The following is a 57,671-nucleotide window of genomic DNA, read 5'->3' as shown; positions in this document are numbered from 1 at the left end:
TCACCACTTTTCTCAAGCGCAACAATCGTATTGGCAAAATCAGGCTTTGCTGGATTGTTGATAATAGCTTGCACTTCAGCCATTTGCTCAGACATGCCTTTATTAAATGCCGGCATGAAATGTTCATCTTTAATCGCACTGAAATCAGGCGTTTCGTATTGTAATACGCTTTTCACAAACAGTGGGTTAGCTTGCTCATTTGCAGCAACAGGTGCTGATTGCTCTGATTTAGGCGTTGATGTTGTTGTTTGCGGTTCTGAACAGGCTGTGAGTAACAGCGCAGAACTGATCGCGGTTGCGATTAGGTGTTTCATAGTTTTTCTCTTGTCATTTTTAAAATTAAATTGTGTCGATATAACCTTGCACATACGTTTTATAAGCTCTTGATTTGCATAGCGGTTAAAACGGATTACAAAAAGATGCTAAAAAAGCACTTATATGAGGCAGGTATCACCAGGTGATCAATGAGCCCAGCATACTGTGTCTTATTACAATTGACCTCATACGTTGCGATAAGGTGATTATTGGCTGCGATAAGCCGTTAAAATTCTCTAAGATCGGAAAGCCACTTATAACTTTACAGCTTAAATAGCTCGACCCAATTGATCTTTTTGACTCATAACAGTGTCCAAATAAAAACTTTATGGTATGTTATATTGTAACAATTTAGTCTGCAATCAATCTTGCCATGGAGTGCATTTTTTTACGATAAGTTGCAAATGTTGCTGAATAAGCAAGGAGTCATATGGCTATCATAATCAAACACGCCTGCGTTGTTAATGAAGGACAGCGCGAATTAAACGATGTACGAATTGTTGGTAATCGAATCGCTGAAATTGCCAAAGATATCAGTGCCAAGGCCAATGATGAGGTAATTGATGCAAGCGGTCTGTTGCTATTACCAGGCATGATCGACGATCAAGTTCATTTTAGAGAGCCAGGCCTTACCCACAAAGGTACGATCGCCAGTGAATCTGCCGCGGCAGTGGCAGGTGGCATTACAAGCTTTATGGAAATGCCTAATGTCTCACCTTCGACTACCACGGCAAAAGCACTTGCTGATAAATACGCGATAGCAGCGCAAACGAGCGCTGCGAATTATGCGTTTTACTTTGGCGCGACCCCAGACAACCTCGATGAAATTAAAGCTCTTGATGCTAAAAATGTATGCGGCGTTAAAGTGTTTATGGGGGCATCAACAGGCGATTTACTAGTTGAACATCCTCATGCCCTTGAAGCCATTTTTCGGGAAAGCCCAGTACTCATTGCAACCCATTGCGAGCAAGGGGAGGTTATTCAACAAAACCAGCGCCGAATAGAAAAACGCTATGGTGAGTTACGAATAGAACATCACCCGTTAATTCGTGATGAGTTAGCGTGTTATGCATCATCATCGTACGCCGTATCGCTGGCAAAACGATATGGCTCGCAGCTGCATGTTTTACACCTTACAACAGCAAAAGAGCTAGAGCTATTTAGTAACGCACCTATAGAGCAAAAACACATAACCGCCGAAGCTTGTGTGCATCATTTGTGGTTTAACCAAGATGATTACACACACTATGGCAATCAAATTAAATGTAACCCTGCCATAAAATCAGAGCAAGATCGCCAAGCGCTACTCGCAGCAGTACGCGATGGTCGCATTGATATTATTGCCACCGATCATGCCCCTCATACTTGGCAAGAAAAGCAGCAACAATACAGCGCTGCACCAGCAGGACTCCCGCTCGTCGAGCATGCATTACTATCGTTACTTGAGCAGGTAAAACGTGGTGCGTTGAGCCTAGAGCAAGTCGTTGAAAAAACAGCGCATAACGTGGCAAAGCGATTTGCTATCGAAGATCGAGGGTTTATCAGAGAAGGTTACTTTGCAGATTTAGTCCTGGTTGACCCAAGCGCAGAAAAGCACGTTGAGCACACAAACACACATTACTTATGCCAATGGACCCCTTTCAATGGCACTACTTTTTCACACCGAATAACACATACCTTTGTAAATGGTGAGTGTGTCTTTGATGGACAGCACGTGTACCCGCACAAGCAGGCCGCTATGGCCTTAACATTCAATCGTTAAAAGAAGTTGATATGCAATTACCCGATATTACCTCGCACTCTAATGTAGATTTTCAGTCGCCTTTAAAATGGGTTGGCATGGAAAAAATAGCATTGCCTTTGAAACTTGCACAACCTCATGTTGATGTGCACCTGAATGCCAAAGCCGATATTTTTGTTAGCCTTGATAGTGATGCTAAAGGCATTCATATGTCGCGTCTTTATTTATTACTTAATCAGCTATTGGCTAATCAAAGCTTATCGACTAAGCGTATTAACGAGTTTATGGAAGCCGTTTTAGCATCACAAAAAGGCTTAAGTAAAGGCGCAAAACTGGTGCTGCATTTTGATTTACCGCTGCTAAAACCAGCACTCCTTAGCGACAATGCCGGATACAATGCTTACCCTGTTGTTTTAACGATAACTAAGAAGCAGTCGATGACTATCAACTTAAAAGCTGATGTAGCCTACAGCAGTACCTGCCCGTGTTCAGCGGCATTATCGAGGCAGCTTTTGAGCGAAGCCGTCGATAAACAATTTAGCGATGAGCATATAGATAAAGCCTCTTTACTCAGTTGGCTTGCAAGTGCACAGGGCTCTATTGCAACCCCACATAGCCAGCGTTCTTATGCTTATATTGATGTCACTTTTAGTAATGAGAAGCTACCCGATATTGGCGGCTTTATCACAGTATGTGAGCAAGCTATTGGTACCCCTGTACAAACGGCCGTGAAGCGTGAAGATGAACAAGCATTTGCTGCCCTTAACGCAAAAAACTTACTGTTTTGCGAAGATGCAGCAAGGCGATTAAAACAGTGTTTCGAAACCATGCCGAGTATTGCTGATTACCAGTTTAAGGTCGAACACCAAGAAAGCTTACATGGCCACAATGCCGTGGTTCATGAATCTAAACATTAAGCTGATGAGTCTAAGTGTTAGGCTCATGAACCTAAAATGGTTTACAAATTTTGACATTAGCGGTCGCAAATTATTGCTATTCATCTTCACAATGATAATGATATGACCGCTAAAAATGATAAACATAATAATATAAAGGACGACTATGCGTTTTAAATTTATTGCTGCTGCAGTGGGTCTCGCTGTAGCAAATGTTGCTGTTGCCGACGAAGGCATGTGGCAACCTCACCAGCTACCAGAGCTTGAATCAGTGTTAAAAGCGAAAGGCTTGAGCATTGATGTAGAGTCAATTTCTAAATTAACAGCGTTTCCGATGAACGCGGTAATTAGCCTTGGTGGCTGTACTGCTTCGTTTGTTTCACCGAAAGGCTTAGTCGTAACTAACCATCACTGTGCCTATGGTTCGATTCAATATAACTCGACCACCGAAAACAACATTTTAGAAAATGGCTTTTTAGCAAAAACAACGGGCGAAGAAGTGCCTGCATCGCCGGGTTCTCGTGTTTATGTAACCGAGGAAGTGGTTGAAGTAACTGATAAAGTAAACCAAGGTACTGAAAAGCTAACGGGTAAAGCACGTTTTGATGCTATTCAAGCAAATGAAAAAGCACTTGTTAGTGAGTGTGAGCAAGACAAGAGCTACCGCTGTAATGTGTATACTTTCCACGGTGGTCTTGAGTATTACCTTATTAAATCGCTAGAAATTAAAGATGTACGTTTAGCGTATGCACCTGCTATGGGCGTAGGTAAATACGGCGGTGATATCGACAACTGGATGTGGCCGCGCCACACAGGTGATTTCTCGTTCTATCGCGCGTATGTTGGCAAAGATGGCAAGCCAGCTGAATATTCAGAAGATAACGTGCCGTACCAAAGTGATGCGTTTTTAAAAGTAAGCGCTAAAGGCGTTCAAGAAGGCGATTTTGTGATGGTGACCGGTTACCCTGGCAGCACAAACCGTTACCGTATTTCGCCTGAAGTTGATTACGTGTTTAACACAGCTTACCCATTAGCGCGTAAATATAACTCTAAATATGTCTCGTTAATTGAAGAAAATGCGCCTGAGGGGTCAGAGGCACGTATCGCTTATGAAAGCACGATTGCGGGCTACAACAACTACATTAAAAACTATGGCTCAATGATTGAGAGTTTCAATAAAGGGTCAATGTATAGCCGTAAGCAACAATTCGAAAAAGATCTCACCGCGTGGATCAATGAAGATAGTAAGCGCAAAGCTAAATACGGACAGGTACTTGCTGATTTATCTGCGCTAGTTGCACAGTCGCAAGAGCATAACCAGCGTGACCGTATGTTAGGTTACGTACACCGCTCACAAATGATTTCAACTGCTCGACGTTTATACCGTTTAGCTTACGAAAAACAAAAGCCAGATGCTGAGCGCGAAAGCGGTTATCAAGAGCGTGATATGCCACGTATCGAGTCTCGTTTAAAAAGCATGAGCCGTCGTTATGATGAAGCCGTAGATAAAGCTATTTTACTGTACTTTATTGAGCAATATGCTGCATTACCTAAAGATGAGCGAGTTGCAGAGGTTGATAAAGCACTGGGTCTAACTAACGGTTTTGATAAACAAAAACAGCAAGCCATGCTTGATGATATGTATGCTAAATCGGTTCTTGCAGATGAAAGCAAACGTTTATGGATGGCAGATCTTGACCTTGCTCAGTTAAAGCAAAGTAGCGATCCATTCATTCAATATGCGCATGCAATCTTTGCGGTCACAAAAGATATTGAAGATGCGAAAAAAGAACTGGCTGGTAAACAGCAAGCTGCTCGCCCTGCATTAATGGAAGCAATCATCGCTTATAACAAGGCACTTAATAAGCCTGTTTATGCAGATGCTAACAGCACCCTGCGTGTAACTTACGGTACGGTAGGCGGCTATTCACCGCAAGATGGCTTAGTGGCAACCCCCTTTACATCGTTAGAAGGACTACTTGCTAAAAACACCGGTGTTGAACCATTCAACTCGCCAGAGAAACAAAACGAGTTAATTAAGCAAAAGCTTTATGGCGATTATACCGGCGGTATGAATACTGTTCCGGTTAACTTTTTATCGAACGTAGATACCACAGGTGGTAACTCAGGCTCTCCAACATTAAACGGTAATGCTGAGCTCGTTGGTTTATTATTTGATGGTGTTTACGAAAGCATTATTGGCGATTGGGATTACGATGAAAACTTAAATCGCTCAATTCACGTTGATTCACGATACATGTTGTGGGTGATGGATAAAGTTGATAATGCTCAAAATTTACTTAAAGAGATGACTATCGTTAAGTAACCTGAGTTTAACGTTAATTTTAGTATTAAAATGCCAGTCACACAGACTGGCATTTTTGTTTTTAACATTAAGATATAGTATTTGACTTATTCTGGTAACTCTATATAGTGAGCGGTAGCTAAAAAGCGTGTAATTAAATCTTTATTTCGTTGTTGTATAAGTAATACTTGTAGTACCGTCCTGAAGTTTTTAAGTTCCATCTGATTTTTTGCTACACCCGCCCACTACGGGCAATATTTAATTTTTTATATCAGGAATAATACTATGTCTAACATCGTATCAGGTACAGTTAAGTGGTTTAACGAATCTAAAGGTTTTGGTTTCATCGAGCAAGAAAATGGTCCAGACGTTTTCGCTCACTTCAGCGCTATCCAATCTGAAGGTTTCAAAACTTTAGCTGAAGGCCAACGTGTAGAGTTCACTCTATCGCAAGGTCAAAAAGGCCCTCAAGCGGACAACATCAAGCCGCTATAATTTTACTGAAAAGTAAAATAGAGAAGAAGCAAGCTACGGCTTGCTTTTTTTATGTCTAAAAATTGACTGGGCTAGTTAATATTTCTATATTTAATGCAGCTGTGTCATTAGAGTGTATTAATTATTTTAAAATATTTGTTGTTAGCGTGCCTAAGCTTTGCACCTGTAGTGCTTGCAAAAGAAAGTGTCACCATTTACACCGAGCATTTCCCGCCATATAACTTCTCAAATAAAGGGCATTTAGAGGGTATTAACTTAAAGTTTGTTAAGGCCATGTGCATCGATGCCAAAATTAAGTGCAATTTTGAGCTCTTACCTTGGTCAAGAGCATTCCACTTGGCGCAACAACAGCCCTTGTCAGGGTTAGTTTCTACAGCCCGAATTACGCAAAGAGAAAAGCTGTTTAACTGGGTAGGGCCGTTGGCCTCATCGCGAAATTTCTTTTATAGATTAAAATCAAATGAGCGTATTAATCCACTTGATCTACCCCAGGTAAAAGAACATAGCCTATGTGTTGTGCGTAATAGTATCTATGAGCAATTTGTAGAAACAATTGGTTTTAGTGATGGTAAAAATTTGCTGAAAGTGAGTCATAGTTATGAGTGTCTTAATTTATTTTTCAAAAATAAAATCGAGCTAATTATTGGTTCAGATCTATCATTTGATTATCAGCTAACTCAATACGGGCACCCTGGACGAGAAGTCGTTAAGCTAGTTGAGCTTCCTCTTAACGATACATTAGGGAATTATTTAGCATTAAATAAAAACATACCCATCGATGTAGTTGAACGTTTGCAATCAAGTTACGAAAAGCTAATCGCTCAGGGTAAGTTAGACTTTTTTATTGAGCAATATAGTAATACCAATTCAAAATAATTCTTATTAGTCATCGTTAGCCGTTGAAGCTATCGGTAGCTGAGTACTACTATCATGGTGTTGTTTAAAAGGCACTGGGGGTTGTTTAGAGTAGCAAATAACGAATTTTTCTTGCTCTTACTTAAGGCCTATTTGTTCGCATGACCTGACTATATAGCGTTGATGCCTGAATCTCAGCAAACGCATTTTTTAATGCATTGATATGGTGTGGGTTAGTATTTTTGTTTGCAGCTAGGAACCCTTTCATCGCTAAAAAATCAATTGCAAAGGCAAAGTGTAAGCGCGATTCATCAAGGCCTAATTCATTAGCCATAGCGGCGATATAGTTTTTATCGTCAATGATTAAATCAACCTTCCCCGACATCAACAACTGATATGACTTATTGATGTCTGAAGTATACACAACAGTGTAACCGCGCTCAGTTAAGCGTTGTGCTGCTAAGTCATGACGCTGAACTGCTATCTTGTATTGTTTGGCTTGCTCATTGGAGGTGATGTTTATATCGCGGCGTTCGCTTAATTTCACAAAGCCCATTTCATAGGTGGCTACTTCACCAATCCAATAGAAATGATGTTCACGCTCTGGAGTTTTAGCCATGCTGTAAATGAAAGTATTCGGCTTTTTTAGTGCGATATTATAAGCACGGGCCCAAGGGTAGAGCTCTATATTGGCATTTAAGTTTGCTTTGGCAAAAATAGCTCTTACTAATTCAGTGCTTTTACCGGCAACTTGGTTATTGATCAAGGTTTGATTGGGCGGTGATAGTTCGGTAACAACGGTTAGGGTCGGCTTGCAAAGGGCTGGCCAACTTAAGAAAAAGGTTAGTATATAAATTCTAAAATAGTTCATTTATGCGCTTAAAAGGATTTAGTAAATAAATCTTAGCACATAAAACGATAAAAGGGCCTTGCGGCCCTTGGTGAAGTATCGTTCAAGTCAGATAGACCTTTAACCCCTTAAAGTCCTATCCTATTGTTTTGCAACTACGGCTCATCTCATTAAGTTTCTAAGCTAGCGAGAGGAAAAAACCTGCAATTGCTGCACTCATGAGGTTAGCCATAGATCCTGCTAACACTGCTCTGAGCCCTAAGCGTGCGATATCCTTTCGCCGACTAGGCGCCATACCGCCTAATCCACCTAGTAAAATTGCTATCGATGATAAGTTAGCAAACCCACATAACGCGAATGTGACAATCGCTTGTGTGTGCGCACTTAACGTATCGCGATAATTAATAAAGTCGAGGTAAGCAACAAATTCGTTAACTACAACCTTCTGACCTATAAAACTGCCTGCGATTACTGCTTCGTCCCAAGGTACACCTAATAACCATGCAACCGGAGCGAATACGTAACCTAAAATTTCTTGTAGCGTTAATGTTGGATGATCAAACCAACCACCAATACCGCCTAATAACCCATTTAGAAGTGCAATAAGTGCTACGAAAGCCAGTAACATCGCACCTACGTTCAGTGCTAGTTGCATACCGTTTGCGGCACCTGATGCGGCAGCATCAATTACGTTTACCGGTTTTTCTTCTTGTACGTCTAAATCAGCTAAATCTTCTTTTGGTGTTTCGGTCTCTGGCACAATCATTTTTGCCATTAAGAAACCACCTGGTGCCGCCATAAAGCTGGCTGCAATTAAGTATTTAAGCTCTACACCAATTGTTACGTAACCTGCCATAACAGAACCTGCTACGGTAGCAAGGCCACCTACCATTACCGCAAATAGCTCTGACTTAGTCATGCTGGCGATAAATGGCTTAACAATCAATGGTGCTTCTGTTTGACCAACGAAAATATTGGCGGTTGCAGAAAGCGATTCAGGGCGCGAGGTTTTCAATAGCTTTTGTAAGCCACCGCCTAGAATCTTGATTATCCAATCCATCACCCCGATGTGATACAACACAGCAACAAGTGCTGAGAAGAACACGATAACGGGCAATACTTGTATCGCAAAAATAAACCCTAAGGTATCTTGCGATGCCAGTGAGCCAAATAAGAAGCTAATCCCGTCATTGGCATAACCAATAACTGATGAGACTCCTCGTGACATACTTGCCAGTACGTTTTTGCCCACTTCGAAGAACAAGACAAAGCCACCAATTAACACTTGAAGTAAAAAGGCGATGCCTACAGTTCTTAAATTAATTGCTTTACGGTTTGTTGAAGCCGCAAAAGCAATGCCTAGTAGCACAACAATGCCTACTAAGCTCATAAATGTTGTCATACTGACTGTTTCCCGTTGTTATTGTTGCAGTAAATATTTTATTTTACTTTTAATTATATCAATGGCAACGCGATTCATACCGCCGCGTGTGACTACGAGATCAGCTTTGTGCTTAGATGGCTCAATAAACTGATAAAACATAGGTCGCACTGTCGCTTGATATTGATCAACAACGGACTGTAATGTTCTGCCACGCTGCTCCATATCTCGTTGCATACGGCGCATAAGGCAGATATCTAACGGTGTATCAATAAACACCTTAATATCAAATTCTTTTCGAAGTGCCGGATCACTCAGTAGCAAAATACCTTCAACGATAAGTACTTTTGCAGGTGCCACTCGACGCGTTTCATCGCTTCGGGTATGCATTGCATAGTCATAAGTTGGTACGTCTACTGATTTTCCAGCGCGCAATTGAAGTAAGTGCTCATGCAAAAGCTCATGCTCGAAAGCATCAGGGTGGTCGTAATTGGTTTGCGTTCGATGGTCAAACGGCAAATGCGACTGGTCTTTGTAATAAGCATCTTCTTCGATCACTGCGATCGCGCCCGGTTCAAGCTCATTGACTAATTCGTTATAAATTGTCTTGCTAAAAAGAGACTTGCCCGACGCAGATGCGCCAGCAATAGCTATAATTGTTCGTGTCACTAAAGTTCTCGCCCACACAGAAGGAAACATTGTTAGGTAGATCACAATAGCAAAAAAGACACGATTAATCTCTTTTGCTTCGCTTAGAGATGCAAATTTATAATGTTTCCGTTTTATGAAACAGGACTTATGTCCTGTACCAAAAATTCAAAGAGCATATAAAGTATTCACATATTGATAACGAGGTACCCATGGCAAGAGCACTCATCTTAATGGCAGATAGCCTAGGAATTGGCGCAGCACCTGACGCAGAAAAGTTTGGTGACGTAGGCGCAAATACCTTCGCTCATTTACTTAAAGCCTATGCAGAAGAAACTGGTGAGCACTTATCGCTTCCTAATCTTACCCGTTTAGGTTTAGCTGATGCATGCGAAGCCGCAGGTAAAGAACCTTGTTTAGTCAGTGACCGCCAAGCACCTATTGGCGCATGGGGTTACGCTAAAGAGTTATCAAGTGGTAAAGACACGCCTTCAGGACACTGGGAAATGGCCGGTGTACCTGTGTTGTTTGACTGGGGTTACTTCCCCAATACACAGCCGTGCTTTCCACAAGAATTTGTTGATGAGCTAATTGCTCGCGCAGAGATTCCTGGCATTTTAGGTAACTGTTATGCCTCAGGAACGACCATTTTAGAACAGCTAGGTGAAGAGCATATGCAAACCTGTATGCCGATTTGCTACACCTCAGTTGATAGCGTGTTTCAAATAGCCGCGCACGAAGAATCATTTGGACTGGAGAAACTTTATCAGGTTTGCGAAATCGCACGGGCGCTGCTTGATGAAATGAACATAGGAAGAGTGATTGCGCGGCCATTTTTGGGTTCGAGCCGTGACGATTTTGCCCGTACAGGCAATCGTCGTGACTATTCGGTGTTACCTCCGTCGCCAACCTTGCTTGATAAATTATCGCAAGACGGCGGTGAAGTGATCAGTATTGGTAAAATTGCCGATATCTATGCGCACCAAGGCATCACCCAAAAACACAAAGCGCCAGGGCTAATGAACTTGCTTGAGAAAACCTCAGAAGTAATCGCAAGCGCACCTGACCATAGTTTGATTTTTACAAACTTAGTTGATTTTGATGAAAAGTACGGTCATCGCCGTAATGCAGTTGGCTATGCTAAAGCATTAAAAGAGTTTGATGATTACCTACCGACTATTTTAAATCAGCTAAATAGTGATGATGTGTTAATTATCACGGCCGATCACGGATGTGATCCAACAGCAGCAGGCACTGACCATACACGTGAATACGTGCCAGTACTTGCATACCAACCGGGAATGACAAACACCCCGCTTGGAGAACGAGCTAGTTTTGCAGACATAGGTCAAACCCTTGCCCAGTGGTTTAATCTTCCTGCACTTGAATACGGTGATAGCTTTAACGACAAGCTATTAGCGAACAAAAAAGGAAACCAATAATGAGTACTCCTCATATCAGCGCCAATGTAGGCGAATTTGCAGAAACGGTATTAATGCCGGGTGATCCGCTTCGCGCTCAATACATTGCTGAAAACTTTTTAGATGACGCAAAACAAGTAACAGGCGTTCGTAATATGTATGGTTTTACCGGTACCTACAAAGGTAAGCCAGTTAGTATTATGGGTTCTGGGATGGGTATTCCATCAATGTCAATTTATGCCCGTGAATTGATCGTTAGTTACGGCGTTAAAAATCTAATTCGTATTGGTACCTGTGGCGGTATTGGTAGCGATATCAAAATCCGTGACGTTATCTTTGCACAAGGTGCAAGCACAGATTCAAACGTAAACCGTGCGCGCGTACGTGGTTACGACTTTGCCGCAATTGCTGATTTCGGTTTACTACTTAACGGCGTAAACGCAGCAAAAGAATTAGGCATTGAAGCGAAAGTAGGTAATGTATTTACAACAGATACATTCTACCAAGCAGATAACACATTCTATCAAGAATTAGACAAGCTAGGCGTACTTGCTGTTGATATGGAAACAGCTGGCATGTACGGCGTAGCCGCTGAATACGGCGCAAAAGCGATGGCACTATTTACTGTGAGTGACCACGTAATCACTGGTGAAGCAACACCAAGTGAAGAGCGCCAAAGCACCTTTAACGAAATGGTTAAAATTGCTCTAGAATCAATTTAAATAAGTTCCTTGGTAACGTATTCACTGAAATTTGGAAACACGCCCAAAGTGAAGTGAGACTAACCTCAAAGCCGCATTTATGCGGCTTTTTTTATAGCTATCTATTTATCTCGCATCCGCCTCTTAAAACTTGAAAATTCAAGCAATTGTTGCCACTTTTAGTAGAGGAACAACAATTAAGGATGTGTATGTCTAATTGGGTTGAAGCTAAAGTTAAAGATGTTAAATGGTGGACCGACTCACTATTTAGCTTAATTGTTAATGCCGATGTTGAACCATTTGTAGCAGGGCAGTTTACAAAGCTTGCTATGCAAGTGGGTGAAAAACGGGTAGCACGTGCATATTCTTATGTTAATGCGCCGAATAACCCCGACCTCGAATTTTATCTGATTAATGTTAAAGACGGTCAACTTTCTCAACAACTTGCGCAATTAAAGCCGGGTGACTCAGTGACTATAGAGCGCCGCGCGACAGGCTTTTTTACCCTTGATGAAGTGCCAAGCAGTGAGCAGCTTTATATGCTGAGTACAGGTACTGCGCTTGGGCCTTTTATATCAATATTAGAGCAGGGCGAAGTGTGGCAAAAGTTTGAGCATGTTCACTTAGTGCATGGAGTTCGTTTTAATGAGGACTTAAGTTATCAAGCGCGCATTAAAGCACTACAGCAGCAGTACCCAAATCTTTACTACTCACCTGTAGTCAGCAGAGAGTCAGCCACAATAGGTTTTAATGGCCGGATCACTGACGTAATAAAAGACCGTCGCTTATTTGATGTAGTAGAGCTTCCTGTTAAACCTGACTCGACACAGTTCATGATTTGCGGTAATCCAGAAATGGTAAAAGATACCACGGCCATTTTGTTAGAGCTTGGTTTTAGCCGCAACAGACGTCGTGAGCCTGGGCAGATCACCGTTGAGCAATATTGGTAAAAAACTATCCCAAACTGTGAGAATTTGCTACCTTAACGCCTTAAATCAGGCATGATGTATTTAGGAAAAGTATGAAACCGTTATTTTTGGCAATTAGTTTATTATTCTCTTGGCAGTCATTTGCAAGTGAAGAAACCACGGAACAAGCCGAGCCTCAAACTAGCCATGAACAAAAAGCCGAAAAGAAAGACGTACCTAGTTTAGAGTTTATTGAAGAAAAGCCAGTAACAGAGCAAAAAGTAATTTCTGAATCTAAGAAAGAGGTCGCAGAAGTTGATGATAGTAAAGTACTCGGTACTCAAACGCCTACACCTGCCGAGCAACCAAAAACAGTTGAAGAAAAACAGCAAGCAGTTGATGAGGCTGAAAAGGCCGTAAAGCAAGCAAAAGAGGCGCTAACAGCCAAGCAACAAGAAAAAGCGCGTCAGTCACGAGAATCAATCGCTGTAATTGAGCAATTAATAGCAGCATATAATGCTCGTAATATTGATGCATTTATTAAAATGTATGATGAAAACGTCGAGTTTTACACATTCCCAAATGAGTTAATGTTCACAGGGAAAGAAAAGCTTATAGCTCGTTATGGCATCATGTTTAAAAAGCTTAAATGTATAAAATCGTCTCCTATTAAACGAATTGTGCATGGAAATATTGTGATTGACCATGAGCTATCAGAGACTTGTTCACAAGACCCTAAGGTGGTTGATAAGCGAGCTGAATTTGTCACTAGTTATAAAATAGAAAATGGTAAAATAACCAAAGTGTTATTCTTCCGCTAGAAAAAGAGCAGCCCAGCTGCTCTTTTTTTATAGGTGAAAGTTAGTGGGTTTAAGCTAGCGAGGGTTAAGTTAGCGAGAGTAAAGGTACGAGTGACGAGATGCGAGATTTCGAGGTAGCAGCGATTTTACATCGCGTCCTAGAACCTAAATCCCAGTGCCTATGACGCGGGATAAACCTGCTGCTACATGTAGGCGTGAAACTTGTTTCGCGCTATTAATCTTCATTAATTTCAGGAATTACACCTTTTAAACGGGTGATATCTTCATCACTAACGTCTGCAAAATGTTTAAAGTGAGTCGGCCAATCTTTGCAATATTCTTCAATCTCTTTAATGATGTTTTTTGCTGCTGAATTTGCTAACCCAAATCGCTTAGCCTGAGATAAAAAATTGCTTTTACTTGCATAACGGCCATCATTACCAAAGCCAAGACCATGTTGTTTTGAGTTGTTTATTGGAGTGATGTCATAGGCTGGACTTAATCGCCAATTTTTTTGTGAAAATGAATATAGGAATGCATGATTGCGAGTGTGATCATCTGTATTACCAATATACGCATTGAACACCATTCGCTTAAACAACTCTTCAGCATCACCTGCATTTTGCATTGTTTGATGCCTTATAAATTCAGCTAATTGACCATATGAGTAGTCACTTGAAAGATCACTCATAGCAACTTTGGGTTTTTGAAGTAAGCTATTCGCACTTAAAAAGTGGTGTGTTGGTAACCCATTACTAACATCAAACCGCTCAACAAGTAGCACATCACCGGTATGTGTTTTATGAATAAAGGTAGGAGCCGTTCGAATACCAAGCTGTTCCGCCATTTTCATTGCAGCATGTTCAGCTCTGACTAGATTGAATAAATCATCTTGGCGATTGAATTTTGCTAAGTAGAGTTTGTTGTCAATTTGTATAGAAGTTTTTGGTCTAGCTCCCCCCATGCTTTGGCCAAATTCAAATGCTTTCTTAGCTTCATCAGAAATTGTTTTATTCGCCAGCAAGTCATCTTTAGCTTGGTCTAGCAAGGCTAAATCAGACAAGGTGTTCTTGTTAGTTTTATGCTTTGAGGCACTTCGCGAGAGACTAAAAACAAGCGCTCCTACGCCATACCCAGACCCGGCTAATAAAAACTCTAACTCGTTTTTGGGTTTTGTAGTATGAAGCGAAAGAATTAACTTGCGCCCCCACGAATCAGCTCCTGCATCACTCAATACGCCAAATACACCTCTGTTTGCACTGTAATTGAAAATCCCCGACTTTAATGGCAGATGTATTGGATCTAGAGCAAAGGCATCGCTTCGGGCTAAATAGCTCTTACCATAGTTGAACTCACCGCGACCTGATTGATTATCTAATTTAAAGTAACCACAGATAACGGGTTTTTCTTCTAAACCATCTATAAAAACATAGCACTCAGAAGTCATCATTGATTTCCTGTGGTGAATTTCGTTTGCGTTGGCGAGCATTGTATCCACCTACGTGGGCCGCTAATTCATTTATTTCATCGAGAAGCGATCCCTGTAAGTTAAGTACAACCAGCGCTTCAAAAAGAATGTCACTTTTCACAACATCACCTTGCTCCAACTTTTGTACAGTTGAACGTGATACCCCAATCATTTTCGCAAATGTACTTTGCGTATAATGAAGTGTTCGGTGCTGGCGTATCAAATCGCCCAGCTTTTGTGCCATTTTTGCAGCCTGTTCAGAACGCATATTGATTACTTTTTTAATCATTAGATATTTAATGATTAGTTTAGCGGTATTTGGTTTTTTTGCAATAGAGGGGGATTAAGTTAGTGGGTTCAAGTTAGCGAGAGTAAAGTTAGCGAGAGTAAAGTTAGCGAGTTTCGAGGTACGAGGTAGCAGCGATTTCACATCGCGTCCTGGCGCCTAGGACCTAGAACTCGCCTATGACGCGGGATAAACCCGCTGCTACATGGGGTTCGGCTATGCCGATTCATTTAACAACGAATTAAAGCTGTCGTTGTCGTGTAGGCTGGCAAACGCGCTTTCGTGTAATAGCTCGTTACGTAGGTTAGGAGAATATTCAAGAGCCATACGAATATCAGCCATTGCATCGGCGTGTTTGTGTAGTAATGCATAGGCACAAGCACGTTGCCAGTATGCGTAGCCGTAGTCGCTATCAATTTCTAATGCTTGATTACAAAGCTCGATAGCCTCACCTGTTTCGTTAATTTCTAACAGAGCATCTGCTTTATAGGCAATGGCTTCTACGTCTTCTGGTTTACGTTTTAAGATCTCGTCAAAAATCTCAATCTTATTCGCAACATCGCTTTCTAAGTTAGCACGCATCCATAAAGAATGAACTTCATTGGTGATTGAGATCTTTTGTTGGTTTAATAAGATCTCTTCAGATCGCTCACGTAGTTTTTCTTCGAGTACTTTTAGGCGCTCTTCATATTCTTTTGTAATCGCACTCACGCGTGTATTAACAATATCTTCTACTTTATTTTTCACATCACGTAGGGAATTCCAACCGACTAAGACCAAGATTGAAGCGGTAATGGTAATAATGAAAAACACATTATTAATGGTGTCTGTTGTATAAGTTAATGCACGGTCGGCAGTATCAAGTTGTGTATGAGCAACTTGTTTTGTCACATCTTCGCGTAGTTTTTGTTGGTCTTGGCGCACCGCTTTTAATTCATCAAGAATATAGCGCTCTAACAATGGTTTATACATAGGTTCTTGAAGCTTATCGAGTCCTTGCTGTTGCTCTGCTTCAGTTAATGCTGGGCGGTTTTGTGGCTCATTTTGAGCTGCTACAAATGGGCTAAAGCTCATTAAAAAAGTGATTAAAATTAGGGTATAACGCATAACATATTAATTTTTGGTGATTACTGAGGTAACTGTAACATGCGTGAGCACTAGGGACTAGGCAAAAAAAAACCAGCTCGGGGGAGAGCTGGCCAAACTGCTTAAACAACATAAAGTCGTAAGGGGTATCAACAGGAGTTAGGTACAATATACTCATTTTTATCTGAACAACTACTTAATACTTAAAGAGTTTCTAAAAAAATTAATCTATATGCGATATTGAGTTTGTTCGTCTAAACTTAAAGGATACTAAAACTAAAAGGTGAGAATATGCGCCAGCAACTAGTACAACTGCTTTATGGTGTATCAATTTCGTCTGATCTCGATAGTGGAAATGTTGAATTAGCTGAACGGCTAATCCTTAATGCTGTACTCGATGGACTCGAAATCGGGCGTGCCGGCATTTGGTTGCTTAATAAAGAAAATACAGCAATAGAGTGCCGTTTATTACTCGACAGAGAAAATGGTAAAGAAATTCAAATGCTAGTGCTTCCCCGGGACGCATACCCTGACTATTTCAAAGCACTTGATACGCAACGCACAATAACAGCGGTTGATGCGCATACTGATCCTGCTACCTACGAATTTAGCGAAAGCTACCTAACACCACTTAATATTGGCGCTATGCTCGATGCACCAATTCGCTATAAAGGAAAAATGATCGGTATATTTTGTTGTGAGCACATTGGTAGTGAGCGACATTGGACAGAAGATGAATGCTCATTTATAGGCGCATTAGCAGATCTATACGGCAGAGCGCTATCAGCACAAGAAAATGAACGTATTAACGCAGAGCTTGAACGCGCTAATCAGCACCTAGAGGAGCGTGTTGTTGAACGCACTCGAACGCTCGAGAAAACCTTATCTGAACTTACCGAGATGCAAGAAAAACTTATTGAAGCAGAAAAAATGGCTTCATTGGGTAATCTGGTTGCTGGAATTGCACATGAAGTTAATACGCCAATAGGTATCGCGGTGACTGCAAACAGTTCGGCAAAAGACAAACTCTCTGAAGTTGATAAGCTTATACAGTCAAATACGTTAACTAAGGCTGCGCTGATAGAGAGTATTAATCATTTAAACGAATGTTTTAAAATATCATTCACTAATTTAGAGCGAGCAGCAAAATTAATCAGCGACTTTAAACAAACGGCAGTAGATCAATCTTCACTCGATTTATTAGAAACCAACATTAAAGACTACTTAGAAAACATTCTACACAGCTTAATGCCTTTAACCCGTAGTCATAACGTCAGTGTAAATGTGAATTGTGTCGATGACTTTGAGTTGATCACAGTCCCAGGAGCTTTGAGTCAAATCATAATGAATTTGGTTAATAATAGTTGCGTTCATGGTTTTGTTGGACGCCAAGACAACCGAATAAATATATCGGTTAATATTGACGAAGCACAAGGTGTTTATTTGCTTTGCTACAAAGACAATGGCCATGGCATGGATACAGAAACTTTGCATAAAGTGTTTGAGCCCTTTTTTACCACGAAGCGCGGCTCAGGTGGAAGTGGATTAGGGATGTCAATCGTTTATAACCTTGCAACGCAAGCATTACAAGGTGAAGTGAGTGCTACGAGTTCACCTTCTAATGGCATGACAGTTAATTTTAAACTGCCTATAAAACTCGCATAACTAATTAATATTTATACAAGTTGAGGGCTAAATAATCTGGTGACTGGGTAATAAAATTAAAAATTAATCAGTTTGCTTAGCGAGACATGATATATCGGTGCACTTGTTGTTTTTGCAAAACTGCTTTATGCGTTTTTTCGAGTATAAATAATTAATGCTTAAAGGTGTAACCAATAGCGTCAGCCAAAACAATAATGAGCTTCTAAACGTTAACCCCACAAGCGAAGCAACTACCAGCCCTGTTAACATTAAAATAGGTAAATTGGCGATAAAAAAGTTAATGCTTAATTGTCTAGCAACATCAGGATTAATTGTTTTCATAAGGGCTACTCGCAGTAAAAAGACCTTTATAAAATGGACTGTTTTGTAAAATGAATCAAATCGTATTTTTCTATCGAATCAATCGATTTAAAACCATGTTCAAGATCTAGCTTTATTTATGTAGTGCTCCTATAGTTTTAAACAACAGGAACTTTTGAGTTATTAGTTATTCAAAACCAATAGAAATCTTTATTTATGATGATGCTAAGTAAACTAGCTTTCGTCGTATTTTAAGCTTATGAGGAGCAAGCAATGAGTAATGGAAAAACGGGCCAATGCCCAGTAATGCATGGTAGTAACACTGTCACCGCTCAATCAAATACTGACTGGTGGCCAAACGCACTCAATTTCGACATTCTTCACCAACACGACAGCAAAACGAACCCTTACGGCAAAGATTTTAATTACGCTAAAGCATTCAAATCTCTTGATCTTGAAGCCGTTAAAACCGACTTAAAAAGCTTAATGACTGAAAGCCAAGAATGGTGGCCAGCTGATTGGGGCCATTACGGTGGTTTAATGATCCGTATGGCGTGGCACTCAGCGGGTTCATACCGTTTAGAGGATGGACGCGGTGGCGGCGGTACAGGTAACCAACGCTTTGCACCATTAAATTCATGGCCAGACAACGCAAACTTAGACAAAGCACGTCGTTTACTTTGGCCAATTAAAAAGAAATACGGTAACAAGCTTTCTTGGGCCGATTTAATGATCCTAGCCGGTAATATGGCTTATGAGTCAATGGGTTTAAAAACCTTTGGTTTCGCGGGGGGCCGTGAAGATATCTGGCATCCTGAAAAAGACGTTTACTGGGGCGCTGAAAAAGAATGGCTAGCACCAAGTGACGAGCGTTACTCGAATGTTGAAAAACCAGATACCATGGAAAACCCATTAGCAGCGGTACAAATGGGCTTAATTTACGTAAACCCAGAAGGGGTGAATGGTAACCCTGATCCACTTAAAACAGCAGAACAAGTTCGCGAAACTTTTGCCCGTATGGCAATGGATGACGAAGAAACTGCCGCACTTACAGTTGGTGGTCATACCGTGGGTAAAACCCATGGTAATGGTAGCGAAGAAAACGTTGGCCCTGAGCCAGAAGCCGCGGATGTGTTTGAACAAGGTCTTGGTTGGAACAACCACAACTCACGCGGTATTGGCCGCGATACCATGACCTCGGGCATCGAAGGCGCGTGGACTACTCATCCAACTAAGTGGGATAACGGTTATTGCTACTTATTGCTTAACTACGAATGGGAACTTAAGAAGAGCCCTGCAGGTGCGTGGCAGTGGGAACCAATCGATATTAAAGAAGAAGACAAACCAGTTGATGTTGAAGATCCATCAATTCGTTTAAACCCCATCATGACCGACGCCGATATGGCGATGAAGATGGACCCAACCTATCGTAAAATTATCGAGCGATTTAACGATGATTTTGAATACTTTAGTGATGTGTTTGCACGCGCATGGTTCAAACTGACGCACCGTGACCTAGGTCCTAAATCACGTTATTTGGGTGCCGATGTACCAAGCGAAGATCTGATCTGGCAAGATCCGATCCCTGCGGTTGATTACACATTATCTGACAGCGAAATTAGCGAACTTAAAACCAAGCTACTTAACTGTGGTGTAAGCCAAGCAGATTTAATCGCAACAGCATGGGATAGTGCCCGTACTTACCGTGGCTCAGACCATCGCGGTGGTGCAAACGGTGCTCGTATTCGTTTAGCACCGCAAAAAGATTGGCAAGGTAACGAGCCAGAGCGTTTAGCTAAAGTATTAAGCGCACTGGAATCAGTGCAAGCGGGTTTAAGCAAACCAGTAAGCCTCGCCGATTTAATTGTACTTGGTGGGTCAGCAGCGGTTGAACAAGCAGCAAAAGCAGCGGGCGTTGACATCACCGTGCCATTTGCGCCGGGTCGTGGTGATGCCACAGACGAGATGACAGATGCAGACTCGTTCGACGTACTTGAGCCAATTCATGATGGTTTCCGTAACTGGTTGAAGAAAGATTACGCGGTATCAGCAGAAGAGCTAATGTTAGAGCGTACGCAATTAATGGGCTTAACAGCACCAGAAATGACCGCTCTTGTTGGTGGCATGCGTGTACTTGGCACTAACCACGGCGGCTCTAAGCATGGCGTGTTTACAGATAATGTAGGCACACTTAGCACCGACTTTTTCGTAAACCTAACCGATATGGCTTACACATGGAAGCCAACAAGTAAGGGTCTTTATGATATTGTTGAGCGCAGCACAGGTGCAACTAAATGGACAGCAACACGCGTTGATTTAGTGTTTGGTTCAAACTCAATCCTTCGCTCTTATGCAGAGTTTTACGCACAAGACGACAACAATGAACGTTTTGTAAAAGACTTTGTCGACGCATGGGTGAAAGTAATGAACGCCGACCGCTTCGACATTTAATTTAAAATTCCGTTAAGTACAAAGGCCACACAGTTTAACTGTGTGGCCTTTTTTATTTAGAGAAGTTAGCGAGTTACAAAGGGAAAGTGACGAGATGTAGGTGGCGTTTTAACGCCGAACAAGTAGCAGCGATTTCACATCGCGTCCTAGCGCTTAGAACTCGCTGATGACGCGGGATAAACCCGCTTCTACAAAGTAGGCGTGAAACTTGTTTCGCGCACCGCTGTAAGCTCCTTTATTTCTCAATCCCAAACCAATAGCTATTTTGAAAAATACTCTCTTTTAATTCTCTTTCGCTGTAAGCATACGTACTTTGCCAAAACAGGCGGTCAAAAAGATATTTATTACCGTCTTTAGCAAGAATTTTGAAATTAAATAATGATGAATAGGCAACTTCTTGATTTGCTAATACTTCATCTTTACAACTAGCGTAATCAACTGCATTTGGGCACTGCGACATCATTGCAAAGCTAATGCTGTTATCAGCTTCTAATTGCCAATAGCTACTTGGTGTAAAGTCAGCTCTATTTTCAAGGCCATATTGGTCAGCATAATAGAAGCTGCCTTTACCATCATCATTTATATACCAGTATATTTTCTGGCTACTGCTGGTATAATTTTGACGTAAGTAGCTAAATAGATGCTTATAGTCATCGAGTGTGATGCTTGAATCATCAACTACTTCTATGAACTCATACCCTAAGCGAGCTTGGCGCTGCTCTTTATTACGCTCGCGTGCCATGATCATTTTGCCATCAGGCTGAGTGAAAAATTGTAAGCTCGTTTCTAGGCCATTACCCATTACTTTAACGGTTTCGCCGTTATTGTCTAAGTTGTAATGCCATTTAAATGAGTCAGTACTTTTAGGTGTATTGAATGTGACCGTTGCTGTGTCGGCTGCAGTGATTGTAAAAAATGTGGGTACATAACGGAACGTTAAACCTTCGCCCGTATCTGAATTTTTATTATTTAAACGACCAGTATATGATTTACCTACTGTCAGCTCAGGAACTGTAACAGGGGTAAGTTTTCGAAGTGCGCTAATCGATGTTTTTTCTAGCAGAGCTTCAGCCAGTTCGGTTGATTCATTAATATTATTCTGTGCACTTTCATCTTTATAAGTTAAAACATGACGTAGTTTTAGCACTAAAAAGTCATCAAACTGAGCAATAACTTCTGCATCAATTAGATTAAGATCAAATGCGACATCTACTTCATGACCAAGGTTACTCAATTGCTTTGTGTTTTGAGTCGTAACTAATGTATCACTGTTAATTTTTAATACTTTACCCTCTAACGTTGCCGAAAAGTCAGCATAAGTATACGACGTAGTGCTTCCTGAAGCCGTTGGAATATAGCTTGCTAGCGGTACTTCAAAGTAACTTTCCTCGCCCGTTGTACTTAAATAATTAACAGAGTGGAACGAGCTTTGATCCACATCAGCGTAGTACTCAGAGCTAAACTCTGCATTTGATTTATAAAGGGTGACAACTTCGCCTTTATCGGTTGAAACATTAAATAGCTCAACACGAATAGCATCATCGCGCTTAGCCAAAACTTCCATTTCAAGTAAGGCTTGTTGATTACACTCATGCAAGCAATCAATCGCTTGGGTATTTAACGCAATGACATCAGGGTTCGACCATTCAAAACGACTTAACTCACCATTTTGAGCGATTACACCTGCATCTTCGCTAGCAAATACCAACCGTACACTGCCATCGCTTGATTGCCAGTTACCTATCACTTCGTTATTGCTAAGCTCAATAGGTTGCCATGCTGCACGGTTTTCAGCGACATTTACGGTTAAAGTGTATTGATTACTTGCCTTACCGTCAGACACTTCTACAGTAAAAGAATGGTTAGCTACTTCAAATAGGCTCGGCTCAGCATTAAAAGTCACTTGATTGCTGCTGGTCGTGACACTTAGCCACTGTGGCTTATCAATAATCGTGGTTGTCACACTGTCGTTTTGCTCATCTTTAATATCAACAACTAAGTTGGCTGATTCAAGTGCTTTGGTAGAGAGTGTGAGTGATCCAGATAGAGTAGGGGCGGTATTTTTTGTCGCTTCTGCATCTGGCTTTTTGTCTGTTGATGACCCGCCACCACAGGCTGTTAGAGCCAGAGTCAGTGCCGATACGCTAAGTAGCTTATTCATTTACATCCTTTAAAATGTTGTTTTCTGTGTAAAAGAAATGCAAATTACCCAAATAAGGTAAGTCAGTCAAAGGTATTATGTAACTGAACGTAAACAAAAAGGGTGAGCAAACTTGCTCACCTATTTGAAGAGGGGGTTATTGCGCTTGTTGCGCGACATGATCCATATATTCGTCAAACGTGCCCTGAAAATCGATAAGCTGTTGATCTTTAATATCGATGATGCGAGTCGCTAATGACGATACAAACTTACGGTCGTGGCTCACAAAAATCAGCGTGCCTTGGTAATCTTTTAATGCGTTATTGAGTGCTTCAATGGCTTCCATATCCATGTGGTTGGTTGGCTCGTCCATAATGAGCACGTTGATGTCTTGCATCATGAGCTTACCAAACAATAGGCGGTTCTTTTCACCACCCGAGCAGTTACGGGCTTTTTTGTTAGCGTCGTCTGCGGTGAATAATAAACGGCCTAACATAGCTCGAACCATTAAATCGTTGTGCTTCGCGGTGCGCCACTGCGACATCCAATCAAATAAAGTTAAGTCGTTATCAAAGTCTTTGCTGCTATCTTGTGGGCAATAACCAATGCTGGCATTTTCAGACCACTTAACCACACCTTCGTTACTTTGTAATTCATTCACTAGGCAGCGTAATAGGGTGGTTTTACCAACACCGTTTTCACCAATAACCGCAAGCTTAGCGCCGGCTTCTAGTAATAAGTCACCACCGCTGAACAGGGTTTCACCCTCAAAACCATGACCTAGCTTAGTAAGCTCTAATGCTTGGCGATACATCTTTTTGCCTTCGTCAAAACGAAGTGATGGGCTAATACGGCTTGATGCTTTTACTTCATCAAGCTTAATTTTATCCATGCGCTTAGCACGAGAGCTGGCTAATTTTGCTTTTGATGCATTGGCACCAAAGCGATTTACGAACTCTTGTAGCTCGTCTATTTCAGCGCTCTTCTTTGCGTTTTCAGCAAGTAGTTGTTCGCGTTGCAAGCTTGAAGCTTCAATCCACTTTTCGTAGTTACCAGGGTAAATTCGTAGCTCACCGTAATCTATATCGGCCATATGTGTACATACCGAGTTTAAGAAGTGACGGTCGTGCGAGATAATAATCATCGTACACTTACGCTGGTTAAGCTCGTTAGCTAGCCAAGTAATGGTATGAATATCAAGGTTATTGGTTGGCTCATCAAGTAGCAAAATATCTGGGTTTGCAAACAGCGCTTGTGCTAACAGCACACGTAGTTTCCAACCTGGCGCGACGTTTGCCATTAAGCCGTAATGAAACTCTTGCTCAATACCCGCTTGGATCAAAATTTCTTCTGCACGACTTTCTGCTGTGTAGCCATCCATTTCGGCAAAAATGCTTTCAAGTTCAGCGACTTTCATACCGTCTTCTTCACTCATTTCTGGTAGTGAATAGATACGGTCGCGCTCTTGTTTTACTTTCCAAAGTTCTGCATCACCCATGATCACCGCATCAACCACAGTGTATTGCTCAAATGCAAACTGGTCTTGGCTTAGCGTACCTAGCTTTAAACCCGGTGCAATCGACACATTGCCAGACGTTGGCACAAGCGCACCACTTAGAATTTTCATAAAGGTCGATTTGCCGCAGCCATTCGCGCCAATTAGGCCATAGCGGTTACCGTTACCAAATTTAGCTGAAATGTTCTCAAACAGAGGCTCTGCACCAAATTGCATGGTGATATTTGCGGTTGAAATCAACGAATTATTCCTAGAAAAATACTGACAGGGTTATGGGCGCAGCAACTGCGAAAATAAACAAGCAATAGGGTAAATAATAGGCCGCGGATTATACAGTTCAGCCCTTAATAACGCTATTAAAAAAGAGAAAGTTGCAAGGGAAAGGGTAAAGTTACGACAATGTTTGGCCAGGAATGGTTTAAGTTAGCGAATCTCAAGTTACTAGATGCGAGGTAGCAGTGATTTCACATCGCGCCCTAAAACCTAATGTTTCCCCGTAGGACTGGCTTTAGCCGGGAAATGACTAAGTTAGCGAGTTTCAAGTTACGAGGGGAAAGGTGCGAGTAACGAGATGTGAGGTAGCAGCGATTTCACATCGCGTCCTAGCGCCTAGAACTCAGATCCTAGCGCCCATGTTTCATTCGTAGGCGTGAAACTTGTTTCGCGCGTCTGAGAGTTGAAGGTTGAAAGCTCATTATTTTTGGTTCGGCACTGAAGTACCTTCTACAAGACTTCCACAAACTGAACGAATTACGAAAAAAACCTGAAAATATATAAATATAGTTAATACTTTAGGGAAATCGGGCGATAATACTAAGTAATATGACAGCAAAGGTGGATTCAATGTCTGCAGGTATTTCTTTCAATAACTTGAGCATCACAAAAAAAATACACGCCATAACATGTATTGCCATTACGGCATTCGTGATCATAGTAGTAACCAATTTTATAGCCATGAATGACAACAAGATCTCGCTCGACGAGCTGGAAAAGTCATCATATCAGGTCGTTAAACTCACTTCAGCAAACGTTGCGCTACTCGAAAAACTAGATGAGTTATACACTCAAGCGGTAACATTTGGTGAGTCAGATTTAGTTGATAGTGCAGCGCAAACGTATAAAACGATTAATGAAAATCTACAAAATATCATCAGTATCAACGACAGCTACGTGCATGCCGATACCAAAAAACAATTAGAGCTTTATGCACAAACCTCGTCAAGCATAGCAACTTCAATGATCGACGGCACCGCTGACTTTAGTAAAATTCAGCAACAAGCACAGCAAAAAACGCAGCAGTATGAGGCCGTTCTAGCTGGCTTTAAACGAGCACAAACCCGCGCAGATGATCGCTTTTTTGAACTTGTACAAGCAACCAAAGCGCGTTCAGACAACGCACTAAATTTAATGCTTGTAGTGTCTGTAGTATCACTTATTTTATTGGTTGTTACCTCAATTTGGATTGCCCGTGGAATCGGTTCATCGGCCAGCGCAGCGGCAGATAACTTACGCCTATTAGCAGACGGCAAAGGCTCTCTAAGCACACAACTTGAAGTACACGCTAAAGATGAAATCGGTCAAGTTTCGATTAACTTCAACGCGTTTATACAGCTGTTAAAAGCTGCGGTACTTGAGGTTATAGCGGTTTGTGAGCCATTAATGGAGAACTCAACACGACTTGTACAAGGCATGGAGCGTGCCGAGCGTGCCACAACTAAACAAACATCAGATGCTGAAATAGTTAAGCAATCAATGGAAGAAATGCGCCAGAGTGTCGCTGATATTTCTCATTCAGCAGCAAATGCATCACAAGCTGCGCAAACAGCCGAGCGAGAAGTTGAGCAAAGTCGAACGCAAATACAGCGTTCTGTGACAGAATCAAAAACACTAAGTGAAGAGATAAATCAAGCAGCATCAACTATTAATCAACTGGCCACTGACACCAAGAATGTGACGCAAATTTTAAACGTTATTACCTCGATTGCAGAACAAACTAACTTACTCGCGTTAAATGCTGCGATTGAAGCTGCACGTGCAGGTGAACAAGGCCGAGGCTTTGCGGTTGTAGCTGACGAAGTGCGTGAGCTTGCTTCAAGAACATCGCAGTCGACGAATGAAATCAGAGAGCTGCTTTCTACATTAACCACAGCAGCAAGCCATGCAGTAAATGCAATGAACTCAGCCCGAGATATGGCTACAAATAATGCAGAGGCCGCTGAAAATACAGGGCAATCGATTGATAAAATCTCTGAACAGATATTAGAAATTAACGGTATGAATTCGCAAATTGCCGCAGCTACCGAAGAGCAAACATCTGTTGCTAGTATGGTAGTTGATAACGTGACGAATATGCATATGTCGTTTGAAGAAACAATGGATTCATTATCGGCAGTACGTGATGTAGCGAAGAACCTTCATTACCTCTCTGATTCGTTACTCGACGCCACAGCTAAATTTAAAGTCGAGTAATTTTAGCGCATAAAAAACCAGGCATCGCCTGGTTTTTTATTAACCGTAGTCGAACTTAAAAAGTACCAACCACTTTAACTTTATCAGTTACTTTTGCTGCATCGATATAACCAATACCATCAGCATTACCTGCAACAAAGTCAATCACAGCTTGATCATTAGCTAGTTTCTCAGGTGGAGTACCTTTACCTGTAAATACCAGTTTTGACCAATAAGCATTTAGCTGGCTGCTCGATTTACCAACCACCTTATCGTTAAACTCATCGCTTACGCTGGTGCCATCTTGGTTTACTGGGTTTACTTTTGTGCCATCATCAAACGACTTTGCCTTACCAAGGTAAATCTTTTTGATCATACCTTCGTCAATAGCACTGCTATTTGCTGGGTTCACAATAACTGCAACATCAGCAAGTACAGCGTGCGAGCATAGCGTTAGTGCTGTCGCGATTAACAATTTTTTCATTATGAACTCCAATTAAAAAACTAAATCAACAGCAACAGCTACAACGTCGGTTTCTGTATCTGAAATGTCATCTTTAAAACGGCTGAAATCTACTTTTAAAGCAGCAGATGGGTGGAAGTCATAACGCGTACCAATGGTATACACGTTGCTTTTTGCTTTCACGCCCTCAAGCACTTGATTAATACCCGCATTTAAAGCTGGTACTGCAGGTAGCGCGTTGTAGCGGTTGCTATCGTGTTTGTCGTCATTATTTTCGTAAGTTAAGTGCACAATCCACTCATCCATACGGTAACCAATAGACGTGTAGTATTGAGTTTGTTTAGCAAGAGCACTGTTTTCTACTTCAAACTCAGTGTATTCAGCATCAAATAGAATGTCGTTGTAATCAATTGAAAAGCCCACAGCGAAGAAAGAGCCATCATCTTCGTTTACAGCAATATCATCGGCTTGATCAACAAAACCGGCTGCTCTAAGAGTCTGCTCAAGGCCATTAAGTGCAACACCTGCATCGGTGTCGTTTTCAATATCAATTGTTGTATCTGCAACAAAGTATGCAGCACGAGCGCTAAACCAGTCATAGCTCATTGTCCAATTGATACCAGCAATATCATTAAGCTCTGTATCGCCATTAACCGATACCACAGCAATGTTGCCATCGAAGCTACCGTAAATAACTTGTACGGTTGAATCCCAATCACCTAATTGTGTGTTGTGTAACAGGCTAAGACCTTCATACGTTGAAAACGGAAGGTTATAAACAGATTGCGGTGGACGAACCCAGCGGTAAGTGTAACCAACGTCTAAGAAGTCTGAATAACGGTAAAAAGGTACACGCATTTTACCAGCACTTACTTGAAGCTCATCGCTGAACTCATAAGTTAGATAAGCCCATTCGAACTCAGCATCAAAATCATCACTACCACGCGCCACAATTTGTGCCGTAGCGCTTAGCTTTTCTTGTAAGTCTGCAGAAAGCTGCAATGCAAACATACTTTCGTTTTTAAATGAAATATCGTCATCGTAGCCGTAAAGCGTTGCGTCGTCGTCAAGGGCTTTACCGCCAACAATAGAAGCAAAGCCGTTTATGCGAACCTCTGCCATTGTGTTTGCAGACACAAAAGCAGCACATAGAGCCAATGCAATAGGAAGTTTTTTCATTGTGTATCCCTAGTATTTAGTATGAAAATGTTGATTTCGCTTAATATTATAGTAGTGCGTAGCGAAATGGGCGACACAAGTTACATATAAATTGTAATTACATCAATGAATAAGTCGTTATTTTTCACAAAAACGGTACTAAAAGTGGATAAAATTGCTAGATAAAAGCGATAAGGGGAAAGGGAAGTTAAAAGATGCGAGTCTGTAGCAGCGATTTCACATCGCGTCCTAGAGCCTAGAACCCTGACTAATGACGCGGGATAAACCCGCTGCTACACGTAGGCGCGAAACTTGTTTCGCGCGAGCAACATTAAAATGATAAAGCTTTGTCTAAAGCGCCTTTGAAGCGATCAAAATCCTCGATGTGAGGTAAGTGGCCAATATCATCTAATTCAATTAATTGCGATTTTGAGATCATACTTGCCGCGGCTTTGCCTAACTTATCGTAACGGCCAAGCTCATAGTCAATATTTGCTTTTTTCCAATTGCGGCCAGGGCCAGTCCTATCGCGTGTGCCTATAATTAATGACACTGGCATGCTTAACTGAGCAAACTCAGTTATTACAGGTTGCGTAAAAATCATATCGTAGGTTTTAGCATTGACCCATGCGACCTGCTTGTGATCAGGGCCTTGAATTTGACCACTGATAAAGTGGGTTAATTGCTCGTAAGTGTCATTCCATTTACCGTCATAATAGTTTTTCTTCTGGTAAGCAATAACCTTATCAGGTGTTTTAGCCAATTCATTTTTATAGAAAAAATCGGTGTCTTTGTATTGCACATAATTTAAATAGTTCTCTAAACCAATTGGGTTTAGCAAAATAAGTTTACTAACTTGGCTAGAAAACATCAGGCTGTAACGACTTGCCAGCATGCCGCCCATTGAATGGCCAAGTACAATAGGGTTTTCAATATTTAAAGATGACACTAGCTGATGAGTGTTATTGGCTAATACAGCAAACGAAAATTGATAATCAGCAGGCTTTGACGATTTACCAAAACCAATTTGATCCGGTATCAATACGCCATAGCCTTTGCTATTAAGGTAGTTGGCAGTATTGGTCCAATAATGGCCATTAAAGTTTTTACCATGCATCAGTATAACGGTTGGCATGTTATTGCTTGGTTTAAGGTAAGAATAAGCCATTTTTAATGGCGTATTTTGTGATGAAAAATTAAAAAATTGAACGGGTAAGTCGTATTGATAATTGCTTAATTCAGCATCAAAACTAAGAGGCTGTTCTTTTGCGATTAAGTTAGCAGAAGAGCATAAAACAAGTGCTGAGACTAACAGTATGCGTAAAAACATCATTATCCTTTCTCAATATGCTTAAAGAATATTCAGCCTAGCATCCTAAATAAAAATTTATAATATAAATACGACTAAATACTAAAAGAAGTTAGCAAGTTTCAAGCATGTAATTCGTAGGACTGGCTTTAGCCTGGAATGGTTTAGGTTAGCAAGAATTCAACGAAAAAGAGTAAAGTTACGAGAAACCAGCGACTTTACATCGCGGCCTAAAGCCCAGAACGTAGCACCTAATGTTTCCCGCGTAGGTCGGGCTTTAGCCCGTCAGACTTTAAATTTGGAATGGTGTTGATTTATGTAGCAGCGATTTTACATTGCGTCCTAGCACCTAAAACCTAGATGGTGACGCGGGATAAACCGCTGCTACACGTAGGCGTGAAACTTGTTTCGCGCGTTTGAAGGTTGACAGCTCTTGCCTTGTCTAAATTCGATTCTCGTTATAACCACTTAACCCAACTTACTAAAGTCAACGTCTGGCAAGCTCTCAAACCCAGGGTGGGCGAAAAAATAGCCTTGCATTAAGCTAACACCAGCTTGGCGCAACCACTGGTATTCTTCAACTGTTTCAACGCCTTCTGCAAGAGCAACAATATTCAGCTCTTCAAACATGGCTATACAATGGTTAACAATAATTTGTCTTGCTTTGTGAAGGTGTATATCTCTAATTAAATTCATATCGAGTTTAATTATATTGCTCTGAAAATCAGCCAACAAATTTAACCCAGAATGACCTGACCCAAAGTCATCGGTCGCAGTAATAAACCCCAAAGATTGGTAATAATCAACTACACGTTTGATATGTGTAGTATCTTCAACTTTTTCAACCTCGGTAAACTCGAACATAATTTGTTCTACCGGAAAATCATATTGCTTAGCAGCTTCAAGTGTCGTTTTTATACAACGCTCAGGTTTATAAATTGCATTAGGTAAAATATTAATGCTCACGATTGAATCAATTTTCAGTTGGGCAGCAAGTGAAATAGCTTTAATACGGCAAAGTTGATCGAATGTGTAGCGATTCTCGTCGGTTACTTGCGAAATGACCGAATAAGCCGACTCATTATTAAGGCCTCTAACTAATGCTTCGTAGCCAAAAATATGTTTATCGGTGCAATCAACGATTGGCTGAAAAGCCATTGTAAAATCAAAACCAAGTGCTAAATGGTCTTCGCAATGTTTACAACCTGTTGGCTGACATTGAGTTTGCTCTTTGTGCATTTAGCACCTCTGAATGAAGTCTTAATAACTCAATAGTGCTAGTAAATTATCAATTGTGCAATGTTGTTGAGTCAAAAGTATAAAACTATAGAGAAAATATGTTGCTGCCGTTTTACATAGCGTCAAACAGGCATTTATTTACTGTAGGTTCTTTCTTCACAGAGAGAAGTGAACGAGAAAATAATGAGGTATAAAAACTTACTTCTCTGAAGCGCAGCGTCTCTTATCCTCTTTGTAAGTATCTGTTTTTCTCTGTGAAGCGCGAAGCGCCTCTATGTGCTCTGTGGTTCAAATATTCTTATGCACAATGAGAAGTTAATGAGAAAACAATGAGGGTTTATCGTATTTACTTTACGTATGTTTTCATAGACATATTAGATCTTCTCTAACCATAGAGGACATAGAGAACACAGAGGAAGACAAGGAGGTATTAAAGTGTACTTCTTTAAAGTGAAGTGTCTTGTGAGTATTTGTCTTTCTCTGCGTAGCGCTTAACACGTAGCGCCTCGGTGCCCTCAGTGATTCAAAACGTCACGCACAAAGATAAGTGAACGAGAAAACCATTAACTATTAGCAAAAATCATTTGCCACATAACATGTACCCATTTTATTTATTCTTCATTGACTCATTACAGTGATGAAGATAACCTCTAAATAAGGATGATTAGTTAGTATGGATACTACTTATGGCTTTAGAAATTAGAATTTGTATTGATTCAGTAACCGCTGAATTTGTGAAATGTAAAGAAGATAAAGAAGACAGCTTTACCAAAGACAATAACCATATAAAAAATCAAGTTATCACTTCAGGCACGCCATATATATGGCGAAGAGAATACTCTGACTCTTACACTCCGCCTACAAATGAACAGCAAAGTATAGTTCGTCAATTTGATTTATTGCCTGCGCAATCCCGCCGAAACATTGCATATATGCTTCGCGATTTTGGCAGTGAAACGCTTATGGCAATCTCTGATTTTCAAAACCAAGTTATGCCATTTTTGTCTGAAAATACACATGGAATAGTTGGGTCTGGAGCAACATCAATTCAGGCTCGTAGTTCAAAGTTCGCCACCTATGCCAACAAATATGAAGCCGCTTTAAGAGATATTCGCATGGCTCATAAATCAGGAATGCCCAAGTATCATATGGTTGCATTAGAACAAAAAGCATTCAGTATATTCAAAGAGCTGAACGGTCAGTTTCGTGCAGAATTGCAACGTTTTATGAGTGTAAACCGTGCAAGCCGTCGTGGCACGGTTTGGTCTAATCCGAATCGGGGAATCAATATAGCTAAATCAGCAAGGCATTCTGCCAAGCTCGATATAAATAGCACCGCTGAATTCAATAAAATTAAGCGGATTGAAAATACCGGACGCTGGCTTGGCAATGGCATGATCTTACTTGATGGTGCATTTAGAGCGAACAAAGTTTACAACGACTATAAAAACAATAAGGACTGGCAGCGAAGTTTATCTACAGAGTTAGCTAGTTTTGGGGCTTCAACATTTGCAGGTATCATAACAGCATCATCAGTCACCACGGCCCTATCTTCATTTCTAATGTTAACCCCATATGGATGGGTGGTTGCTTTAGGGGTTGGGTTAGGTGCTGGTTTTTTAATGAGCCTAGCGGTTAATACAAAAAGCAAAAAGCTAACAGAAAACATATATGATAGGCAGCCTTTGATGAAAGATTTGTTTTAATGTTGATACTCAACTCAATTCTATACTGCACCATTTTCTTCTTTTTCCTAATGATGATAATGACTGTTATATTCCCGAGAATATCAGTAAGGCATATTAATAATAGGATGCTAGAAAATGGGGCTTCCCCACCTAGTTGGGATAAAGGGCTTGGAGCAAGCGCTCCATTTTATGCACTTGCTATTTTTTTAAAAAGAGCTCGTAAGCCTACACCACTATTTGATGGTAGGTTTGTCGCCAAACATGCAAGGCCAATTGATAAGTTTCTCGCTTTTTTACATCTTCTTTCTACATTTGGCTTTATTCTTAGTATTTCAATTATGGTCTTATTAGAATATGTTTTGTTATAACTAACACCACAAGTTAGCAGCAAGCACACTTCTCATGCTAACGCCTGATGTTTGGGTTGTAGCTATAGGAACTGGCTTATATACAGAATTTAAATCATCGTTTTTTGTGAACGAAAAAGTGAAGTCGCTAACTGAAAAAATTTATGACAGAGAGCCGTTATTATAATGCCTAGTATAGATAAGTTTGCTCTGGCAAGTATGTTCATCTTTATGGCTTTAGCGTTTATTTTTGTGGTCTTATTTGCACGCATTTCTATCAAACACATAAATAAAAAAATGCTAAAAGATAATATTACCCCTCCGCTTTGGGACAAAGGTGTTGGCGCTAGCGCCCCTTTTTACGCTATGGCAATATTTTTTAAACGCTCGCGATTACCCACACCTCTTTTTGATGGCCGTTTTATAGCAAAACATGCAAGGCCGGTAGATAAAGTTTTAGCATTCTTGCACCTTTTCACAGTGGCAGGGCTCACAATCAGTGTGTTTACAGCCATGTATTTAGATACAGTCTAAATAAAAGAGAACTTGCGAAATGGGTTTTAAAATCTTTATTTTCTACTCCCTACTCGTATTTACAGTAGTTACTTTTGCTTCAGGCGTGCTGTTTTATAGAGTATCAGTTAAGTATATAGATAAGCATATGGAAAAAGATGGAGTATCTCCGCCTGGTTGGGATAAAGGCATCGGCGCAAGCGTTTCGTTTTATATATTTGCTATGTTTTTTGAACGTTCTCGTATACCGACGCCTATGTTTGACGGCCGTTTTGTCGCAAAGTACACAAGAACATTAGATAAAATTATTGGTGCAATCCATTTGGTTTCTATTATCGGAGCTGTACTCAGCCTATGTATAATAACTTTTTTAAAGCATAGCTAGATCTACGCGTTTATTTACTAAAATATAAGTAACCGGGTGAAGTATATTAAAAAATTTTTATACTCAACTCAATTCTATACTGCACCATTTTCTTCTTTTTCCTAATGATGATAATGACTATATTCTCGAGAATATCAGTAAGGAATATTAATAATAAAATGCCAGAAAATGGGGCTACCCACCTAGTTGGGATAAAGGGCTTGGAACAAGCACTCCTTTTTATGCACTTGCTATTTTTTTAAAATAGCTCGTCAGCCTACACTACTGTTTGATGGTAGGTTTGTCTCCAAATATGTAAGGGCAATTGATAAATATCTCGTTTTTTGCATCATCTCTCTACATTTGGCTTTATCGCAATGTTAAGTGGAATAAAAAGACTCAAGTACATCGAAGTTTAACTTTTCATCATTTTGGTAAATCCAAATGATAAGTAACGATCTACTTTCGTAAATCGTTACTTACTATAATGGCTAGCTAATTACTAATTGATGGGTTTAATTAATAAGCGCCTTCACTGTAAGTTAATTCGTAGCTGTGGCTATAAATTTCTAAAATATTGCCAAACGGGTCTTCCATATAAATCATGCGGTATGGTTTTTCACCTGGGTAATAATAACGTGGTTTTTCCATACGTTTCTTACCACCTGCAGCAACAATGCGTTCTGCAAGCTCTTCAACATTAGGATCTTGAACACAAAAGTGGAAAATACCTGTTTTCCAATACTCAAAGTTATCTTCTGGATTTTGTTGGTTTTTAAACTCAAAAATCTCAACCCCAATTCGATCACCCGTTGATAAGTGAGCAATTCGGAACTTATCCCAGTTAGCACCAAAAACATCAGTACACATCTGGCCAATAGGGCTATCATCTTCGGTAATTTCCGTTGGCTCCATAATAAGATACCAGCCTAATACTTCGGTATAAAACTTAACGGCCGCATCAAGATCTGGAACAGAAATACCAATATGCGAAAAAGTACGTGGGTATGTATTACTCATAATTAACTCTCCTAAATAAGAATGAGTTTATAGTTTACGAGTGCCTAGGTATTAAGTTAAATTATCATTTAACATTCAAATAAGTATATTTTGTTATGATAAATCCGGTTTGGTTAAAAACATTTTGTGAACTAGTCGAAGTCAATCACTTTACAAAAACAGCTGAGCGACTGTTTATGACCCAATCAGGCGTAAGCCAGCATATTAAAAAGCTAGAACAGCAAGTTGGAGCTTTATTGCTAGAGCGACACGGCAAACAATTTACACTTACTCCGCAGGGCCAAAGCTTATACAACAGAGGTAACCAGTTACTAAAAGAATGGCAATTTTTGGAGCAACAAATAAAAAATGATTCACCTTTTGAAGGCCGCGTAAAAATACAATCGCCGGGAAGTTGTGGGCTTAAGTTTTATAACGAATTGTTAAGCTTGCAATCAAAGCACCCAAAACTTTTTATAGAATATGCGTTTGCGCCTAATTCGGGGGTCGAAAAGGCCATAGCGAGTCATCAAATAGACATTGGTTTTATGAGCCAAGCACCTACAATGCTTGAGGTTACAGGGCACAAAATCGCTAATGAACCCTTGTTATTGATAACGCCAGCCCAGTTCAAAACTATAGATTGGCAGCAACTTTGCCAATTAGGTTTTATTAATCACCCAGATGGAAAACATCATGCACAACAGTTATTAAGTGCGAACTTTGCAGAGTTTGAATCAATAGCTCAGTTTGAGTGCAGTGGTTTTTCGAATCAAATCAACTTAATTCTAGAGCCAGTAAGTTTAGGGCTTGGCTTCACTGTACTCCCTGCTCATGCTGTTAGTGCGTTTCATAATCAAGAAAAAATACACGTGCACACACTAACGCACCCCGTTTGTGAAGATATATATGCATGCCATCATCGCAATAGGCCATTAGCCAAGCGAATGAAAACAGTTATAAATGAAATAAAAAGCCTTTAATCAAGCGATACTAAAATTGATCATCTTTTTTATTCTCACACCTCGTAACTATGATCTCCTATTTCTCTCCAACTAACTTCTAATGCCTACCCTAAAACCCTTGATTTTTAGCATTTAAAATCACATTTCATCCTTTGCGTTACCTTGCTTTAATGGTATTTTAGCGCCAAGCAATCTTGCCCCTATAAAGGAAGTAAAATGGCATCCAAAACCGTCGAATACTACAACCAAAATGCGCAAGCATTTGTCGATGCCACACTCGATGTAGACCTCAACGAACTTTACGACGAATTCTTACCGCTGATCCCAAAAAAAGGCGCTTTACTCGATGCCGGTTGTGGCTCTGGCCGCGACGCTTTCATCTTTAAAGAACGTGGTTATAACGTAGATGCATTCGATATCAGCCCAGCTATGGCAAAGCTGGCGTCAGAATACTTAAACCAAGACGTAGCAGTAAGCAGCTTTCTAGAGCTAAAAGACGTTGCCAAATACGACGGCATTTGGTGCTGCGCAAGCCTTATTCACGTAGCAAATAGCGACTTAACCGACGCATTTAATAATCTTGCCCGCGCATTAAAGCCACAAGGCATCGTGTATGTATCGTTTAAATACGGCGACGGCGAGCGCGAACACAACGGTCGCGAATTTACCGACCTAAACGAACAAGCCCTTGAGAGCATTATTAAAGGCACAGACCTATTTATCCTCAAGTCATGGCAAAGCGCCGACCAACGCCCAGAGCGCGCCACAGAAACATGGCTAAACGCTATTTTGCATAGAAGAACGATATAGTAGTTTGGTTGTATAATCGAAGTTCAAATACCAAAAAGGTCGGCAATTGCCGACCTTTTAGCTTTAGTAACTAAACTCTTTTGCATCAAGTTCACTTCTGCGCTCTTGCAGCGTTAATTGATGCTTTTTTGAATTCCATTTATTGTTTCTTGGGTTTGAACTAAGTGCCGAAGAAATGCACTTTGCAGTGTTAGCATAAAAACCAATTTTGCTTTCAAGTGCACAACGCCAATCATTTCTACTGTGACCAAAGTAAGTGTGGTTTACAACTTTATTTTTTAATCTAGCGTAATGATGACACCTTAATGAGCGCGATTTTTTCATATTTTATCTCCACGTTTGAAGTGGCTACTGCTTCCAGTAACCGCCTGATCGGGAGATGAAATTCAATATTAGGTATTTGCATAGAGCTTGATATCCTTAAAAGCTCAATAACACGTGGTTATTTTTAAAAATTGTTCAAGTTTTTGATAGTTCTTTAGTCTGATAAAACAAAACTTGAAGATTGATTGTACCCCCTTAGAATGCATTTCTGCACTAAAATCCTCTTCAATAAATTAGGGTTATTATTTCATTCATCGAAAAAACCTATATTTTTCATGGTTATTCATGCTAGATTGTTCCTAAACTTAATGCTGGCTTAACGGCTCGTCATTTAGTATCAAGAAATAACCATGGAGCGGTTTATTCATTTTAAGCCGCAGTAACAGGATTTAGTTTATGCGCTTAAAAGAAGCACTCAGCGTTTTATCAAAGTCTTCACCTTACGCTGTTTCTACAGAAAGAAACGCTCAGCGACAGTCTCTACTTGATGAAATCAAGTCATACCTGTACATCCAAATGCCAATTGAGATAGCAGTAAATAAAGCTATTTCGAGCTTTGGTGCAAATGATAAAAAAATTCTTTTTTTATGTGGCAGCAGTGGTGATGGTAAATCAGAATTATTAACCAAAGCTAAACAACAATACGGCCAACGAATTAACTTTCACTTAGATGCAACTCATAGCTTTGATCCTCAAGGTACAGCTATTGAAACGCTCGACAAAGTCTTTGAAAAATTCAATCAAGGATCAACACCTCTTGTTGTAGGCATCAATGCTGGCATGATGGGGAATTATGCTGAGGAAGGTAAAGATCAAAACATTAAAGCTGTTATAGCTCGTTATTTAACAGAACGTAAATCAACAGTAGAAGATATTATCTTTATTAACTTTGAAGATTATCCTAAGTTTGCAATCCACGAGCATGGCTACGATTCAGAATTTGCGCAAAAGTTACTAGATCGAATCACCCAGCCAAATGACAATATAATCAGGCAATTAGTCGAAAAAGAAAAACAACTAAATGATTTTGGCTCACAACGTATTATCACAAACTTTGAGCTTCTGAGTATCCCATCAGTACAACGAGTAATTGTTGATTTACTATTTAAAGCGAGATTAATGCGTGATCAATTCTTAACAGCGCGGGCGTTACTCGATTTTATTCATGAACTTTTAGTTTCAGACGGCTACTTGTTTGATAATTTATTTGCAGGTGGTGATAATGAGCTTGCAAATAAGATTGAAGATTTTGATCCTGCAAACTTAAGAACAAAAGAAATCGACCGTTTTATTCTTGCCTATGACTTAAACTTGCCAGATGAAGAATTCCACGCATTTAAAGATGCTCTTCTAGCATTTGGAATCAGTAGTTTAAATACAGGGGCGCAATATTTAAGACTGTTTTATATTCTTAAATATGAAGATTTTGCAAACAACTTTCACAAACAATTCAAACCTGATTTCAGTGCTACTTTGATTGATAAATACATTGAAATTTATCAGCTCCATAAAGATTTCAAAGATACACCAGAGCAAAAAAGTGAAATAAAAGCTTTTTATCGCGAAATATTAATTGCAGCAATCAGAACTTACATAAATAGAAACGCACCTAAGCTAGGTAAGAAGTACTTCTTACTGTCTGATTTTGGCGAGTACCAAGTGGCTGCACCTGCTGATTTATCAATGGACTTAGCTGAAGTTAAGTTGAATACAACAACGAGTAGTGCTTTTTTTAATGCGCGACTCAAGTTGAAAAACACAAAATTTACCTTGCCAATAAACATCAACTTATTAGCGTTGTTAATGAATATTAATAATGGCTATCGCCCAAATAAGCACGACAAAAACTCAGTTATTCTATTAGATGAATTAGCCAGTGAAATTATTCAAGAAGCTAAATCGTCAAATGAGCTGGTCATTACCGGCGATGGGCAAAAGTACCTCTTAGAGTTAGATGACGAAGAAATAATGGTAAGTGAGGGATAAGCAATGCCATTAGTTGAACAATTAAAACCTAAAAATAACAGTGCAGCTAGCTATTTTCCTGTTTCAGCCAACAGTGCAAATAATAAGTATGAATGGGAAACCGTTGTTGGCTTTTTTATTAAGTCATTACATAACATAGAGCTAGAGAAAACGATTAATACGCTAGATGACTTTAAGTTGCTTTGTAAAACTCAAATTACAAACAAACTTGATGGTGAGCCTTTTTGGCATGTTATTGAGAAAATGTACTTCGACAACGAGCAGGTGCTTAATATTTCGCCAGAAATGCAAGCTATGAAAGTATTAAACCCAGAAAGTAGCAATGCGGGTGATGAGCGTTTAACAGCTTTTTTAGTTGGCCTGTTGGGTGATTTACAACTAACTCAGCCGCCAGAGTCACACTTAAACTTTTTAGAAAGAGAAATCAAAACTGTATTTGATTCGCCTCTGGTTACTAAAAAAAGTCAAAAACTAAAGAAATTTAACAAGCCATACTTACCTGAACTTAGTGAGTTTTTTCAAAAAGACTTATCGTTTTTAGTAGGTTACCCTGAGCATTTTTTACAGAATATTAAGTCGTTTTTAAAGCTGTATGGCTTTTTATACACAGCACAACTTGCACTCAATGTACGAGGTTGGTCGAGCCAACCAGAAGTAAAGCCATGTTATTTCATTCTTGATAGCGAAAAAGCAAGTAAAGAGCGTACAAAGCTGCAACTTCATGGGCACAAACAAGTTGTTGAATCTAGTTATGCTTTATTTCCTTATCTTGCTTTAAATGAGAGCTTGCAAGACGCTAAATCAACAATTGTGCCGCTGTGGGAACTTGTTGGTGAATTAACAAGTAATGATATTGATGCGCTTAACAACTATGCGGCTGATTTTCATGAAGACCGTAAGTTAACTAGTGAGCTACTACCGGCAGAAAATATAGATCAAGCCATAACAAGCCTAATAAAGTTATTTACAGAGCAATTTAAGAAAGGGGCTACACGTGAAACAGCCTTTAGTAACTTTGTAAAAGCAACGCGTGAAACCTTAATCAAGCCTTTTGAACAAAGTCGTGGACGGGCTGGTTCATACCTTGTTTTAAATCAGGACTACCTTTTATTACTTACCAATATCTCAATTGGCTCAAGAGAAAAGCTAAGACTTCATGAGCTGCTAGTTGAGTTTCAAAACCGTGGCGTATTTTTTGATAAAAGTAGTGAAGAATGTTTAATAGACCTATTTGAGCGCATGGGTAATGTTGAGCGAATGAGTGACAGCGGGGATGCAGTATATGTCAAAAAAACTATATGAAGACTTTTTAGTCGAGCACTTTTGTAAGTGGGCAGCTAAGGGCTTTGAAGGCGAAAGTCGTTTTCAATTTCGCTCTCCGGATAGCTCAAATAGCCAAAACTTATATGAAGCTTTATTAAGAAAGGCAGACACGGCTGTAGAAATAGTAACTGCAGATATAAACCAGCAATTTAAAGCTCTATCTCTAGCTGATAAAAAACTCATCCCAGTTGTACACAGTGAATCTGAAAATGGCCTAAGTGAAAACTATATTTCGCACCTACGCGATTTAATATCCAGCCAAGATGGAGAGTTGGGTGATTGCATTTTACTTGTAGTACACAACTCGTACTTAGATACATTAATTAACTCTGCAAGAGACTTAGGTAATGTTGGCGAGGTTTGGCACCCTTCTACAATAAAGCATTCATTGAGTGAATTGATCACATCAATTAGCGGTACGGATCAAATTTCTCAATGCCTTCTTGAACATCGCTTTAAACTAATAATTGAAGATGGCGCAACCATGTTCGGCTTCAGCGAGCTCTTTGAAGCACTTGAAGATGGCGTTATTCAATTTCGTGAGCTAGGTCTATTTAACGACAACACAATAATTGGTTGGGATGATACGGCACAAATAGATAAGCGATTATCACAAAATCATCAGCTATTTGAAAATATTAGTGAAATCGTTGAAAAATACCCACAAGAGCTAGTAGAGAAACTGGGTGATCTAGACCTTGGTGAAAAGTTTGTATCAGAGCACTTTGGTGATAATAAAAACTGGCAGGATCTAGATTTTGGCGCAATTTTAAAAGAGCGTAGAGATAACAAAGAAAACCTACTTTCATTTGAAAAAGAAATTGCGCAAAACCTTACTTTTATTGCTCGTGAAAATAAAAAAGAAAGGCATCTAATTATTGAAATACCAGAGGGTGAGTCTGAGTTTAAATTAGAGTCTTACTTTACTGGCGGCAAGATTTTAAAAAATGAATTAAAACTGCAACACACAAAAGAGTCAATTACACTAGATGTAAATAACCGCTCAGCAAAGCATAGTGTCGTCGAAGTTATAGGCTCTTTCTCAGGGCAGCCTCTTCACTTTAGCGTTGACTTTAAACGAGAAAAGCCGCAAGAGAGATTTAAATACCGGATCCTAGTGTTACCAAAAGGGGCATTTTTCCTTGAGGACTTAGCTGATAGCTTTTTACTTGTACCTCGAAAACAACTCATTACACTGCAAACTAATGCGGGAATGCTTAAAGTTTCAGAGCAGGGTAGTACTGCTAAGGTAACTCAGTCTAATCAAACGTTTTTGGTTCAACAAACTCAAGTAGTTGACTTTGCTGAGTTCGCAAATGAAACCGATACACTTACCTTTGCCGTCCAAAGTGGCGAGAGTATTTTGAATTTTGAGGTCGATGGCGCAGTGTCATCAGACAGCCTATCATTGCCATTAGTTTTAGATACCAATTTATTTAACCGACTATACAACGATGATTTTAACGGTCTTTATAATCGTGCAAAAGAGAAAGTGGTACTAGATGGTAAAGACCTAACACCTAAAGGTTTGCGTAAAACGCTATTAAAATGGGAAGCAGAACTACAAGATAATAGGGCTCTAGCAACTAGAGTGGGGCAGCGACCTCAATTAATGCTAAGCGATATCGAAAATACTCACCCATCACTATATAACGCTTACAGCGAACTATATGATTATCTAGATGCACGTAAAGCGCTAATAAGTACATGCTCTTGGGGGCAACAGTTTACAAGCTTGGCGCAAAATGTGGTTGAGTGCTATTTAAGCGAAATAGAAAAAATAGAAACCAAAGCATTACTCTCGCCTGAGTCTAGCATGCTAGTAAATATTGGTATCGCAGAGTTTGAAGAGCAAGAGTTTATAACGCCATATCACCCACTATGCTTAGCTTATTTTACTCAATTAGTAACTAAAGCGAGTGATGAAAACGACAAAAGCTTTAATACATTACCAAAAGCCACATTAAAACGCTTAAATGCGGAAGGACTATTACCTTTTGTTTGGCACGCAAAAGATGGTTTTGCATACAACCAAGCTCTGCCTGACAATCGCATGTGGTGTAATCTAGTTGCAAATAAAGACGTTAGTTTAGGTTATGTACGCCCACTGGTAAGACAAAAAGCAAGCGAGTTTGCTAAAGCATTTGATGTGCTATTTAGTAAAGGCAAAAAAGAAACTCTGCATATCAACTCAATTAATAATGCCGATAACAAAGCATTGTTTCTAGGGTTAGTTGATTATCTAAAAAAACAAACACCAGACGATGCAAATCGGATCCATGTAAATTTATACGATAAATCACTACAGCGTACTTTCTTTGATGAGTTTGCCGATGCGCCAAGTTACGATGAGTTAAAGCAACTTGCAGAGCTGAGCGGTGAAAAAGACAAAGCTGATGCTATAGCAGATATGCTTAAAAACCGTATAACTTACAGCAAGTTCAAACTAGAAAGTGAACTTGACTTTGCTTATGCGCACATTAGTTTTGTTCGTAACGACACAAGTGTTGAGCCAACGCCTGTTGATGTGTTAACCGAAAAGTCGGGGGTTGCATGCCATGGTTTATTAGCAGGTGAAACCGCCTATAACGAGCAAAACACTTACCTTACAACATACGGTTTGCAGAATTTAGCGTTAGATAATAACCCAAGCCTCAAATTAAGTAGTCAATTTAATAATCTAGCCAAAGCAGCTTGGTGCGGGCAAAAGTATGAAACCAATAATGGCTTAGCATTAAAAGTGGCAGGCAAGCTTACCGAGTTACTAGAAGATGTTTATGAGAGCTCTGTTTGGACAGTAATTATTGATCCAAAAGTAACGCTCGACTTTTTTAAATCGCAAAAAGATGCCGTACTAATACATTATTCAGATAACTTTTCGAATTCAGCTAATTACGATGCAATCACCGTAACAAAGCGCCGCGATTTATACGACCAAGTACTTTCGCAAGGTGTTAAAGGCTTAATTGATGAGTTTAATGCCTTTAATGGTGAGTGGTTGCTTAAAATGATCACTTGCAATGATAACGAGCGAAAAGAGAAAAAAAGTATCATTGGTGCTTATAAGTACATTAACTGCCTATTACACCAAAGCGATATTACCTGGGTACCAATGAGCGTGGCCGAAATGTTACGCGTAGCAGGTAATGTTGGTTTAAAAATGAGTGAAAGTGAGTTTTCGCGCTTTGCTCAAGGTTTTAAAAGCGGCGCTATTTCAGACGATGTATTGTTCGTTGGTTTCAAAGATCAAAACATGCATTTGCAACCGCTTGAAGTAAAAATTGGCCAGCAACGTACTCATGAAAAAGGTGTTAAACAAGCTAAAGAGTTAAAGCGCTATTTAGTTGAAAACCTATTTGGCCGTGACGACTTAGCAGGGCATTTATATCGCGGCCTATTCGTAAGACAAATTTTAATGCAAGTTGATAAGTTTGAATTATATAAAGTTTATCAACCAGATTACTTTGATGCTCTTAAATCACAACGAGAATGGTGGTTACAAGGTGACTACAAGGTTGCTGATTTAGCTGATTACCCGCAAGGTTTCATGATGGCATTTTTTGAAAATGCCTCATTTGCGAAAGAAGAATTCGACCTACAAGACGACATTCTGCAAATAAAAATACCGAGCGCAAATTTAAATCGCTTTATCAGCACACCATTGCAAAGCTTGCTAAGCAACATTCAAAGCAGTGAGCTTTGCTATATACCTGAACAATATATATTGAATGGCATTACTCAAGCTGATGAGAGCATTAGTATTAAGTCTGCAAGTGACAACCCCGAAACGAGTGGTGATGCACCTGTAGTCAATACTGAAACTCCAGTTGTATATCCTAAAGTTGCTGAAGCTGATGGGCCGATTGTAGTGGCTGAGCGAAAAGATAAAGAGTCATTAAAAGTATTGGTAGGTCACGTTATACCGAGTAACGAGCCTGTTTATTGGGAGCCCACAAATACCGCCAAGTTTATGAATACCAACTCAGGTATTATAGGCACAATGGGAACAGGTAAAACCCAATGTACTAAATCTGTAGTAACTCAGCTTTATCGAAATCAACATCAAAATGTAGAGGGTCAACCAATTGGCATTTTGATTTTTGATTACAAGTCAGATTATGTGGACGATAAATTTTTAAATGCTACGAATGGCAAGAAGTTTAATTTGCATAAGCTCCCGTACAACCCTCTTAGTTTGTTTGGCGATACACCAATGTTGCCAGTGCATACTGCTCGTGGCTTCTCAGAGACGATGGGTAAAGCATTTAACTTGGGCCAAAGGCAACAATTAAAGTTGCGCCGCATAATTGGTGAAGCTTACGATCTTGCGGGGATTCATAAATCTGACAAATCAACATGGCACAAAGCTGCACCAACAATGGCAGACCTTTGGGCGCTATTTTTAGATAGCGAGCCCGCTGAAGATTCGCTTTATGCTGCACTAGAAAGTGTTTGTGAGCTTGAAGTATTTGAAGATGATACTTCCAAGTGTATGTCGCTTTACGACCTAGTAGATGGCATTACGGTTGTAGAGCTGGCGGGTTATCCAAGCGAAGTGCAAAACTTAGTGGTAGCACTTACGCTTGATTTGTTTTATTCACAAATGCAAAAACAAGGAAAGCCCGAAGTACAAGGTGACTTTAGGCAAGTGACTAAACTTGTGCTGGTGGATGAAGCAGACAACTTTATGTCGCAAAACTTTCCAAGCCTCCGCAAAATACTAAAAGAAGGCCGCGAATACGGTGTCGGTGTCATCTTATCAACCCAAGATATTACGCATTTCAAAACCGGCGAAAACGACTATTCTGCTTACATTTTAAGCTGGATAGTGCATCGCGTAGCGCAAATAAAAACCCAAGATATTAAAGGTATATTCAACAAAGATGATAAGTCAGAGCAAGAAATCCTGATGAAAAACATCCGTGAGCTTGAAAAACATACCAGCCTTTATATCGATGGTGAAAAACAAATTAAACGTATTAAAGATAAGGCGTTTTGGGAGTTACTTAAAGATGAATGATTCAGTAGTCATAGAGAAAAAAGAATTGAGCCGCAAGTCGCCTGAAGTTGTTGCATATATTCAAATGGTTGAAAGAGCTAAACGTGATGCCGAGGTTGTTACGTTACGCGAGTGGTATGACACGACACCTGCTCACAAGCAAGAAGTAATTGACTATATGACCACTTATAAACAATTAGGTCCATTAGGAAAAGAACTACATAAGCGTGGTGTTAATCGAGTAACGGAAAGGTTTGGTGATAATGTGCGCACCCTAGTTGAGGCAACTTATAAAAGGGGGTTGCTTGATGCTGTTGCTCCCTTATGTGCTATTTCATGTCTTTACAATAAATAGAAGGAAATTACATTGAAGGTAGAACCTGATTATAAATCAATTGGTGCGTTATTTAGAGACGCTAATGTTTTTAGAGTACCTAAATACCAACGAGGCTATGCATGGAAAAACAATCAATTAGATGACTTTATTGATGATATAAAAAACATAATAAATGATAAAAGTAGTTCAGAACACTTTTTTGGATCGTTAGTTTGTGCTCAAGAAGAATGTATAGGTGGTCACGAAAGAGTAAATCAGTTAGTTGACGGTCAACAAAGGCTTACAACATTTATGTTGCTAGCAAGTTGTTTAATAAAAAAATATTATAATTTAAATGAAAAACCAAATGAGTTTTCTGAATATATAACAGAAAAGATTACAGAGTTAACAGAACGCTACATAAACTATAAAAAATCTGTAAATAAAAAGACGGAGTATGTGAGAAGGCTTGAGCTATCTAGACGTGATGATGAATTTTTCTTCAGTCTTATCTCAGGTACACCCATGGAGCCTGAGAGAGATTCACATATTAGATTAAAGAGTGCTGAGATTGAATTAGACAACTTTTTAGAGAGCTTAACATCTGAGTCAACAATTGATAAACAGCTAGACCAGCTTGATGCCCTTGAAAAAGTGATCAACGAAAGCTGTAATGTAATACATATGATTACAAGTAAAGTTGCTGACGCTTACAAATTGTTTCAAGTTATAAATGATAGAGGCGAAAGTTTAAATCATACAGACCTACTGAGAGCTAAAACCCTTGGGATGGCCGACGATAAAAACTCTGAACATATCTTTAATCATGTGGAAAGAATTTGGGATGATTTAGATAAAGAATATGGCTCTCAGTTGGAAAAGCTCTTAGGTTATTATTATTCAGGCCTAACTGGGGATAAAGTCAAAAGTTCAGCTTTTTATGATCAATTCATGGAAAAAGTTATTGGTCATACAAATGTGAAGCCGGAAAAGGTTTTTGAAAAAATGAACCTTATTTATAAAGAGCTTAATAAGATTCATAAGATTACTAATGGAGAGTGGCCTTATAGTGAAAGTACATTAACAGCATGGCAACGCAACCGTATTAATGTTTTAGTCAAAAATCTAAAGCACACGCACCCTATACCCTTGTTAGCAGCTGCAACTCAACTTAAAGAATCACAATTTTATGAAGTCGTTAGAGTATTAGAAATTTTCTTTTTTAGATACAAACATATCTGTAGAAACAAAATTGATTTAGCTACAACTCGTTATTTGAAAGCTTGTAGGAATTTAAATGATGACAGTTTTACAGTACAAAACTTCAAAAAAGATTTACGAGAATTACTTATAAAAGATGCAAGTGATGAGCAGTTTATTTCTCGATTGAAAGATCTAGAATATATTGACCCTAAAAAGGGAGACAATAGAAGTTTAAGGTACCTTTTACTTGGTATTGAAGACAGCTGGAGGTGGTTTCAAAATGGAATGAAAGAAGGGGCTACCGGTAGAGAGAAAAATATTGATTATTCTGCAGTATATGAGTTCTCCTCAATAACCCTTGAACACATTTACCCGCAAAATGCTAAAACTGCAAATATTGAAATGGAACAGGATTTAAATAAAATAGGTAATATCACTTTACTAGACCCCCAGTTGAACTCATCTCTTGGGAATATATCTTATGAAGAGAAATATAAGTTTTTGGTCAATGATAGTAAGGTGTTATTAAATAAAGCTTTTGAAAATTATCCTGTTTGGAATCGAGAAAGTCTCTCAAATAGAACAGAAGATTTATTGAGTGCTGCTAAAGTAATATTTAGTTTTTAATTAAAGCTGTTAACAAATTTTTTAAGGCTCTTGAACGAGCCTTAAAATAGCGCACCTATGTAACTAAAGACAGCCCAAAAAATTAGAAATGCTTTTTTGGTTTCTAATAGCAGATACCCCATCCTCAACATGCGCTGCCCAAGCTATATGTAGCTCTTTATCAGAATACTCTGGGTAGCGCTGTTTTAGCATTAGTTCAGTGACCATTTGGGTTTTACCCAGCCAAGTATGTTTATCAAGCTTAAGGCTGCCAGAGAGCTTATAATCAGCGTTTCTATCAAATACAAAGCCCTTTTCAACCGAGCGAAAAAAAGCAATACGGGCAGCAACGTTTGGTGTAACCCCCGTTTTGCCTTTTAGTGTTTGTAGTTGCTCTTCAACGGCTTTATTTAGCCACATTGTTTGTGGGAGCATTATACTGCCTCCTGTGCAAGCTCAGCCCAAAAGTAACCCTCTCGAAGAGTGGAGCTACTTGTTTGCTGATTAAATTCAATTTCGAACGCGTGAGACACTTTATGCTCAATAGCTTGGTAAAAGCTTTCATCTACCTCGGTGTCTGTTGATAGTAAAATTACTTGCTCGCTGGCTTCAGGGAAGTAGTGTTTAATGAGCTTATCGCGGTGTTTAGAGTCTAAGCGGCCAAGAGGTGTGTCTACCACCACAGGTAGTACTTTCCCAGAAAGCTTACCTAGCGCCTCTAAAATAGCAAAAGCAAAAATTTGTTTTTCACCAGCAGACATTGATTTGCGGTTAATCACTGAGCCTTCAGCATCAACAAGGTTTACATCAAAACTGTTAGGGTCAATTTTAGCTGATAGCTTTAAATCTTCTTTACGAGCAAGTTTGCGATATGCCTTTACAAACAGCTCTTCAAGCTGGCTAACACGCTGTGAAGTTAGCGCTTCTTTAAATTCGTGGAGTACGTTTTGGCTTTGCTCTACTCGCTCTACAGCTTTGTCTGATGAGTGTTTATTTTTAAGTTTTGCGTAGAACTTTTCTAAACGTTTTGCTAACTCGAGCTCTTTCGTTTTGAGTTCTTTCGCTTTAAGTAATTCGCTAATGTACTCTTTGCTAATTGCATCGCGCTGTTTTTCAAGAGCTCGTAACGATTCGTAAAGGTCTTTAAGCTCTTCTGCATCTGGTGCACGTTCAATATTTATTGATAAGGTACTTAGCTTGTTTTGAACAGCTTCAAGGGCTTGTGTTAGCTCTTTTAGTAATGTCTGTGATTTTTGAGCATCAGTAACTTGTGCTTGAATAAGCGCAAACTCAGAATCAGAAATATCTAGCTCTGGCGATTCCATACTACTTTGCGCAACTAATTGGCCAAAATAGCTGTTTACCGTTGCCATAATATCGTTACTTTGAGTGCTAAATTGCGTTGCTAATTTAGCTTCTAAGTCAGGTAAAGCTTGGGTCAGCTCATTGCCAAATGCTTTTGCTTGTTTGATTTTTTGATCTTTTGTTAGCTGCTCAATTAAGCTTTGCATTGCCGTTGGTGCTAAAGCCATTGGTAATGAGCCACTTAATTCTTGGCGAATTTTAGCTGTAAGCTCTTTTTCAAGTTCAATAAGCTCTGATACTTTGGCTTCTTCTTGATCTTTGGTTTTTGCCCAAGCGCCGCCACGTGCTTGAATGCTTTGCTCTTTAGAGGCTATTTTAGTTTTAAGCTCAGTAAGCTTAATTCCTATATGGTCAGCATTTTGTTGGGCTTCATTAACCTGTACTGATATCGCCTTTTTTTCGGCCTCGGCAGTATTAATCTTTTTAATGGTTTCTTTGTCTGCTGCTTCTGCACCCAAACCTTTAAGGTAAATACCTAAGTCAGAATCAAGGCGATTAATTATGTCGATACCAAGCAGCTTTTGTACTGCTTCTTTTAAGTATGAGCCTGTGTCGTCTTCGGCAAGCTCTGCAATTTTTTCACCATCAAAAAAGAATAAATCCCCAATACCCGGCGGCACTAATTCATGTAAAAAAGCTTGCACCTGTTCGCTATTAAGAGAAGTGTCTAGCACTCCATTAATCGTAAGTGTTAATGTTTCATCATGCTCAGCTTGCCATTGGCGTGTGACTTCATAAAGCTTGTGTTCGCCCTGATGAGTGTGTGTAAAGCTTAATGAAACTCGTGCTTGTGCGCTTTCATCACTTTTTAAAGCTGTGTTATTTGTCTGTTCATTTAGATAAGCAAGGTAGTCTTTTTTAGTGATCACTGCGCCAAGTGCACGTTTACCAAGTAAGGCTAAACGAATTGCAGTTAGAATTGATGTTTTACCTGCACCGTTTAAACCACCAAATAATATAATAGGGCGTTCAAAAACACCTTCTTTGCGAGGTGTTAAGTCGATATTGGTTTCGCCATTAAAAACTCGAAAGTTATTAAGCGTGAGTGTTTTAAAAATCATTCTATGCCCTCAGCTTTTAACATTGCGTTTATTTGCTTTAACTCGTCTTCAAGCGTTTTTACTTCATTACTTTGGCGCATTTGCTTTTGTCTGATATCTAAATTAGAGGCAATAATAGTCTCTGCGCTTTCCCAGTCTTGCTGAATTAGGCGACCAATTCGATTAAATATACCGGTACGGCGAGCAAGCCCACTCATTTGTTTTTCAACATCAATTAACTTTTTAACCATTTGCGGTGACACGCCATATTTAGGTGCAATGTCATGTAATAACTGGCTTTCGGTAAAGCTAAATTGGTTTGAGTCATCAATCGTCCAGTCTAACTTAATACCTAAAATATCAAATACAATAGCAGGTAATGAATCGTCCCAATCAGGCTCGTTAGGATCGTTAAGCCACTCGTGACGTACAGCGTGCAACTCATCGACAGTAATTAGCTCTACATCTCTACCTTGCTCATTAAACTGCTTTTGAATATTAAGCAGTAAACGCATGGCATGTTTACGGTATTTTAATAAGTAAGGGCCCGTTGTGTAATCGTCGGTAAGTACGCGCTCTTTGTCTTCTTTTAATGTTTTAAATGCAAGACGACCATCACGGCGTATATGGTTGCGATATTTCTTTTTAAGCTTTGGTGAAGTACTGCGTGAAAGCATGTTGCGATACTTTAACAGTGGTAGCATCCATTGCTCACCATTTTGAATTAAGCTTTCCATTGCACGGTCTTTGGTGACAACAGTACAAGTCCAGCATCCAAAGCGCGAGTTACCGCACGATGGTGTTGTTTCATCAATAACGAGAGGGCATTCACCTTGGCCAGATGAGTCTTTATATAGATTCCATAAAACTAGGTTTTTACCACCCCATGGGTTTTCCCATTCAAGGTCATACTTATCTAGCCATTTATTTTTTGTGCCGTATGGTGTTTCTTCCGTTTTTAAATGGCAAAGACGTAATATCTTCCATACGTCATCTACGCTCCATGTATCGATTGGAGTGTAAATAAATGCATTATTTAATGTAGTGTGTACAGCAAGATCAGAGCCATCAATTTTGTGCTTTTTAATAACTTGGGCACGAGAGGCACTTTCTTGAGAGCGAGAGCCAAGTACAACGATTACTTCGTCATATTCACTAACACGCTCTTTTATAAATGTACTTACCGGATCAATTTTCATTCGCTCAGTACACCAGCGGAAGTTACGCGTTGGTGCTGGGTAACCCTTGCCTAGTAAGTTTGCCCAAAAAGTATTGTTAGATTTAGGCACAACCTTATGCGAAGTAATTGGTAAACCTTCGCGTCTTGCGCCTTCTTCAATAAGCTTTAGAGATTTATCGACGTGATCAACAACCATAGGCGTTTCGACTAGGGTGTCTGATGCAACAACAAATACAGGCTTGTGGCGATCTTCGGGCTTTAATCCTAATAACGCAAAATAAACGAGTGTCATCACTGCTGATGAATCTTTACCACCGCTGTAGCCTATAACCCAAGGGCGTTTGTCGGCCATATACACTCGCTGCGTATTAGCTACAAATTCATGAAGCTTTCCACCTGCAAATGACTCGTTTTCTATAAACTCGATATAGTCGTCTAGATCGTACTGATTTAATAATGTCATGTATTTAACAATTCTTTTTCTTTAGCTAGCTCTTCAACAGAGGGCTTTAAGCCAATTTGTTTTTTTATTTCTATGGCTGTTAAAAATATATTTGAAACGGCTTTAGAGAGTCGACCATGGTTCATTGCACGGTTTTTCCAAGCTGGGTTTGCTTTTCGCCAATCAATTTTATGTAGCTGAGTGTAACATTTACTCTGCTCAGGCTCACTGAGTTTTAGTAGTTCGTTGCCTACTATTGCCAGAGCTTGAAGCCCTATACCATGAGCACTAATGTACTCTTGTCGAAACTCTGTGGCTGAAAGCTGTTTGTCTCTTACTTGCTGCCACTCAGGCATATATTGGTTTAGATTGCGCCAAAATGAGACCGCTACTTTTCTCTCTTCATCGGTGTATCCCTCTTTAAGGCCTTTACCAAACAAGGCTTTATTAGCTTGTTTAATACCGCTCAAGGTAAAAAGCTTGCTGCTTTTTGCTGCAATTGCAGAGCGTTCAAACTCTGTAAAGCCCAGAAATGGTTCACATTCTAAAGCAAGGTAACGAGCCAGCTCTGCGGCTTGATCTCTGTGATCGTACAAGGTCGCCAGGGATGCACTTGGCCTTACGGCATACTTATTTAAATCGGCAAACATTTGCTGACTGCGTTGTAGGCCTTCGTCAACAAAGAAAAGTACAGCGATGTTGTCTTGGCAAAGCTCTGGTCTTTCTTTAATTGCTTCTTCAATGGCGGCACGTCTATGTTGGCCATCGTTTATAAGTATTTGGGCATCCATAGGTACTTTTAAAGTTCCTAAGTTAATACCATCACCCGTGCTAATAAAGTCAACTTCTGAGCCAACAGATGCAGTGATTGCTGAAAAAACATAATCATTTGGAGAGTCAACCAAGTAACGCGCCATTTCAGGAATACGGTTTTTATTTAAAGTACGCTGCGCTCTTAATTCGACAGGGACTTCTTCTTCATCATAAACGAATATTTTCGGGATAAGTCGAAGCGGGCAGGTAGCAATGTAAAAAGGTTTGCCAGCTTGCTGGCCTCTTACAGCAGGGAAGCTGTAACAATAGTTTGAATCTAAATTACTCATTGGTGCAAGTCCATTATGCAGGTTTACGTAATATTATTACGTACCTTACGTAATATTTCTACATAAAACTTGCTTTCAAAAAGGTTATTTTAGCAAATTAAATAAACTTTGATAGGATTTTAATGTTTTAGTTTTATAAAGCGATCTCCTTTTAATTCTATCTTCCAATACTCAAACACCTTTTGCAGTATTGGCCAGTTTGGCCACTCTGATTTTTCGACTCCTTTGAGCATGGCTGCTAGTTTTTTATCGAAGTTTTGCTGGCTTTTGTATTCACTACTGCCTTTTTCTAAATAATCAATCTTGTTGTACAAGGGTTGATTTGGGTAATCATCACCATAAAAAAAGTAGTCTATATCTTGTTCGAGTAATTTTACTTTTACTCGCTCAATAAGCAGTGGCAGCTTTTTACTAAAGTCATCGTATTTTAAAAAGGTCACTTTGCCTGACCGCATATGTATTTTTACTAAATCTATTTCGTCTATGTCGCCATAAAGTTGCGCTGCAGAGCCAATGTAAACACGTAAAATAGCAGGGAGTTGGTTTAAAAAGCGGGTAGGCAAAATATAAGAGTGATTGTCGTGCAGTTCGCCAAGTTTTATATTTTCATATGCTTGATAACATGCATTACCAATATTGGCAGGCTCAGAAATTGAAAATAACAATGACTTAGCTTCTTCGAGTGCATGATTATAGCTTTCGAAGTGTATTTTTATATCTCGGGTAAGCTTTGCTGGCATATGGCTTTTAGCTTTACGTTTTCCAAACAGACTAAGGGCAAAATAAACGAGTAAATCGTCATGCCTTTTGGTTTTTGCTTGGTTAAATTCGGCTTGGTCGTAGTAGCCTTGTAAAAACTTAAACGCCTTATTATGGCTGCTAAATATTTGCCTAATTGCTGGGCTTTGTTCAAATTCATCATTTGCAGGCATTCTGCCTAAGTGTAAGCAGTATTGCCAAAAGTCAGCTAATAAGTCTTGATGCTTTTCAAATAACGATTTTTGCTCAGCTTTATTTACAACTTTAGGTGTTGGGCGTTGTGTAATGTGCTGCCAGTTATAATTTTTAAATTGCAGTTCAAGATGGTGTGCTTCTTCAAGTTCTGCAGATTTAAATACAGCAATGATACCTTGCCCAAATGGAGTTGTTTTTACTTTTAGAACTTGCTCTATATAGCAGCGTATTTGCGCTTGGCTAAAGTATTTTTGAAACGTATTACGGCTAGTTACCACACCATCTTTATATGGCTTAAAATGCTCTTGCTTGGCTTCGTTAGCCAGCATGACAGAAACAAGTAACAACTTATTTGTATATTGGTATGCGGCTTTTAGCGTGTCTCGGCGCTCTGTTTGATCTTCAATAACATTAAGTACAAAGCCAAGATTAACAATATCGCATGGTGTTTTAGCTGCATTAGGGCGATGAACAGGATCCCAGGCATTAATGTTTAGTCCATGAGCTTCAAGCTCAGTCGCATCGTCACCTAACCCACAACCGTAATCGAGTATTGAATAGTCACCATTTAAGTAGCCATACTTTGCAAGCTTTTGGAATGGTGCTGATAATCTGTCTCTGTTTATAGCTGTTAGGTGTCGCTGTATTTGTTGTGGTTGTTCGGGGTTTTTTGATTCAACTATTTTGGCTACTTGATGAAGTCTGCCATTTTCATCTAACTTGTAGCCTTTGCGTTTTATTAAGTTTTGCCATTGCTTTTTGAAGCCAATACTTTTGGTGTTTTGATAAAGGCCTATTTGCTCACCTTCTTTCGTTAATTCTTCAAAGAGCTTGTAATTAGGGTAGTTAGGTAAAACGAACGTTTCTTTACGATGTAATATTGGTGGGTTGGCAGAGCCACTGTAATCTGTCGTTTTTACAGTGTTTTCGTAAATATCTATTGTGTGGCTTTTTAGAAGCTCTGGGTATGAACATTGATCAAAACTTGGGTACTCGAGCAGGGTAAATTTAAAATCACGTTTATAGAACTTTATTAGATTCCAATCAGCATCTACCTCTAACGTTTTTATTGTTGTGTTTATTAATGCTGATAGCGCTTCGGGCAAGCATTCTGCGATACAAGATTTATGTAGATAAATAGCGGTAGGTAAAGACTTCCCATGCTTTAGGCTTTTAATTAATTGCTTGTATTCTGGAAAGTCCATAGTGGTTATTTATTCAAAATAATAAAAATAAGCGCGACCGCGTTTTTCAAACTTAAGCAAACCTCGCTCACGGCGGTGCATTAATTCACAAGCGCTTATTTTAAGATGCTTCATCGCTTCTTTGCTGCTAAGCCAAACACCTTTTGGATTTTGCTCTGTCATTTTAATTTCTCAGCTAAGTTAAAATTAATATACCTAACTCTTTGTACATCGACAAATTTAGCCTTAAGAGGATGTTGATTTTCCCCGTGTTCGCACCCGAAATTGAATTAATTATGAGTAATTAACAGCATGGATGCTGTAAAAAGCGTAGCTTGGCCATGGATGGCCTATCTACGCTGTTTACGTTCATTTAATTTATTCAAATTGAGGGGACAGTGTGAACCTCGGGGCGCCGAGAGATTCCAAAGAGAAGTCGGCGTTTACTTTTCTTTGGTTGCCGTCGCCAACGCGACATAACTAAATAAATAGTTAAAAGGTTACTTTTTCCTCGCCCTAAATTTGGTACAATGTGGCCTACCAAATTACACAGATGTAATGTTATGAATAAATGGATTTTATTTCTCGCTACTTTGCTTGCGAGTTTCAACACGGTTGCTGATGAGCAATATTCAAAAAGTCGCTGCGATAGTATTGAAGCTGAGCGCGAGGGCATTCGTAAAAGAATGAATCGTAGCTACACGGCTAAGCAAGGTGAACGGTGGAATCAACGTTTAGATGAGCTTTTTACGCTGCTGGCGAGACACTGTAAACACCCAAAAAGAAGTTCTGGTAATGGCGTTAATTATACATATCGCTCTAACCCTACCGCACTTTTAAACACCAAAGTACATAATTCTACTGTGTATTCAAATTCATATAATGACGATAAAAAGCGCCAAGCTTGGGGGCAATTTTATCAATTACCAAAACGTTGTAGAGCGAAGAAAATTCAGCAAGCTGATTTTGTGTGGTGTAGCGAAAATAAAGCTGAGCAAAAGGCGCTATTTGAATCGGCTTGGAGCGGTAATTCAAAAGCAAGCCATAAAGATATTGTTATTACAGTAAAGCCAACCATTACAGAAATTAATGCAAATAAAACTACAAGCCAAGCCGTGATAAAGAATCCGGTAATCGAAGCACCTGTTAAACAAGTTTCAACTCCTTCAAATGAGAGTGTTGGTCCGCAAGTGACAAAGTTGAATGACCTTAAAATTTGGCAATTAGCCTTGGCTGGCATTGCGGCCATGTTGTTTGTGTTTGGTCTTTATCGTTGGTTTAAAGATTGAGTTATTTGACGGGCTAAAGCCCGACCTACGATGTAGGTCTTAATATGTGACGACAGGGTGGTAGGGTTTTGAAACGCGATATGAAATCGCTGCTACAAGTTTATTTATAAACCTTATTATTGAGTTATTTGACGGGCTAAAGCCCGACCTACGATGCCTCGCAACTACAGTTTCAACACCTCTCCTTGTAAACTCGGTGAGTTTGCAATACTGGTTTGGAGTTGTTCTATCAACAACTGGGCATTTGTTGATGGCGTGCGTGAATGTGGCCAGAGGGCGTAAATTGGCCTTGCGGGAATATCGTGGGGGGAGTCGATATAACTAAAGTTGCTGGTTTCGTCTATACAGCAAATTTCGCTCATCGGCAGTAAGCCAATGCCATAGCCTGCTTCAACCATTCTTCTGGCGATTGTAATATCAAAGCAAAAGCTTGTATGTTCATACTCGGTTTTTAATTTGTTAAGCAAACCGCTGGGGAGTTGTGATTCTGAATAGGGCAATATCAGCCTTGATGTTGGGGCATCTTTCTTTTTAATCAGCATTATTGCGATCATGCCTAGGCGCTTTTGAAAGTAGCTTGAGTCTTGTTGATCGCCGATGCGAATGGCTAAGTCAAAACGTTTTTGGCTTAGTTGGCTGTTGGCATTACTTGGGTAAATGTGGAGGTTTAGCGCAGGGTTTTCCATCGCAAACTGATTAACTGCCCCCATCAGTGGGCCCGCAATGATGTTTTGTGGGCACAATAGGTAAAACTCTTTTGCGGTGGATGACTCATTTAATTGCTCAAGCTGGCTGTTAAGAGCAAGCACTTGCTCGCCCAACTCATTATAAAGAGATTCGCCTTTGGTGGTTAACACAATGCCTCGGGCTGTACGTTGCAGTAATGGCTCGGCGAGTTTTTCTTCTAATGCCTGAATGCGCCTTGATAGGGTTGATAGATTCAGTCCTAAATCTTTTGCTGTTTGGCTCATGCTTTTACGGCGCGCTATTTCAATAAATAAATGCAGATCATCCAGCATACGACTCCCTCAATCTTAGTTTGCATTTTCGTGACTGTTGCCACTTGGCCTGTGCAAATATAGTAACGCCAAGGAGGACATATGAAAATTCATTTTACTTTTACTGCGGCATTTTCGTTCTTAATGTCGTTTTTACTTTCGGCGTGGGTCACTTATGTCAACTTAGGGTTGAGCGATACATTTTTTCTAAGTTGGATGAAGGCGTTTGCCAATGCATGGCCTGCTGCGTTTGTGGTGGCTTTTACGGTTGCCCCGCCAATTAGGGCATTGGTTTTAAAGTTATATAGTAAGGAGTCAGTATGATTAATATCGTGGCAAAAATTACCCCAAAGGCAGCATTATTTGATGACTGTAAAGGGCGTTTACAGGGCATATTAGCGGCCACTCGTGCAGAGCCTGGTTGTAATCGTTTTGAATTGTTTGTGAGCAAAGAGCAGCGTTGTTTGTTTTTAGTTGAGCAGTTTGACTCACAAGCCGCCCTTGATGAGCATTATGCTCAGCCTTATACCCAAGCGGTGTTCGCATTTTATGAAAATGCGTTGGCGGAGCCGGTTGAGGTAGAGAAAGTGGAGGTGTGTTGAGAGAAAAGTTAGCGAGATGCGAGGTACGAGGGGAAAGGAGCTAGGCTCTAGGGGCTAGGTGTCAGTCGATTTGTGGGGTTGTTCAGGTCGAGCGTTCTTCTCTGCAATAACAACCTTGTAGGAGGTATTGTAGGAGATGTATGGACTCCTCCCCCAAATAGGGTGAGTACGGTATAAAGAGATTGGACAATTACTTTTACCAATAAGGAATCCATACATGTCAAAA

The 57,671-nt window shown here is 39.8% G+C and carries 48 protein-coding genes (1 of these 48 running past the window's edge); 26 read left to right on the top strand and 22 right to left on the bottom strand.

Annotation, left to right across the window (positions count from 1 at the left end; genetic code table 11):
* Positions 1-314, bottom strand: the 5' end (the start) of a protein-coding gene (locus tag BIZ38_RS04450; RefSeq protein ID WP_187489672.1) for a M3 family metallopeptidase. Its footprint begins 1,852 nt before the window's first position; the window shows 314 of its 2,166 coding nt (coding positions 1-314); the start codon lies at positions 312-314; the stop codon falls past the left edge of the window.
* A 431-nt stretch (positions 315-745) separates the two neighbouring features.
* Between BIZ38_RS04450 and BIZ38_RS04445 the strand changes: the two genes are divergently transcribed.
* From BIZ38_RS04445 to BIZ38_RS04425, 5 genes are all read left to right on the top strand, one after another.
* Positions 746-2,077 carry a dihydroorotase gene (locus BIZ38_RS04445; RefSeq protein ID WP_138619006.1) on the top strand — a complete coding sequence of 444 codons (1,332 nt, stop codon included), beginning with the start codon at positions 746-748 and terminating at the stop codon, positions 2,075-2,077.
* An 11-nt stretch (positions 2,078-2,088) separates the two neighbouring features.
* Entirely contained in the window at positions 2,089-2,973 is an 885-nt protein-coding gene (gene folE2, locus BIZ38_RS04440) for a GTP cyclohydrolase FolE2 (RefSeq protein WP_187489671.1), read from the top strand.
* A gap of 145 nt (positions 2,974-3,118) precedes the next feature.
* The gene (locus tag BIZ38_RS04435) at positions 3,119-5,278 is read left to right on the top strand and encodes a S46 family peptidase (protein ID WP_187489670.1); all 2,160 of its coding nucleotides are present in this window, start codon (positions 3,119-3,121) and stop codon (positions 5,276-5,278) included.
* Positions 5,279-5,542: 264 nt separating this feature from the next.
* Positions 5,543-5,752 carry a cold-shock protein gene (locus BIZ38_RS04430; RefSeq protein ID WP_054553399.1) on the top strand — a complete coding sequence of 70 codons (210 nt, stop codon included), beginning with the start codon at positions 5,543-5,545 and terminating at the stop codon, positions 5,750-5,752.
* A 168-nt stretch (positions 5,753-5,920) separates the two neighbouring features.
* Positions 5,921-6,628: a substrate-binding periplasmic protein gene (locus BIZ38_RS04425; protein ID WP_235377443.1), complete on the top strand. Its 708-nt coding sequence runs from the start codon at positions 5,921-5,923 to the stop codon at positions 6,626-6,628.
* Between the two features lie 121 nt (positions 6,629-6,749).
* Here the strand turns inward: BIZ38_RS04425 and BIZ38_RS04420 are convergent, their stop codons facing one another.
* The 3 genes from BIZ38_RS04420 to udk all read right to left on the bottom strand — a co-directional run bounded on the left by BIZ38_RS04420 (position 6,750) and on the right by udk (position 9,507).
* Positions 6,750-7,478, bottom strand: a complete 729-nt coding sequence (locus BIZ38_RS04420) for a substrate-binding periplasmic protein (RefSeq protein WP_187489668.1) — start codon at positions 7,476-7,478, stop codon at positions 6,750-6,752.
* A 157-nt stretch (positions 7,479-7,635) separates the two neighbouring features.
* Positions 7,636-8,859, bottom strand: coding sequence for a NupC/NupG family nucleoside CNT transporter (locus BIZ38_RS04415; protein WP_054553401.1), 1,224 nt, complete (start codon positions 8,857-8,859; stop codon positions 7,636-7,638).
* 18 nt (positions 8,860-8,877) lie between these two features.
* On the bottom strand, positions 8,878-9,507 hold the full coding sequence (gene udk, locus BIZ38_RS04410; protein ID WP_054553619.1) for a uridine kinase: 630 nt from the start codon (positions 9,505-9,507) through the stop codon (positions 8,878-8,880).
* Between the two features lie 191 nt (positions 9,508-9,698).
* Between udk and BIZ38_RS04405 the strand changes: the two genes are divergently transcribed.
* From BIZ38_RS04405 to BIZ38_RS04390, 4 genes are all read left to right on the top strand, one after another.
* Positions 9,699-10,928, top strand: coding sequence for a phosphopentomutase (locus BIZ38_RS04405; protein WP_187489667.1), 1,230 nt, complete (start codon positions 9,699-9,701; stop codon positions 10,926-10,928).
* Positions 10,928-11,629, top strand: a complete 702-nt coding sequence (deoD, locus tag BIZ38_RS04400) for a purine-nucleoside phosphorylase (RefSeq protein WP_036972525.1) — start codon at positions 10,928-10,930, stop codon at positions 11,627-11,629. The genes BIZ38_RS04405 and deoD overlap by 1 nt, the downstream gene beginning before the upstream one ends.
* Positions 11,630-11,817: 188 nt before the next feature.
* A complete protein-coding gene (locus BIZ38_RS04395) occupies positions 11,818-12,558 on the top strand; it encodes a ferredoxin--NADP reductase (RefSeq protein ID WP_187489666.1) in 741 nt (246 codons plus the stop codon).
* Positions 12,559-12,629: 71 nt separating this feature from the next.
* Positions 12,630-13,337 (top strand): nuclear transport factor 2 family protein, encoded by a 708-nt coding sequence (locus BIZ38_RS04390; protein WP_054553404.1) that lies wholly within the window; start codon positions 12,630-12,632, stop codon positions 13,335-13,337.
* 214 nt (positions 13,338-13,551) lie between these two features.
* Here BIZ38_RS04390 and BIZ38_RS04385 read toward each other — a convergent pair whose 3' ends face one another.
* The 3 genes from BIZ38_RS04385 to BIZ38_RS04375 form a co-directional block, all read right to left on the bottom strand.
* A complete protein-coding gene (locus BIZ38_RS04385) occupies positions 13,552-14,763 on the bottom strand; it encodes a type II toxin-antitoxin system HipA family toxin (protein WP_187489724.1) in 1,212 nt (403 codons plus the stop codon).
* Positions 14,753-15,052, bottom strand: coding sequence for a helix-turn-helix transcriptional regulator (locus BIZ38_RS04380; RefSeq protein WP_187489665.1), 300 nt, complete (start codon positions 15,050-15,052; stop codon positions 14,753-14,755). The genes BIZ38_RS04385 and BIZ38_RS04380 overlap by 11 nt, the downstream gene beginning before the upstream one ends.
* A 234-nt stretch (positions 15,053-15,286) precedes the next feature.
* A complete protein-coding gene (locus BIZ38_RS04375; RefSeq protein ID WP_054553406.1) occupies positions 15,287-16,177 on the bottom strand; it encodes a tetratricopeptide repeat protein in 891 nt (296 codons plus the stop codon).
* A 270-nt stretch (positions 16,178-16,447) separates the two neighbouring features.
* Here BIZ38_RS04375 and BIZ38_RS04370 point away from each other — a divergent pair, with 270 nt between their 5' ends.
* Together BIZ38_RS04370 and katG are read left to right on the top strand one after the other, a co-directional pair.
* Entirely contained in the window at positions 16,448-17,821 is a 1,374-nt protein-coding gene (locus tag BIZ38_RS04370; protein WP_187489664.1) for an ATP-binding protein, read from the top strand.
* A 573-nt stretch (positions 17,822-18,394) separates the two neighbouring features.
* Positions 18,395-20,572 carry a catalase/peroxidase HPI gene (katG, locus tag BIZ38_RS04365; protein WP_187489663.1) on the top strand — a complete coding sequence of 726 codons (2,178 nt, stop codon included), beginning with the start codon at positions 18,395-18,397 and terminating at the stop codon, positions 20,570-20,572.
* Positions 20,573-20,807: 235 nt separating this feature from the next.
* Here the strand turns inward: katG and BIZ38_RS04360 are convergent, their stop codons facing one another.
* The gene (locus BIZ38_RS04360) at positions 20,808-22,733 is read right to left on the bottom strand and encodes a hypothetical protein (protein WP_187489662.1); all 1,926 of its coding nucleotides are present in this window, start codon (positions 22,731-22,733) and stop codon (positions 20,808-20,810) included.
* A 136-nt stretch (positions 22,734-22,869) separates the two neighbouring features.
* Positions 22,870-24,468, bottom strand: a complete 1,599-nt coding sequence (locus BIZ38_RS04355; protein ID WP_187489661.1) for an ABC-F family ATPase — start codon at positions 24,466-24,468, stop codon at positions 22,870-22,872.
* A gap of 603 nt (positions 24,469-25,071) precedes the next feature.
* Here BIZ38_RS04355 and BIZ38_RS04350 point away from each other — a divergent pair.
* On the top strand, positions 25,072-26,697 hold the full coding sequence (locus BIZ38_RS04350) for a methyl-accepting chemotaxis protein (RefSeq protein ID WP_054553411.1): 1,626 nt from the start codon (positions 25,072-25,074) through the stop codon (positions 26,695-26,697).
* Between the two features lie 55 nt (positions 26,698-26,752).
* Here BIZ38_RS04350 and BIZ38_RS04345 read toward each other — a convergent pair whose 3' ends face one another.
* The 4 genes from BIZ38_RS04345 to BIZ38_RS04330 all read right to left on the bottom strand — a co-directional run bounded on the left by BIZ38_RS04345 (position 26,753) and on the right by BIZ38_RS04330 (position 30,845).
* Positions 26,753-27,160 carry a hypothetical protein gene (locus tag BIZ38_RS04345; RefSeq protein ID WP_054553412.1) on the bottom strand — a complete coding sequence of 136 codons (408 nt, stop codon included), beginning with the start codon at positions 27,158-27,160 and terminating at the stop codon, positions 26,753-26,755.
* A 12-nt stretch (positions 27,161-27,172) separates the two neighbouring features.
* Complete coding sequence (locus BIZ38_RS04340) at positions 27,173-28,318, bottom strand: porin (RefSeq protein WP_054553413.1); 1,146 nt, start codon at positions 28,316-28,318, stop codon at positions 27,173-27,175.
* 310 nt (positions 28,319-28,628) lie between these two features.
* Positions 28,629-29,630: an alpha/beta fold hydrolase gene (locus BIZ38_RS04335; protein WP_138600152.1), complete on the bottom strand. Its 1,002-nt coding sequence runs from the start codon at positions 29,628-29,630 to the stop codon at positions 28,629-28,631.
* A 444-nt stretch (positions 29,631-30,074) separates the two neighbouring features.
* The gene (locus tag BIZ38_RS04330; RefSeq protein WP_138600153.1) at positions 30,075-30,845 is read right to left on the bottom strand and encodes an EAL domain-containing protein; all 771 of its coding nucleotides are present in this window, start codon (positions 30,843-30,845) and stop codon (positions 30,075-30,077) included.
* Between the two features lie 686 nt (positions 30,846-31,531).
* On the opposite strand from BIZ38_RS04330, the gene BIZ38_RS04325 reads away from it, so the two are divergent.
* The 4 genes from BIZ38_RS04325 (at position 31,532) to BIZ38_RS04310 (ending at position 33,778) form a co-directional block, all read left to right on the top strand.
* Positions 31,532-32,551 (top strand): hypothetical protein, encoded by a 1,020-nt coding sequence (locus BIZ38_RS04325; protein WP_054553416.1) that lies wholly within the window; start codon positions 31,532-31,534, stop codon positions 32,549-32,551.
* Positions 32,552-32,610: 59 nt separating this feature from the next.
* The gene (locus tag BIZ38_RS04320) at positions 32,611-32,901 is read left to right on the top strand and encodes a hypothetical protein (protein WP_138618980.1); all 291 of its coding nucleotides are present in this window, start codon (positions 32,611-32,613) and stop codon (positions 32,899-32,901) included.
* 165 nt (positions 32,902-33,066) lie between these two features.
* Complete coding sequence (locus BIZ38_RS04315) at positions 33,067-33,414, top strand: hypothetical protein (RefSeq protein ID WP_054553418.1); 348 nt, start codon at positions 33,067-33,069, stop codon at positions 33,412-33,414.
* A 19-nt stretch (positions 33,415-33,433) separates the two neighbouring features.
* Positions 33,434-33,778 (top strand): hypothetical protein, encoded by a 345-nt coding sequence (locus BIZ38_RS04310; protein ID WP_138618978.1) that lies wholly within the window; start codon positions 33,434-33,436, stop codon positions 33,776-33,778.
* 498 nt (positions 33,779-34,276) lie between these two features.
* Here the strand turns inward: BIZ38_RS04310 and BIZ38_RS04305 are convergent, their stop codons facing one another.
* Positions 34,277-34,777: a lactoylglutathione lyase family protein gene (locus BIZ38_RS04305; protein ID WP_054553420.1), complete on the bottom strand. Its 501-nt coding sequence runs from the start codon at positions 34,775-34,777 to the stop codon at positions 34,277-34,279.
* 95 nt (positions 34,778-34,872) lie between these two features.
* Here BIZ38_RS04305 and BIZ38_RS04300 point away from each other — a divergent pair, with 95 nt between their 5' ends.
* Complete coding sequence (locus tag BIZ38_RS04300; protein WP_054553421.1) at positions 34,873-35,739, top strand: LysR family transcriptional regulator; 867 nt, start codon at positions 34,873-34,875, stop codon at positions 35,737-35,739.
* A 198-nt stretch (positions 35,740-35,937) separates the two neighbouring features.
* The gene (locus BIZ38_RS04295; protein WP_187489660.1) at positions 35,938-36,531 is read left to right on the top strand and encodes a class I SAM-dependent methyltransferase; all 594 of its coding nucleotides are present in this window, start codon (positions 35,938-35,940) and stop codon (positions 36,529-36,531) included.
* 63 nt (positions 36,532-36,594) lie between these two features.
* Here the strand turns inward: BIZ38_RS04295 and BIZ38_RS04290 are convergent, their stop codons facing one another.
* Positions 36,595-36,855: a hypothetical protein gene (locus BIZ38_RS04290; RefSeq protein WP_187489659.1), complete on the bottom strand. Its 261-nt coding sequence runs from the start codon at positions 36,853-36,855 to the stop codon at positions 36,595-36,597.
* Positions 36,856-37,251: 396 nt separating this feature from the next.
* Here BIZ38_RS04290 and dptF point away from each other — a divergent pair, with 396 nt between their 5' ends.
* The 5 genes from dptF to BIZ38_RS04265 are packed head-to-tail and all read left to right on the top strand — an operon-like array spanning position 37,252 to position 47,309.
* Positions 37,252-38,841, top strand: a complete 1,590-nt coding sequence (gene dptF / locus BIZ38_RS04285; RefSeq protein ID WP_187489658.1) for a DNA phosphorothioation-dependent restriction protein DptF — start codon at positions 37,252-37,254, stop codon at positions 38,839-38,841.
* A gap of 3 nt (positions 38,842-38,844) precedes the next feature.
* Entirely contained in the window at positions 38,845-40,143 is a 1,299-nt protein-coding gene (gene dptG, locus BIZ38_RS04280; protein WP_187489657.1) for a DNA phosphorothioation-dependent restriction protein DptG, read from the top strand.
* Positions 40,124-45,184, top strand: coding sequence for a DNA phosphorothioation-dependent restriction protein DptH (dptH, locus tag BIZ38_RS04275; RefSeq protein ID WP_187489656.1), 5,061 nt, complete (start codon positions 40,124-40,126; stop codon positions 45,182-45,184). The genes dptG and dptH overlap by 20 nt, the downstream gene beginning before the upstream one ends.
* Entirely contained in the window at positions 45,177-45,518 is a 342-nt protein-coding gene (locus BIZ38_RS04270; RefSeq protein ID WP_200910022.1) for a hypothetical protein, read from the top strand. Before dptH ends, BIZ38_RS04270 begins: the two co-directional genes overlap by 8 nt.
* Before the next feature lie 12 nt (positions 45,519-45,530).
* Entirely contained in the window at positions 45,531-47,309 is a 1,779-nt protein-coding gene (locus BIZ38_RS04265; protein ID WP_187489655.1) for a DUF262 domain-containing protein, read from the top strand.
* Between the two features lie 63 nt (positions 47,310-47,372).
* On the opposite strand, the gene dndE is transcribed toward BIZ38_RS04265, so the two are convergent.
* The 6 genes from dndE to BIZ38_RS04235 all read right to left on the bottom strand — a co-directional run bounded on the left by dndE (position 47,373) and on the right by BIZ38_RS04235 (position 54,739).
* Positions 47,373-47,723 (bottom strand): DNA sulfur modification protein DndE, encoded by a 351-nt coding sequence (dndE, locus tag BIZ38_RS04260; RefSeq protein WP_187489654.1) that lies wholly within the window; start codon positions 47,721-47,723, stop codon positions 47,373-47,375.
* On the bottom strand, positions 47,723-49,714 hold the full coding sequence (dndD, locus tag BIZ38_RS04255; RefSeq protein ID WP_187489653.1) for a DNA sulfur modification protein DndD: 1,992 nt from the start codon (positions 49,712-49,714) through the stop codon (positions 47,723-47,725). The genes dndE and dndD overlap by 1 nt, the downstream gene beginning before the upstream one ends.
* Entirely contained in the window at positions 49,711-51,336 is a 1,626-nt protein-coding gene (locus BIZ38_RS04250; RefSeq protein WP_138624576.1) for a DNA phosphorothioation system sulfurtransferase DndC, read from the bottom strand. Before BIZ38_RS04250 ends, dndD begins: the two co-directional genes overlap by 4 nt.
* Complete coding sequence (gene dndB / locus BIZ38_RS04245) at positions 51,333-52,418, bottom strand: DNA sulfur modification protein DndB (protein WP_187489652.1); 1,086 nt, start codon at positions 52,416-52,418, stop codon at positions 51,333-51,335. The genes BIZ38_RS04250 and dndB overlap by 4 nt, the downstream gene beginning before the upstream one ends.
* A 119-nt stretch (positions 52,419-52,537) precedes the next feature.
* Complete coding sequence (locus tag BIZ38_RS04240) at positions 52,538-54,577, bottom strand: DNA phosphorothioation-associated putative methyltransferase (protein WP_187489651.1); 2,040 nt, start codon at positions 54,575-54,577, stop codon at positions 52,538-52,540.
* A 9-nt stretch (positions 54,578-54,586) separates the two neighbouring features.
* A complete protein-coding gene (locus tag BIZ38_RS04235) occupies positions 54,587-54,739 on the bottom strand; it encodes a hypothetical protein (protein ID WP_171038270.1) in 153 nt (50 codons plus the stop codon).
* A 380-nt stretch (positions 54,740-55,119) separates the two neighbouring features.
* Here BIZ38_RS04235 and BIZ38_RS04230 point away from each other — a divergent pair, with 380 nt between their 5' ends.
* Entirely contained in the window at positions 55,120-55,845 is a 726-nt protein-coding gene (locus BIZ38_RS04230; protein WP_187489650.1) for a hypothetical protein, read from the top strand.
* Between the two features lie 164 nt (positions 55,846-56,009).
* On the opposite strand, the gene BIZ38_RS04225 is transcribed toward BIZ38_RS04230, so the two are convergent.
* On the bottom strand, positions 56,010-56,864 hold the full coding sequence (locus tag BIZ38_RS04225) for a LysR family transcriptional regulator (protein WP_187489649.1): 855 nt from the start codon (positions 56,862-56,864) through the stop codon (positions 56,010-56,012).
* Between the two features lie 81 nt (positions 56,865-56,945).
* Here BIZ38_RS04225 and BIZ38_RS04220 point away from each other — a divergent pair, with 81 nt between their 5' ends.
* A complete protein-coding gene (locus tag BIZ38_RS04220; protein ID WP_054563225.1) occupies positions 56,946-57,167 on the top strand; it encodes a DUF2798 domain-containing protein in 222 nt (73 codons plus the stop codon).
* Positions 57,164-57,445: a putative quinol monooxygenase gene (locus tag BIZ38_RS04215; protein ID WP_187489648.1), complete on the top strand. Its 282-nt coding sequence runs from the start codon at positions 57,164-57,166 to the stop codon at positions 57,443-57,445. The genes BIZ38_RS04220 and BIZ38_RS04215 overlap by 4 nt, the downstream gene beginning before the upstream one ends.
* The last annotated feature ends 226 nt before the right edge of the window (positions 57,446-57,671 follow it).

It is taken from the genome of Pseudoalteromonas sp. BZK2 (assembly GCF_014349195.1).
GTDB classification, from domain to species: domain Bacteria; phylum Pseudomonadota; class Gammaproteobacteria; order Enterobacterales; family Alteromonadaceae; genus Pseudoalteromonas; species Pseudoalteromonas simplex.
The sequence above is the reverse complement of the archived record's forward strand: the minus strand, read 5'-3'. Positions and strand labels throughout refer to the sequence as shown.

What these genes read in the sequence shown, in the direction of transcription:
- BIZ38_RS04445 (WP_138619006.1), top strand. Translation starts at nt 746, where the DNA reads ATGGCTATCATAATCAAACACGCCTGCGTTGTTAATGAAGGACAGCGC.
- folE2 (WP_187489671.1), top strand. Translation starts at nt 2,089, where the DNA reads ATGCAATTACCCGATATTACCTCGCACTCTAATGTAGATTTTCAGTCG.
- BIZ38_RS04435 (WP_187489670.1), top strand. Translation starts at nt 3,119, where the DNA reads ATGCGTTTTAAATTTATTGCTGCTGCAGTGGGTCTCGCTGTAGCAAAT.
- BIZ38_RS04430 (WP_054553399.1), top strand. Translation starts at nt 5,543, where the DNA reads ATGTCTAACATCGTATCAGGTACAGTTAAGTGGTTTAACGAATCTAAA.
- BIZ38_RS04420 (WP_187489668.1), bottom strand. Translation starts at nt 7,478, where the DNA reads ATGAACTATTTTAGAATTTATATACTAACCTTTTTCTTAAGTTGGCCA.
- BIZ38_RS04415 (WP_054553401.1), bottom strand. Translation starts at nt 8,859, where the DNA reads ATGACAACATTTATGAGCTTAGTAGGCATTGTTGTGCTACTAGGCATT.
- BIZ38_RS04405 (WP_187489667.1), top strand. Translation starts at nt 9,699, where the DNA reads ATGGCAAGAGCACTCATCTTAATGGCAGATAGCCTAGGAATTGGCGCA.
- deoD (WP_036972525.1), top strand. Translation starts at nt 10,928, where the DNA reads ATGAGTACTCCTCATATCAGCGCCAATGTAGGCGAATTTGCAGAAACG.
- BIZ38_RS04395 (WP_187489666.1), top strand. Translation starts at nt 11,818, where the DNA reads ATGTCTAATTGGGTTGAAGCTAAAGTTAAAGATGTTAAATGGTGGACC.
- BIZ38_RS04390 (WP_054553404.1), top strand. Translation starts at nt 12,630, where the DNA reads ATGAAACCGTTATTTTTGGCAATTAGTTTATTATTCTCTTGGCAGTCA.
- BIZ38_RS04385 (WP_187489724.1), bottom strand. Translation starts at nt 14,763, where the DNA reads ATGACTTCTGAGTGCTATGTTTTTATAGATGGTTTAGAAGAAAAACCC.
- BIZ38_RS04380 (WP_187489665.1), bottom strand. Translation starts at nt 15,052, where the DNA reads ATGCGTTCTGAACAGGCTGCAAAAATGGCACAAAAGCTGGGCGATTTG.
- BIZ38_RS04375 (WP_054553406.1), bottom strand. Translation starts at nt 16,177, where the DNA reads ATGCGTTATACCCTAATTTTAATCACTTTTTTAATGAGCTTTAGCCCA.
- BIZ38_RS04370 (WP_187489664.1), top strand. Translation starts at nt 16,448, where the DNA reads ATGCGCCAGCAACTAGTACAACTGCTTTATGGTGTATCAATTTCGTCT.
- katG (WP_187489663.1), top strand. Translation starts at nt 18,395, where the DNA reads ATGAGTAATGGAAAAACGGGCCAATGCCCAGTAATGCATGGTAGTAAC.
- BIZ38_RS04360 (WP_187489662.1), bottom strand. Translation starts at nt 22,733, where the DNA reads ATGAATAAGCTACTTAGCGTATCGGCACTGACTCTGGCTCTAACAGCC.
- BIZ38_RS04350 (WP_054553411.1), top strand. Translation starts at nt 25,072, where the DNA reads ATGTCTGCAGGTATTTCTTTCAATAACTTGAGCATCACAAAAAAAATA.
- BIZ38_RS04345 (WP_054553412.1), bottom strand. Translation starts at nt 27,160, where the DNA reads ATGAAAAAATTGTTAATCGCGACAGCACTAACGCTATGCTCGCACGCT.
- BIZ38_RS04340 (WP_054553413.1), bottom strand. Translation starts at nt 28,318, where the DNA reads ATGAAAAAACTTCCTATTGCATTGGCTCTATGTGCTGCTTTTGTGTCT.
- BIZ38_RS04335 (WP_138600152.1), bottom strand. Translation starts at nt 29,630, where the DNA reads ATGATGTTTTTACGCATACTGTTAGTCTCAGCACTTGTTTTATGCTCT.
- BIZ38_RS04330 (WP_138600153.1), bottom strand. Translation starts at nt 30,845, where the DNA reads ATGCACAAAGAGCAAACTCAATGTCAGCCAACAGGTTGTAAACATTGC.
- BIZ38_RS04325 (WP_054553416.1), top strand. Translation starts at nt 31,532, where the DNA reads ATGGCTTTAGAAATTAGAATTTGTATTGATTCAGTAACCGCTGAATTT.
- BIZ38_RS04320 (WP_138618980.1), top strand. Translation starts at nt 32,611, where the DNA reads ATGACTGTTATATTCCCGAGAATATCAGTAAGGCATATTAATAATAGG.
- BIZ38_RS04315 (WP_054553418.1), top strand. Translation starts at nt 33,067, where the DNA reads ATGCCTAGTATAGATAAGTTTGCTCTGGCAAGTATGTTCATCTTTATG.
- BIZ38_RS04310 (WP_138618978.1), top strand. Translation starts at nt 33,434, where the DNA reads ATGGGTTTTAAAATCTTTATTTTCTACTCCCTACTCGTATTTACAGTA.
- BIZ38_RS04305 (WP_054553420.1), bottom strand. Translation starts at nt 34,777, where the DNA reads ATGAGTAATACATACCCACGTACTTTTTCGCATATTGGTATTTCTGTT.
- BIZ38_RS04300 (WP_054553421.1), top strand. Translation starts at nt 34,873, where the DNA reads ATGATAAATCCGGTTTGGTTAAAAACATTTTGTGAACTAGTCGAAGTC.
- BIZ38_RS04295 (WP_187489660.1), top strand. Translation starts at nt 35,938, where the DNA reads ATGGCATCCAAAACCGTCGAATACTACAACCAAAATGCGCAAGCATTT.
- BIZ38_RS04290 (WP_187489659.1), bottom strand. Translation starts at nt 36,855, where the DNA reads ATGAAAAAATCGCGCTCATTAAGGTGTCATCATTACGCTAGATTAAAA.
- dptF (WP_187489658.1), top strand. Translation starts at nt 37,252, where the DNA reads ATGCGCTTAAAAGAAGCACTCAGCGTTTTATCAAAGTCTTCACCTTAC.
- dptG (WP_187489657.1), top strand. Translation starts at nt 38,845, where the DNA reads ATGCCATTAGTTGAACAATTAAAACCTAAAAATAACAGTGCAGCTAGC.
- dptH (WP_187489656.1), top strand. Translation starts at nt 40,124, where the DNA reads ATGTCAAAAAAACTATATGAAGACTTTTTAGTCGAGCACTTTTGTAAG.
- BIZ38_RS04270 (WP_200910022.1), top strand. Translation starts at nt 45,177, where the DNA reads ATGAATGATTCAGTAGTCATAGAGAAAAAAGAATTGAGCCGCAAGTCG.
- dndE (WP_187489654.1), bottom strand. Translation starts at nt 47,723, where the DNA reads ATGCTCCCACAAACAATGTGGCTAAATAAAGCCGTTGAAGAGCAACTA.
- dndD (WP_187489653.1), bottom strand. Translation starts at nt 49,714, where the DNA reads ATGATTTTTAAAACACTCACGCTTAATAACTTTCGAGTTTTTAATGGC.
- BIZ38_RS04250 (WP_138624576.1), bottom strand. Translation starts at nt 51,336, where the DNA reads ATGACATTATTAAATCAGTACGATCTAGACGACTATATCGAGTTTATA.
- dndB (WP_187489652.1), bottom strand. Translation starts at nt 52,418, where the DNA reads ATGAGTAATTTAGATTCAAACTATTGTTACAGCTTCCCTGCTGTAAGA.
- BIZ38_RS04240 (WP_187489651.1), bottom strand. Translation starts at nt 54,577, where the DNA reads ATGGACTTTCCAGAATACAAGCAATTAATTAAAAGCCTAAAGCATGGG.
- BIZ38_RS04235 (WP_171038270.1), bottom strand. Translation starts at nt 54,739, where the DNA reads ATGACAGAGCAAAATCCAAAAGGTGTTTGGCTTAGCAGCAAAGAAGCG.
- BIZ38_RS04230 (WP_187489650.1), top strand. Translation starts at nt 55,120, where the DNA reads ATGAATAAATGGATTTTATTTCTCGCTACTTTGCTTGCGAGTTTCAAC.
- BIZ38_RS04225 (WP_187489649.1), bottom strand. Translation starts at nt 56,864, where the DNA reads ATGCTGGATGATCTGCATTTATTTATTGAAATAGCGCGCCGTAAAAGC.
- BIZ38_RS04220 (WP_054563225.1), top strand. Translation starts at nt 56,946, where the DNA reads ATGAAAATTCATTTTACTTTTACTGCGGCATTTTCGTTCTTAATGTCG.
- BIZ38_RS04215 (WP_187489648.1), top strand. Translation starts at nt 57,164, where the DNA reads ATGATTAATATCGTGGCAAAAATTACCCCAAAGGCAGCATTATTTGAT.